This is a genomic window from Chitinasiproducens palmae (assembly GCF_900095735.1).
GTDB classification, from domain to species: Bacteria; Pseudomonadota; Gammaproteobacteria; order Burkholderiales; family Burkholderiaceae; genus Chitinasiproducens; species Chitinasiproducens palmae.
Genome location: NZ_FNLO01000007.1, coordinates 115,344 through 173,014, shown reverse-complemented (window position 1 = coordinate 173,014; position 57,671 = coordinate 115,344). Strand labels below are relative to the sequence as shown.

The following is a 57,671-nucleotide window of genomic DNA, read 5'->3' as shown; positions in this document are numbered from 1 at the left end:
CACGGCAACATCCGGGACATCGGCGGTACCTCGCTATCCGCGACCGCCCGGAATCTCGGCCTGAAGCCGCTGCGTATCCTTGATCGTGATCCGACGATCGAGATGGGCATCAACGCCGTGCGACAGATGCTGCCGCTCTGCGAGTTCAACACCGATCCGATTCCCTTCCAGGGCGAGTCGGCAGACACCGCGCGCGCCCGCATGTCTCGCGCGCTGGACGGCCTGCGACAGTATCGTCGGCAGTGGAACGAGAAGTCGCAGCGCTTCGACGAAAAGCCGCTCCACGATTGGGCGTCGAACACCGCGGACTCGTTCCGGTATCTGGCTCGTGGCCGCAAGCCGTTCCCGGGTAGCCGCTCGTCGCCCCGCTCGAACGTCGCCGCCATGGACTAGCCGCAGAATCCTGCGCGCGCCCTGCCCGATCCTGCGCCTGTGCAACCAACAGGTGCAGCGAATGAAGTTTCTCGGGCTCTCTCCGTCGGTGCCCACGGTGCAAACCGTCGACACGACGCCGGCCGTCACCGATACCACGAAGGCTACCGACGATGCCGCGGACCGCGCAAAGCGTCGCCGCGGCGTTGCTGCGACCGTGCTCGCCGGCGACAACGCCGCGCCCACGGCCAACTCGGTCGCAACGAAAACGCTGCTGGGCTCGTGATCGATGGATAACGACGACGCCAGCAAGGTGCAATCGGTGCACAGCGACCTCAGCGCCATGAAGCTGGAGCGCAGCGTCTTCGAAGCGCAGTGGAACGAGATCGTCGACTTCATGCTGCCGCGACATGGCGGCTTCGGCCGCACGCGCGATCCGGGAAAGACGAACACGAGCCGCATGTTCGACTCCACGGCGCCACTCGCCCTGCGAAACTTCACGGCCGCCATGGCGTCGATGATCACGCCGAAGACGCAGCAATGGCACCGACTCGCCACCACGCACGAAGACCTGGCTGACAACCCGAATGTCCGGGCGTATCTCGACCAGGTGACGAACATCCTGTTCGCGGTCCGGTATCGCTGGCGCGCCGGCTTCGATCCGCAGATCGGCGCGGCATATCAGGGCCTGGGCGCATTCGGCAATGGCGTGGTCATGATCGACGAGCACGTCGGCCACGGCATTCGCTACCGGAACATCCCGCTGTCGAACTTCTGGTTTGTCGAGGATGAGGCAGGAATCGTCGACAAGGGCATCGCGAAGTGGGAACTGACCGCGCGCCAGGCTGGACAGAAATTCGGCCTCGACAAGCTGCCGGAATCGCTGAAGAACGCGTACGAGAAGAACCCGGAGATGAAAGCCGAGTTCTATCACTGCGTGCGCCCGCGCGCCGACCGTGACCCGTCGAAGCTCGACAGCCGCAACATGCAGTTCGAAAGCCTGTGGGTCTGCGACAACAAGATCGTGCAGGAGAGCGGCTTTCGCACCTTCCCCTTTGCCGTCGGCCGCTTCTACATCGATACCGATTCGCAGTACGGCGGCTCGCCAGGCGAAGACGAGTTGCCGACCGTGCGCACCGTCAACAAGATGGAGAAGACCATGCTGCGCGGCGCACAGAAGGCGGTCGATCCGCCGCTGCTGCTCGCCGAGGATGGTTCGCTCGAAGGCTTCGACCTGCGCTCGGGCCGCCTGAATTGGGGTGGTCTCGACGATCAGGGTCGCGAGATGGTCAAGCCGCTGCAGCTCGGCAACAACCTGCAGCTCGGCATCGCCTACGCGGATCAGAAGCGCGCGGGCATTAACCAAGGCTTCTACGTAACGCTGTTCCAGATCCTGGTCGAAGCCCCGACGATGACCGCGACCGAGGTGCTGCAGCGCGCCCAGGAAAAGGGAATCCTGCTCGCGCCCACCATGGGCCGCGTCCAAACCGAGATGCTGGGGCCGATGATCGAGCGCGAGCTGGCCATCTGTGCCTCGGTTCCGGGCCTGCTGCCGCCCATGCCGCCCGAGCTGATCGAAGCCGGCGGCGAAGTCACGATCGAGTATGACAGCCCGCTGAACCGCGCCATGCGCGCGAGCGAAGGCACCGCGGTGCTGCAGTGGATTCAGCAGGTCGGCGCGGTGGCGCAGTTCGATCAGCGCGCACTCAAGGTGGTCAACGGCGAGGAAGTCGCGCGGGGCCTGGCCGAAATCAGCGGCGTGCCGGTCAAGTACATGAACACCGAGGACCAGGTGGCGCAGATGGACGCCGCGGCCGCGCAGCAGGCGCAGCTTCAGCAGGTCCTCGACGCGGCGCCGGTCGCCGCTGGCGCGGCCAAGGATCTCGCCAGCGCGGCGGCCACGTCGCAGGCGGCTGGCGTATGAGCGTCTTTACTGACCGCATCCGGTTGCTGCTCGGGCGACGCAAGGCCTACGCGGGTTGCTTCCTCGACGAGCGCGGCGGGCTTACCGAATCCGGGCGCGCTGTGATGGCCGACCTGCGGCGTTTCTGCCGCGTCGAGACCAGCAGCGTGACCGTCTCCCCTGTCTCTCGCACCGTCGACACGCACGCGACGATGGTCGCTGAGGGCCGGCGCGAAGTCTACAACCGCCTGCTCAACGTGCTGCACCTGACCGAGTACGACATCCACAACCTCGTCGACCGCCCGGCCGACGGCAACGACACGGAAAACGACGATGAATAAGCGACTGTTCCTGCGCTTTCCCCTGCTCAGCCCCGAGGGCGACGCGGGTGGTGGTGGCGGCGATGCGGCAGCGGCCGCGCCGGCTGCTGACGGACAGACGAATGCCGCTGCACCTGCCGGCGACGCTGCGCAGAATCCTGCGCCCACGTTCGCCGATTCTCTCGGTGACGACGCTGACCTGAAGCAATGGGCCACGGATCGCGGCTTCAAGTCGCCGGCCGAGATGGCGAAGGCAATGCGCGAGACCGAAGGCAAGTTCGCGAAGCCTGAGACGGCCGACGCGTACGAATTGCCGGTGCCGGAGGGCCAGGACAAGGCGTTTTCGAAAGAGGCGTCGGGCTGGTTCCACGACTTGGGTGTGCCGAAGGATATGGCGCAAGCCATCGCCGGCAAGTTCAACGAGTACGCAACGGCGCAGCAGCAGCAAGCAGCGCTGGCGGAACAGCAGGAAGGCGAACGGCAACTGGGCGAACTCAAGAAGGAATGGGGCGGCCAGTACGACGCCAACGTCGAGCGCGGGCGGCAAGCGCTACAGACGTTCGGGATTCCGGCCGACGTGGTGGCCAAGCTGGAGAAGCAAGTGGGCGCGGCGCAGATCATCAAGACGTTTTCGAAGATCGGCGGCGCGCTGAGCGAAGGAACGTTGCACCCGGGCGGTGCTGGCGGTGGCGGCGGTGAAGGCCAGCCCGCCGACCCCGAACAAGCCCGCGCGCGGCGCTGGTACGGCGACTCGATGAAGAAGTAAGCCGCCTGGAAACGCAACCTACGGAGTTTGAAGAATGGCCATCATCAGCAAGAACAATCTGAGCCTGATCGACATCTCGAAGCGCTTGGACCCGGACGGCCGAACGGCCGACGTGGCCGAACTGCTGGCGAACACGCACGAGATCATCGAGGACATCCCCTGGATCGAAGGCAACCTGCCGACCGGCAATCGTTCGACGATCCGCACGGGTCTGCCGGTGCCGATCTGGCGCAAGCTGTACCAAGGTGTGCCGCCCAGCAAGAGCACGACCGCGCAGGTCGACGACACCTGCGGCATGCTCGAAGCGCGCAGCGAGCCGGACGTGGACGCGGTCCGTCTGGCGGTCGACCCGAACATGTTCCGCATGGACGAGGCGTCGACCTTCATCGAAACGATGGGTCAGACCTTCGCGAGCACCCTGTTCTACGGCGACACCTCGATCAACCCCGAGCAGTTCTACGGTCTCGTGCCGCGCTATTCGACGATCGCCGGCGGCGCCAGCGCCCAGAACATCATCGATGCGGGCGGCACGGGTTCGAACAACACGTCGATTTGGGTGGTCGGCTGGAGCCGCCGCACCGTCTATGGCATCTACCCGCGCAACTCCAAGGCGGGCCTTCAGCATCGCGACCTGGGCGAAATCGACGCGTTCGATGCGAACCAGAACCGCTACCGCGCGTATGCCGATCTCTTCAAGTGGGATTGCGGCCTGGTCGTGAAGGATTGGCGCTATGTCGTGCGCATCGCGAATGTCGACGTTGCCAACCTGACCGGCACGAACGGCAACCCGACGACGGCGGCCGCTAACCTGATCAATCTGATGATCATGGCCAAGCGTCGCATGCCGAGCCTGAACGGGGTGATGCCTCGCGTCTACGCGAACCGCACGGTGCTGCAAGCGCTCGACATCCAGGCGCTGAACAAGTCGAGCAACGCGCTGGCCATCCGTCAAGCCGCTGACCAGTTCGCGACCGAGTTCCTGGGCATCCCCCTGCGCGAAGTCGATCAGATCCTGAACACCGAAGCGCGGGTCGTCTGACCGAGCGGGCACCGATCCCATAGGAGCGAGCAATGATTCTCGACAAGACCAACGAGTTCTCGGACAGCCAAGTCGTGACCGCGACCGCTGTTTCGACCAACGTGATCGACCTCAACCCGTCGAACGCCAACCCGGTGCAGGACATTGGCGCCGGCGAACCAGTGTGGTTCGTCGCACAGGTCGACGCCTCGGCTGCAGCCGCCGGCGCCGCGACTGTCGTCATCACACTGGAGTCGGATAGCGATCCGGCGCTGGCGACGGCGCCGACGGTGCACTACACGTCGGCGGCGATCCCGGTCGCGCAACTGACGGCCGGTGCTGAGCCGATCAAGGTACGACTGCCCGCCGGCGCGTACAAGCGCTATCTCGGCGTGCGCTACACCGTGGGCACCGGCCCGCTGACTGCCGGCGCGTTCTCGACGTTCATCACCAAGGACATCCAGAACAAGCGCCAGTACAAGTCCGGCTACTCGGTGTAAGCCATGCCGAAATATCGCGCACTGGAACGCGGCCAGATTGCCGTCGAGGACGCAACGCCCGTGAAGCGCCAGGACGCAACCGGGCGCCGCGTGGTCCATCGAATCGTGGAACCCGGCGAAATCTTCGACTTCAATGGCGAGCCCGGCACCTGGATGGAGCGGGTGAAGGGCGACGAGAAAGGCCAGCGGCCCCCAAAAGCCTCTGGCGCGACCGCACCGAAGGACTCGACCTCGAGCGATTCATCCGGCGAGCAGGACGGAAGCGGCGCGCCGTAACGGAGTAACGCGCCGTGGCGTCACAGATCGAAATCGCCAACCGCGCGCTCACCAAACTTGGTGAAGCGCGTATCACCACCCTCGATGAAGACTCGAAGGCTGCGGAAACGCTGTTCTCGATGTACGACATCGTCCTTGAGTCCGAGCTGCGCGCCAACGTCTGGAACTTCGCCAAGACGCGCGCGCGGCTTCCGGCGCTCAGCATCGATCCGGTTTTCGGGTTCAGCCAGCAGTTCCAACTCCCGGCCGACTTCCTTCGCCTGATCCAGGTCGGGGAGTTCAACGCCTACCCCGCCACGCGCGACACGCGCGGGCTCTACTCCCTCGAAGGTCGCGCGTTGCTCACGGACCTGCCGGCACCGCTGGCGGTGCGTTACATCCGCCGCATGACGGACGCCACGCAATACGACTCGCTGTTCGTCGAGGTGTTGGCATGCCGGCTGGCGTGGGAGTGCGCAATGCCAATCACGCAGGTCGTGTCGAACAAGCAGACGGCGATGCAGGAATATCAGTTGGCCGTGCGCGCGGCGATCCGCGCCAACGCGATCGAGCGGCCGTCCCAGGCGATCGCCGACGATACCTGGATGGAGGCGCACGTGCGATGAGCGCGACGCCGATCCTGACGACCTTTGACGCCGGTGAGTTGTCGCCAATGATGGGCGGCCGCGTCGACTTCGAGAAGTACCCGAACGGCTGTTCGCTGCTCGAGAACTTCATCACGACGGTTCAGGGCCCTGCCGTGCGCCGCGGCGGCACGACGTTCGTGTCGGAGGTCGCCGACAGCGGGCAGCGCACGTGGCTAAAAGAGTTCGTTGTCTCCGACGGCACGAAGTACATGCTGGAGTTTGGCAACGGTATCATCCGCTTCTACACGGATCGTGGCCGGCTCGTCTCGGGCGGTACGCAGGTCGCGATCGCTTCGCCCTACACCGCCGCATACCTGACCGACTCCGACGGCGTGTTCGCCCTGCGTTTTGCGCAGAGCGCGGACACGATGTATATCTTCCACCCCTACTACCCGCCGACGAAGCTGCTGCGCACCAGCGCGACCACCTTTGTCCTGCAGCAGACCAATCTATCCGCCGGCCCGCTGCAGGATCAGAACATCGACCGAAGCAAGATCATTCAGGCCAGCGATCGGTCGGGCGCCATCACTCTGACGGCCAACTTCGACGCCTTCACCGCGGCTGATGTCGGGACGATCGTCTATCTGGAGGTGGAAGACTTCTCGGACATCCGGCCGTGGGCGGTGCACCAGTACGTATCCGTCGGCGATTACCGGCGCGTCGACAAGCGCGTCTATCGGTGCAACGCCGTCGGATCGCAGCCTACGCACGCGGTAACGGGCGACCAGACGCCGACCCATACCGAGGGCTACGCATGGGACGGCGACGGAGTGGACGCCGACAACGACGACTACGGCAGCATTGGCGTCGAGTGGCAGTACATCAACAGCGGCTACTCCTACGCAAAGATCACGGCCATCACCGACGCGCGGACGGCAAGCGCCTACGTGACGACCGGCGACAGCCAGGATGACACGATCATCATGCCGCAACAGATCGTGGATCAGGGCACGTGGAAGTGGCGCAAGGCGCTGTTCAACGGCATCGATGGCTGGCCGACGAATGGCGCTTTCTGGCGCAATCGCCTGGTGCTCGCGCGCGGGCGCTGGATCGCCATGTCGGTATCCGCCGACTATGAGAATTTCGCGACGCAAGAGGCCGACGAATCCACGGCCGATTCTGCGATCGTGCAGCAGCTCAACTCGCGCCGGCTCAATGAAGTGGTCTGGCTATCCCCGTCGGATAATCTGCTCGTCGGCATGAACGGCGACGAATGGGTGATCGGGCCGATTCAGCAAAGCGAAGCCGTCAGCGCCTCGAACATCCAGGCCGTGCGCCGCACCAGCTACGGGTCGCGCGGCATCGTGCCGATTGAGGTTGGCGGCGCCCTGCTCTTCGTACAGGCCAGCGGCAAGAAGCTGCGCGACTACAAGTACAGCTACTCGAGCGACAACTACGTCTCGACCGACACGACGAAGCTGGCTGACCACATCACCACGGGTGCCAGCGGCAACGGTAGCGGCATCCTTTCCCTCGCCTTCCAGCAGGAGCCCTTCTCGATCGTGTGGGCCGCGCGCGGCGATGGCACGCTGCTGGGCATGACCTACGATCAGGAGGAAGGCCGCTCGGACGTAATCGGCTGGCAGCGCCACCCGATGACCAATGGTGCCGTTGAGTGCGTCGCGGTCATGCCGTCGCCCGATGGCACCTATGACGACCTGTGGATGATCGTGCGCCGCGTGATCGGCGGCGCGACACGGCGCTTCGTCGAATACATGCGCCTGCCGCTCCAGACTGGTGATGCGCAGGCGAACGCCTTCTACGTCGATTGCGGTCTGAGCTATTCCGGGACTGCGGCCGCGACGATATCGGGGCTCTCCCACCTGGAAGGCCAAGAGGTGGCCGTGCTGGCCAACGGCGCCGCGACACCGAACCAAACCGTATCGGGCGGCGCGATCACGCTCGACGCGGCGGCGACTGTCGTGCATGTCGGCCTGCCCAGCACGTGCCGGCTGCGCACGATGCAGCTGAACGTGAACACGCCGACGGGCACCGGCCAGGGCAAGACGAAGCGTCTGACCAAGGTCACGACGCGGCTGCTGTCGTCGCTTGGCGGGCGCGTGGGGCCGAACTTCACGCAGATGGAAGACCTCAACTTCCGACGCCCGGCCGACCAGATGGACCAGGCGCCACCACTCTTCACGGGCGACAAGCAAAGCCTCTGGCTGGTCGGCTACCAGGACGAGGCATTCATCTGTTATGAAAATAGTCAGCCGCTTCCCGTGACGCTGCTCGCCTTTATGCCTGAATTGACGGTGGCCACATGAGGATCGAGAAGCTGCGCGCCGAGCATGTTTTGGCTGTGGAATTGCAGCAGGCGCAGGCCGTGACCGCTGGGCTGATCGATCGGCGATACGCGGAAGAACTGGCCAGCTACGAAAAGAGCGTCGGCTGGGCCGTCGTCGATGGCGACACGACGCTCGCGTGCGGCGGAATCATCGAGGCATGGCCTGGCCGGGCGCTGTCGTGGGCGCTTTTCTCCGACGAGGCGCTGCGCCGCTTCCGGCACGTACATCGGTTGGTGCTTGGCGTGCTGCGCGACGCGCCGTGGCGCCGCATCGAAATGGATGTCGATGCAGCACATACCGCCGGCATCCGCTGGGCCGAACGCCTGGGGTTCGTGGCTGAAGGCGTGCGCCGCAAGTACACAACGGACGGCCGCGATGTCGTCCTCTATGCGAGGGTGAAGTAATGGATCCGGGAACCCTGGCCATCACGTCCGCGGTTGTCGGCGGCGCCGGCTCGCTGATCAATGGCTACACGAACTCGCGCAATGCCGCGAACCAGGCGACGGCCGCGGAGTACAACGCCAATCTTGCCGATCGCAACGCGGGCATTGCCTATCAGCAGGGCGTCGCGCGGGAAGAGCAGCAGCGCCGGCAATCCGCTCAGCAGCTCGGCGCGCAGCGGGCGGCTGTCTCCGAATCGGGGTTCGATCCAAGCAGCGGGTCGGCGCTTGACGTGCAGGTGCAGAGCACCGGCAGTGCCGAACTCGACGCCTTGCAGACGCGTTATCAGGGCATCTTGCAGGCGAACAGCTACGAAGAGCAGGCGCGCCAAAGCCGCATGCAGGCGGCGCAGTACCGCTCGAACGCGAAGACCGCGCTCATCGGCGGCGTGATCGGCGCAGGCACGAGCGCGCTGATGGGGTACTCGTCCTTCGCGCGGCTCGGCGCGGCTGGCGGCGTTGGCGCAACCTCCGGGTATGCGAGTCGGTCCTTGATGTACGGATTCGGAGGCTGACATGGCAGGTGTGCGCATCCCTATCTACGACGAGCGCGTCAGTGCTGGCGGCAACATCCCTGGCGCGCCGATGCAGGCTGTTCGGCAGGAAGGGCTCGGTCAAGAGTTGCAGCAGGCGGGTCAGGCCGGGTTCGGTCTCGCTGCGGCTGTGCACATCCAGGAACAGGAGGACGGGCGCGCGTGGGCGGCCAAGACCGCCGGCGAGTTCCAGCTCAGCCAGATCGAGCGCATGCGGCAGCAGCAGGACAGCGCGGCGCCGGGCGCGGCCGACTTCACCCCGAATTTCCTCAAGGGGTACGACGAGGATGCTGCGACGGCGTTGCTGACCGCACCGACGCCGACGGCGCGAAAGTTCCTGGAAGCCTCGTTGACCAGTCAGCGCACGTCGCTCGGCGGCCAAGCTATCAACTGGCAGGCGACACAGCAGCGCGATTACAACGTCAGCCAGTACCAGGACGGATCGAACGCAGCGGCGCGCATCGTCGCAATGGACCCGAGCCAGTACGACCAGCAGCGCGCGCAGCAAACTGCCCTGCTTCAGTCTTCGGTTCTTCCGCCGGACATCAAGGCGAAGCTGGGCGAACACTCGCGCGACGTATTGGCGACTGCCGCCGGCACCGCGGCGCTGAACGCTGACCCCGCGTCCGCCTATGCTGCGCTGACATCGCCGCTCGACAAGGCGCCGCAATGGGTGCGCGACCTGCCGCCGCAGAAGCTGGTCATGCTCCAGCAGCACGCCGGCCTGCAGGTGCAGCGTCAGGCGAACGCGGCCGAGACGCAGCGCATCGCCGCGGAGAACGCGAGCACGGACGCCTACAACGCGTCGTTCGACCTGATCGACAAGGGGCTGGTGCCGTCGCCCGCCATGCAGCAGGACGCCATCGCCAAGGCCACGGCGGTCGGGCCTCAGGAGGTCGCCAGAGTGCGCGAACTGTTCGCCGCCGGCGCGGCGCGCGGCGGGTTCGCGAGCATGTCCTACGACCAGCGGCAGCAGGAGGTCGCGCGCGAGTCGGGCGTGGCCACCACGCCGGGACAGGGCGTCGACACGACCGAGGCGAAGGTGCTCGCGTCGCGGCGCGGCATCAACGATGCAATCGCAACCGAGGTCAAGACGAACCCATGGGCGGCGGCTCAGGAACGCGGCGTCACGAAGAATGCGCCGGTCGCGCAGATCAGTTCCGTCGACGATGCGCTGAGCGTGGTGCGCAGCCGCGCCGGCGCGCAGGGCGTCGTCGAGGCCTGGGCGGGCCCGTCCGGCTACCGCGTCTCGCCATTCCAGCCGCAGGAGGCCAGCCAGCTGGCCGACGTGCTTCAGGCCCTGCCACCTGATCAGCGCGGCACCGCGATTTCGCAGCTCGGCCGGGAGATCGGAGACCCGGGCCGCGCCGCGGCGCTTGCGAAGCAGTTCGGCGAGAAGAACCGACCGCTCTACCTGCAACTGATGGCCGGCTCAATCAACGCCACCACGCGCGGCGGCGAGCCGGTGGCGACGCTGATCGGGCGAGGCGTGCAGGCCCTCTCCGACAAGACGGCCGGCATGGACGACAAGGCGCAGCAAGGTGTCCGAGCACAGATCGCGCAGCAAGTCCGGGGCACGTTCGCGAGCGGCACGCAGGATCAAGACTCGATCGACGCAGCGTATTACATCTACGCCGGACTGTCCGCGCGCGACAAGACCGCGCCGGCCACGGTCAACGCTGACAACGTACGCACCGCCGTCGATGCCGCGACGGGCGGCGTCGTTGCATTCAACGGCAAGCAGACGGCCACGCCTTACGGATGGGACGAGCGCCGTTTCACCGCTGCAGTCAAGGCAGTCGACCCGACGAGCATTGCCACGGACGTATCTGACGGCAAGGTGCATATCGGTGGTTCGACTGTCACCGTTCCCGAATTCCTGGCGCGCGTGCCATCCGCGAAGCTGGTTCGCGTGACGCCCACCGGCGGCTACGTCGTCCAGGCCGGCAACGGCTACGTGACGAACAGCCAGCGCCAACCGATCGTCGTGAGGTTGAAATGAGCGGGATCAACGACCCGTACGCGGCGGACACACTGACGGCGATCGACGACGCCAATGCGCGACCCTTGCCAGTGCCGCCGACGCCCCGCCCATCCGGCATCGTCCCAACGCTGACGGCGCTCCCACGCGGCATCGGTGCCGGTCTAACCGAAATCGGGGCGTTCGGCGCGGACACCATTAAAGCCTTCGGCGACGTGGTCGGCGGCTACACATCACAGACCGATCCGTCTCTGCTACTTGATCCCGAGGCCGCGGCCAAGCGCTACGCCGCCGGCGCCGGCGCGCGGGCTGATATTCAGTCCGGTGCCGCTTTCTCGTCGGAAGTCGGCAGCGCGCTTTACGGCGTCTCGGCAGGCATGGCGCCGAACCCGCAGTCAGCGAACGCGGCCGAGCAGATCCTGTTCGGGCTGTCGAAGGGGCTGACGAAGGCGGTAGGACTGACGGTCGCCAGCGGCAACCCGTTCGTCGGCGCGACGCTGACTGGGGCGAGCGAGGGCGAGACTGAGGCTGAGAAGCTGAAGCGCGAAGGCGTTGACATCGGCACTCGGACTGCAGTGGGCGCGGTAGCGGGCGCAGGCGCCGCGCTCGGCGTTGCAGCACCAATCGCCGGCCGATCGATCGCCAGTACGGCAGCGCTTGTCGCGGCGGGCGGGCCCGGCGCTTTCGTCGCACAGAATGCGGCGATCCGCGCGATCTTGAACAACGCCGGCTACGACCAGCAGTCGACGACCTATGACCCGTTCGACCCGGTCGGGCTCGCTGTCTCCACGCTGATTCCGGCGACCTTCGGCGCGCTGCATTATCGTGCGACGCGCGGCGCGGCGCCGGCGCGGGTCGCCGATCCGGCTGCGGCACGCGACTTGGTCCAGATGGGCGGCAACGAGCGGCGCGCGCTACGTTACAACGATGCCCGCCTGGATGCCTACGCCGCACAGGTCGAGCAGGCGAACAACCTGCCGGCCGGTCTGCTGAACGCCATCAAGAACGCCGGCGAGCGCTCGAACAGCGACCAGGTCAGCAGCGCCAACGCCCGCGGTGTCATGCAGTTCATCGACGCAACGTGGCGCGCCTATGGTCGCGGCGATCCCACCGACCCGGTCAACTCGATTGACGCCGCCGGCCGGTACTTCGCCGACCTCGGCCGCCGCTACAACGGCGACTGGCGTGCTGCGATCACCGAGTACAACGGAGGGGTCGAACAGGCGCGCCGCGTCGCCGCAGGCGGCCAGCCGAGCGCGCGCGAGACGATCAACTATCTTCAACGGGTCGAGCAGCATCTCGCCGACCGAGGCGCAGACGAGGCGATGCAAGGCATGCGTCCGACCCAGGATCAGGTGGACGCCGCGCGCGTGGCGCAGAATCGCCAGATCCTGGAGGAATCCAACCTCGGCAACCCCGACGACTTCGACGCCCTGGCCGCCAATCTCGCCGCCTTTCAACGGGCGCAGGATCAGGCCGGCTCAGGGCTGCGTGTCGATGTGTCCGATCTGGTCTCGCCCACCGATGCCCGGCAAGCCGAGATACTGGATGCGTTCATCGGCCGAATGGAGACGACGCGCGCGGAACTGGTAGGCGAATCCGGCGGCTCGGCAGAGCCCGGCACCATCGTCGAGCTGCGCCGGCAACTGGCCGATCTGGAGGCGCGCCAGCCCAACCTCGACGAGATCACAGCAGCGATGCAGCCGCGTCGGACCTACGAGGTCACGCGCACTCGCGCCGCGCGGGAGCAGGCGCAGATTGCCCGAAATGCTGAAGCCGAGTTCCGTTCGCAGACCGAGGCACGGGACCAGCAGATCAACCGCCTGCGGGGATTGATCGACCAGAACGCGCGAGCGGAGGAAGCGCGCGGTTCGCTCGCTATGCTCGACCGACAACTGAAGGGCGCTCGCACGGAGCGGTCGGCCATCGATTCGCCAGGGACGCCCCGTGGAAGCATTGCGGACGCGGCCGCGCGCTACGCGTCCGGCGAGCGGGCCACGATTCCGGAACGGCCGCTGGCGGTTGGAGATTTCGGCCCGATCCATGAGAACTATCGCGGCGATGCCCAAGGCGCGATTGCGCGCTTGATGAAAGACCAGAACGGAGAAGCAACGGCCGCACTCTTCCACCCGGAGGTGGGGGATATTGACCTTGTCTGGGGAACGCCGCCGCAGGGTAAGCGACCCGGCACCGGGCTAGCGAAGATTGTGGTCAAACATCCTGAAGTGCTGGATGACCTACAAGGCCTTCTGTCGCGGCTGAAGAAGGACAAGGCCAACTCAGGATTGAACCGGGTCCGCCTGTCAGATGAGAACGGCCAGGCGGTGGTCAGCTTGGATTGGAAGGGCAAGCCGAAGAAATGGTTGCTCACCGCTTACGAAAAGGAAGGTGCCGGCAGCGGCACTTCTCTGGACACTGTCGCTGCAAAGCCCTCGGGTGACACAGCTAGCCTCGGGACCGGCGATTCAAGGATAGGGGAAGGCGCCGCCGAAAGCAAGTCGGCCGCTGACGCCCTGCTCGCCGAGCGCCCGGACATGCCCGTCGCCGCGCTGGAAGCCGATGAAGGTGGCTCGCGCACTATGTCATACGCCGAAGCCGTGGAGGCGGCCCAAGCCGAAATCGCTCGCGATCTCGAACTGGCGCCGCTCATGCGCGTTGCCGCCAACTGTTTTATCGCTAACGGGGCCGACTGATGAATCCGACATGCATTGAAGCCGTCACCCGGGCGGCCGGTCGCGAGCTGCGCCAGTCCGAGATAGACGAGATCGACAACCGGATCCGTGGCACAGCGCGGCGTCTCGCCGGCGAGGATCCGGCGGCGTGGCGCGCCCTGCCCCCGGATCAGCGCACGCTCGCCGCGGCCCAGCGCGCGGCGCAGGACCTGGCCGACGAGGCGGCGAAGCGCCTGGAACGCGTTCACCTTCAGGCGCTCAAGACGCATCAGACGGAGACGCGCATCGCCCACACGACCGCGGACGGGACGAGCCGATCGGCCGCGCTCGTCCACGATCTCGAGCAGACGCAGGGCTACATCGACGCCGTGAAGCGGGACAACCTCTCGCACCTGATGGACTTGCTCGACGCGGTCACGTCGACTGAAGGTGCCAGCGCGGGCCGCCGCGTCGCCATGATCCTGTTCGACACCGACAATCCGCGTATGTCGCGCGATCTGGTGCATGAGATCTTCGGGCAAGCGGACGGCTCCAGCGGCAACCAGACGGCGCAGCGCGGCGCGCGCGCGTGGCTCGACACCATCGAGGGGATGCGCGAGCGCTTCAACCAGAGCGGCGGCGATGTTGGCAGGCTTGAGTACGGCTACATTCCCCAGCCGCACGACCAGATTCGCATTCTCGGGCGAGGCGGTGATGCGGCTCGTGACCAGTGGGTGAGCGACACCCTGCCGCTGCTCGACCGCCGGCGCTATCTGAACGAGGACGGCGCGCCGATGAACGACCAGCAGGTAGCAGCGTTTCTAGGCGAGGCATGGCAGACGCTGTCGACGGGCGGCTTGAACCGGCTGGAACCGGGTGCCGGCGGCGTGCCGGGCCGCGGCGCGCGCGCGACGCGCGGCAGCGAGTCGCGTCAGATCCACTTCCGCGACGCTGACGCCTACCTGTCATACATGGCGCAGTACGGCAGCGGCAGCATGTACGACGCGATGGGGGCGCACATCGGCGGCATGTCGCGGAACATCGGTCTCGTCGAGCGGTACGGCCCGAACCCGAACACGCAGATGCGGTTGCAATTCGACCTGGCGGCGCGCGCCGACGGGCGCGAGGTGAACGACCTCGGCCGCTCGTTCGGCGCACGGCCGCAGTCCTATTGGGAAGTCGTCAACGGCAACGCCAGCACCGCATCGAACGCCCAGATAGCCGGCATCGCAATGACCGCACGAAACATTCAGACGTTCGGGAAGCTGCAAAGCGCCCTGCTCTCCTCGATCACCGATGTGCACACGCTATTCGTGACGACCGGCTTCAACAAGCTGCCGTACTTCGAGGCGATGCGCAATGTTGGTCGAGCCGCATTCAGCGGGGAGACCAAGGACTTCCTCACGATGCACGGCGTAATCGCCGAATCGATGGCTGGCGACATGAACCGATGGGCCAGCGATCAGATCCGGAACAACTGGTCGGGACGGTTGGCCAACTCGACGATGAAACTATCGCTTCTCACTGCCTGGACCGACAGCCTGCGTCGCGGCTTCAGCCTGACGATGATGGGCGGCCTGGCCCGCCTGTCGCGGACCGACTGGGGCTCCCTCACTCAGTACGATCGCTGGCGCATGGAACACGCCGGCATCACCGAGGACGACTGGAGCGTTGTGCGCCAGGCGCAGCTTACGCGCTTCCGGGATCAAGATTTTCTGACGCCGGAATCGATTCGGGCAAGCGGCCACGCGCGCGCCGACGAGGTGGTCACGAAGGTCTTGCACCTGATCACCGACGAATCCGAGTACGCCGTGCTGAATCCGGACCTCGCCACCCGGGTAGTCACAACCGGCGGCGGGGCGCAGCGCGGCACGATCCGCGGTGAGCTGGCCCGCGCGGTGATGCAGTTCAAGGCGTTTCCGATCTCGCTGATCTCGCGTCACTGGCGCCGCATGCTGAACACGCCGCAGGGTCTGGAAGGTGCGCCGATCTTGGCCAACCGGCTGGCCTACGGCGCGGCGTTCATGACGTCGGCCACGGCCTTGGGCGCCATCGTCGCACAGGTCCAGCAACTGCGCGACGGCAAAGACCCGATCGACATGACCCGGCCGAAGTTCTGGCTGCTGGCGGCAGCCAAGGGTGGCGGCTTGGGCTTCGCCGGCGACATGCTTCTGCAAGATCCGAACGACCAGTTCGGAAGCCCTGGCGCCAACTTCTTCAAGAGCATGGCCGGCCCGCTGCTCGGCACGGCCGTGGGCGATGTGGCTTACGACATGGGCATCGCCAATGCCTACAAGGCTGCGGAAGGGAAGAAGACCGACTTCGGGGCGAAGGCGGTGCGAACGGCGCGCTCTCACATTCCGTTCGTCAACCTCTGGTACACAAAGCAGGTCTTCGACCACGCGGTGATGCACAGCCTGCAAGAGAATCTGTCACCCGGCTACCTCGGGCGAATGGAGCAGAAAGCCGCGCAGGACTGGGGACAGCAGTTCTACTGGCGCCCCGGATCGGGTGGGCCGCAGCGCGCGCCCAACTTGGCGGCGGCCATGGGGCAGTAAGCCGGCGCAGAATCCTGCGACTGTCTGAAGCGAGCATGAGCGCATTCCTCACGAGGCGCGCTCATGACCGTCGAAAGTCCTACGTCGCAGGTCGGATACACCGGCAACGGTTCGACGCGGACCTTTGCCGTTCCGTTCTATTTTCTGCGCGACACCGACCTGTTGGTCGAGGTGGTCAAAGATGACGCCTCGACGACGCTGACCCTGAATTCCGGGTACACCGTCGCGGGCGTCGGCACGGCATCGGGCGGCAGTATCACCACGACCGCGACCTACGACTCAACCAATCTGATTATCGTCAGCCGGGCCGTGCCGCTGACACAGGAAACTGTCTACCAGCAGAATTCGGCATTCCCGGCGAAGACGCAGGAGAAAGCCCTCGACCGCTTGACGATGATGGTCCAGCAGCATCAGCGGGCCATCCAGAAATCGCTGCGCTTCCCGAATGCGGATCAATCGAACGCCTCGCCGATCCTTCCCTTTGCGAGCAAGCGCGCGAAGAAGGCGCTCGTATTCGGAAGCGATGGCAGCGCGGGCGTGTCCGCAAGTCCGTATGTCGAAGCGCCCGACCTTCTGGCGCAGGCCGCGACAGCCGCTCACGCCGATGCGGCCGCGATGGACGCGCTGGTGCTGGAGGTCGCGAATCGCGGCATCCGCATCCCGGAATCGTCCGTCGCCTACCGAACGCTCCTGCCGCTGGCCGCCTATCGCGCCGGCAAGGTCATCAAGTTCACGCCCGGCGGCGATGTCTCGACCAGCGTCGAGCCATACCGCGAACCTAGCGAACTGATCGACGCGATGGCCGCCGAGGTGGCATCGGCGACGGTGCTCGCGGGAACCGGTCAGATCGGATCGATCGCGGCGCTGCGCGCCTACAACGGCGCTTTGTCCTCGCTCTACATCGTCGACAAACTGGTCACCATCAAACCCGGCGGCCGGTCCGGTCAGTTCGTCATCGACGACACCGACGACGGCTCTATCGCCGATGACGGCGCGGAGTTCGTGCGCGACGCGCTGGGTCGGTTGTGGCGCCGACGCTTCAGCGGGCCGCGCCTGGCGCGTTGGTGGGGCGTGACGGGCGATGGTATTGCGTGCGGCGCAAATGTCCTCGCAGCACTGGCGGCATGCCTGAAGCGCGGCGGCGCGGTGGCCTTCCCCGAGGGCGAAGTGAACTGGGGTATTTCGCGCTTCGACTGGGTCTATGACGGGACAACCAAGGCCCTCGACATCGTCAGTGAAGGCGCAACGCTCTGGACGTACGACAACATCGATCCGCCTGCGCGCCCGGATGGCACGAACTGGGTATCGGAGCCCAACCTTTTCTCGTATCAGGCCGCGCCCGATCTGACCTACGGCATCGCGCCACAAGTCCGCGTGCTGCCCGGCATTCGCGTGAGCTACGCGCGCCAGCGCAACCAGGGTGGGACGGACCTCGATACGCTGGCCGTCACCCATCCGACGCCGCACTCCGTCGGCGTGCGTGCGTTTTTCTTCCGGTATGTCGATCGCCCCGTCATCGATGGCGTAGTCGCGACCGACATCTACGGCGATTTCGCGCAGATTCGCCAGTGCATCCTGCCGCAGGTCGACAACTGCTACATCTACAACGTCTCCGCCGGCAACGTCCTGGCTCGCAATGGCGCGATGGACAAGGACAGCAACGGCGGCGGGATTTTCTTCTGGGGCTGCTACGGCATTGCCAGGAAGAATTTCATCTGGAATCCGCGCGTCTATCTCGCCAGTGTTGTATCGCCGGAAAACAGCCAGCAGATGCAGGGCACGATCTGCGGGTACATCGGCGTCTGGGGCGAGTACGCGCTCAATGTCAGCAGCTCCACTGCGCCGCCGCCATTCAACACCGTCATCCAATCGACCGAGGGCGAGAACAACCGTCTGTTCGTAGACGATCAGTCGCGCGGGAATGTGTTCGAGGGGAACACCATCTTCGGTTACGTCATGCTGATCAAGACCGAGGCGAAGGCGATCGCCTCGGTCTTGAACAACGTCTGCTTGAACGGCTACCTGCCCATTTTCGTCAGCGGGACGAATGGCCTTGTTGCAGGCAACTTCGTGGATATGATGGGCGCGGGCGATGTGAAGTCGCCGCAAAACGGGTTCGAGTTCATCCGCGCGCATATCCCGGGACACACCTATACCGAAGACGGCGCGTTCAACTCCGGCGTACTCGTCTCGGGCAATCGGATCCACATTCGCGGCACCTACGCCCCATTCAGCTTCGACCGCTACAACATGCGGTATGTCGGGAACACCGTCATTTTCAGAGGCAATAACGCGCCGGCCTTCATCAACAGCCAGGGCGTGTCGAAAGCTGTTCGAGGCAGTCAGCTGGACGGAAATATCTTCCTGTACGCCGACAGCACGTTCAACGTTGCGCGGACGAACATCCCGAGTCAACTCGGCTTCCAGATGACGCGCAACGTGTTCATGTCTTTCCGCGTGAACACGATCGGCATCCAGTTCCCGAACGAAAGCACGTTGGCGAAATCGCCATTGATCGAAGGCAATCAGTTCTACGGCGACTTCTACGTCAACACGCTGGTCCCGCAGACTGTCTATCGGGCGAACAAGTGGTTCCGCTACTCATCGAATCCGGGCGGCTTCTGTCTCGGTATCGACGCCGCGGCGACGGGCTCGGTTTCTATGGACGACGAGTTCAACGTCTGCACGACGATGACTGCGGAGCCGATTGACGCGTCGTGCGAAGGGCTCATCGTCTTGCGCTCGAAGATCAACTGGACCGACTCCGGCACGGCCACGATCACCGCTTGCATGAAAAACATGCCCGCGTCGCTGCGGCTGGGCCCGACCTACGAGGGCGTGCGCATCACCGGCAACAATCAGAACCTCGCGATGTTACGCGCGGGCAGCATTCTGGCACCGCGCTTCATCGACTGCCGCAGCGATAACTCTGCCTACATGTATCTGTCTGGCGGGACGGTCTACGGGCCAATGGTCGTCGAACAGTGCTACTTCGCGGGCGGCCTGGTGAGCGGCAATTTCCCGGAACCGAACACGTCGTCACGGCTCGCCGCGGGAATCACCCCGTACTCCGGGATGCGCTTGCCGCCATACCTGCGTCCAGCCGCCGGAGGAAAGGAAGGCGAGGTCTACATCGATTCCACGTCCGGCTGGAAGACCTACGGAAGCATCACCGCGTAACAGGAACCGCACATGTTCAAGATGACCGTCATGGCCGACATCGGCATTCAGGTGCCGGACGCAGTGCATCGCATCGAGAGCGTCACGGTGAAGGCAAGCGATCGCATGACCTTCGCCGTGCGCGCGTACGCAACGGAGGAAACGACCTATGTGGTCGCGACGCCCGGCGACTTCGTGGAGATCCCGTACGACCCAGCCGGCGGCGACGTGTTCGCGCAGGCATACGCGTACGTCCTGGCACTGCCCGAGTTCTCGACGGCCGTCCCGATTTCCGACTCGGCGGAATGAGGCGCCTGCGATGTCCTGGCTCGAAGGAATGAGCGACACCATTAAGGCCATTCTTGCGACCACGCTGACGGGAGGTTTCGTCGGGGGAGTCGGCTGGATCGGTCGCCACATTCTTTCGCGCGACTCGCTCGCCAAGGCCAGCGCCGAGTGGCAGAAGCTCTACGAGCAGATGAATCAGCGCGCGGAGCGTGCCGAGAAGAAAGTGGAGGAACTTCAGGATGAGATGGAAGCGTTGCGTCTCCAACATCGCTCGGATATGGACGCGCTGCGCGAGCAACATCGTCTCGCCGTGGACGCGCTGCGGGATGAACTCCGCGGGGCGCTCAAGCGCGTGACGGCTATCGAACAGGACTCTCGATCATGAAAACGATGTCGTCGCGCGCCTTGCTGATCATGCTGCTGTTGATGGTGTCGCTCGCCGTCGTTTGCGGTGCCGCGGCGGCGTATTTCGTCTCGCAGGTATCGGAGCGGCACGAGCGCGAAGAGATCCGCGCGCAGTGCAAGGCCCAGGTGCTTGCGGTGCGCGACGAGTTCAAGTCTCGCGCGGACGAGCGCGACAGCGTGGCCGCGATTGCAACTGCGCAAAGCGAGGCGTCGCTGCAACTCCAGCGCGAGATCCTTGACCTGCTGCGCAAGCGTGCGCCAGTCACCGACCGGATTGCGCAACGAGTGCAATCGATCGACAGCAAGGCCACCAGCGCCGCGGCCGAGGCCAAGGCGGCGAAGCTGGCCGCCGCTCGTGCGGCGCGCGCCGCTGAGGCCGATGCGCCCGTTCCCGCTCACTCTGCCGCCGCCATCAACGACAGCGTGCGCGCGGTCAACCACGGAACCAAATGATGCGCCTCGTCGCCCTGTCTCTCTGCGTGGCGCTCGCCGCGTGTGGCACGCCCCGGCCCCGGTACGCGCCGCGGTTGCCCTGTCCCGACCTGCCGGAACTGTCCGCCAATCCAACGCGCGCCGAGCTTGAGGAGCATGACCTGACTGTCGTGCGCATGTACGGCAAGTGCCGAGCGGCGCGGCGCGTGAATCCACGAGTCGAGGCAAAGCCATGAAGCTGCAAGTCATCCGCGACCCCGCCTGGCGCGCGCGTATCGCGGGACGCTGGAGCGTCAAGCTCATGGCGGTCGGCGCCGCATTCACCGCGGCCTGGGCCGGTGTCACAGCAGCGGGCCTGACCGCGACATTCCCGGCCTGGTTCGCTTCGGCGGTGGCGGGAATCATCTTCGCGTGCGGCCTCGGCGCCGCCTTCCTGCATCAGCCCAACCTTCCCCCTGCACCTGGAGCGCCCGACAATGGCCCGGATCACCCCTGACGCCGCCGGCGGCAAAAACCGCGTGGCGTTCCTCGACATGATCGCGCACAGCGAGATCGGCGATGCGCTGCTCGCCAAGACCGACGACGGCTACGACGTGCTGGTCGGCAGCAAGCCTTCCCAGCCGATCCTGTTCACGAACTACGCGCAGCACCCGAACATCCTGAACCGGACGTACAAGTCCACTGCTGCCGGCCGCTATCAGATCCTCTACCGCTGGTGGACGATCTACCAGAAATCGTTGAACTTGCCCGACTTCTCGCCGTTGTCTCAGGACAAGTACGCGTTGCAGCAACTCCGGGAGCGTGGCGCGTTCCGTCTAATCGACGCCGGCGATTTCGTCCAGGCCGTGAACAAGGTGTCGGCGGTGTGGGCGAGTCTTCCGGGTGCCGGCTATGGTCAGCACGAGAATCGTCTGGCGGACCTTCAGACGGCCTATCAGCGCGCCGGCGGGATGGTGATGGTATGAGCCCCTATCTCATCGCCGGCATCGGTGCCCTGGGTATCGCGATCGGCGCAGGCGCGATGCACGTGCTCTACGACGCGCCGCGCCTGGCCGACGAGAAAGCCGCGCACGCGCGCGACGGCGAACAGTGCGCTGTCAATGCCCGCGCCGTCGCCGCGGCGGCCGAGAAGGCCGCTTCGGAAGCCATCGCCAAACAGACCGCCATGCAGCAGGCGGCGGACGCCGCCCAGGCCCAACTTGCGCAGGAGCGCAAAGACCGTGAACAAGTCGATCAGAGGTATCGCGCCGCTGTGTCTGCTGGCACTGAGCGCGTGCGCGTCGCAGTCCGGAACTGTGCAGCCAACAGTGCAGCCGGTGGCGGTGCAGTGCCCGACGATTCCAAATCCGCCGGCGGAAGCAATGACGCCACCACCACCGCAGACCTCGACCCAGCGCTTGCGAGCCGCCTTTTCGGAGTAGCGCAGACCGACGATGCGGAAATCGAGAAGTTGCGGCAGTTGCAAGCCTGGGCCTGCGTCGTCAAGCCAGACGCGCCGGCGTGCGCCACTCAGTAGGAGAAGATCATGGAAACCGTCCTCGACTCGCGGGGCTTCGAGTTTGACCCCAGTTCGTGCACGCAGGTGTTCGGCTACGATGCGAACTCGCGCATCACGTCAATCACCGCCACCAGCGGCTCGCGTACGTGGGTGCAGACGTTCACGCGCGACGCGTCTGGTAACATCACGGCTATCTCCCCGTGGGTGGCGCAATGAGCGTCTCCACCGTGATGCAAGCGCTCGCCGTGCTCGGCTTTCCGAGCCAGTACACCGGCGCGCCGAGCGGCGCGGCCAGCGGCGACCTCTCCGGCACATACCCGGCGCCATCCGTCGCCAAAATCGCCGGCCAGCCGATCTACAGCACGACGACTGGAGCGATCGAGCAGCGCAACGCGACGACGACGCAATCATATGCGGTCTACAACACCTACTCGGACGCGTCGAACTATGAGCGCCTGGTGCTGCGGCACGATGGCTCGAACGCGATCGTCGGCACGGAGAATGCCGGCACCGGGATCGTTCGCAATCTGCGATTCCGCGTAGGTGGCTCCGACAAGTGGGCAATGCTGTCCGGCGGGAATTTCTATCCGATTTCCGACGCTGGCGGAGATATTGGCCAGAACGGCAATCGTGTGCGGATGGTCTGGACTGGTGGCCTAAGCCTGCGCTCGCAGATCGTCACGGCGGCCACGACGCTGACGGCGACCAGCCCGTATCGCACGATCGTCAATAGCGCCAGCGCGGTCGCCATCACCATGCCCGCGTCCCCTTCCATCGATCAGACGCTTGTTGTCGCCAACGTCGGCGCCGGCTCCGTGACGGTCAGCTACACGGGGCGCAGCGGCGCGACGACAAAGACGCTCGCGCAGGACAGTTCGGCGACCTTCGCCTACAACTCGACCCTTGCGTACTGGACGATCGAATAATGGCTTACTCGCCCCCGACCACGTTCGTCGACGTCACGCCTACCAACGGCGGCAGCACCACCATCCCGGTCTCGGATGGTGGCACGCCGCTGACGTTGTGCCTGAAACACACGTCGGTCCTGCTGACGCATACCTTCGTCTGGCCGGCCGACGCCCCCGACGGGCAAAAGGTCGAGATTGCCTGTCCGGTTGCGATAACGACGGTTGCTCATTCGCTTGCGACCGGCGCTGCAGCCATGGGCATGATCACGAGCATGGTCGCCGGCGCTGGCGGCACTTATCGGTTCCGTGGCAGCAACAAGACCTGGTACAAAGTTTCCTGAGGAGAAGACGATGACGACCTTTACCATCCAGATTGACGACGCCGGCGAGCTGGCCGGCATTACCGCAGCGCGCGAGGCGCGTAACGCCGCGATCGACAGCGGCGATGACTTCGGCGACAAGTTCGACACCGATGCCGAGTACGTCCAGTTCGTGATGCAGCGGGCCGCCGAATCGTATGCCCGCCAGTACGGCACGGCCACCGACTGAGCAAGGCGCCATGAAGATAACCGTAGCCAGCCGCGCCGAGAGCCCGCATTGGGAGCTCGTGGCCGCACCCTACCGGCTCGCCGCCAAGTCGTCGGCGACGGAGGATCCGGACCGGCCGAGCATTGCCCAAGGATCGCGGCTCGACGTGTTCGTTCATCCCGTGACGGGCGCGTGCAATGTCGCCAGCGACGCCGCCAGTATCGACTTTCGGCAGGCGGCCGACGAGCGCCTATCGTTCGACCTGGCCAATCCGGACGCGGACACGCTCGAATTGGTCGAGGCGCTGACGGTCTGCGGTGCCTTCGTGTCCGACGACTAGACAGGAGCGGGGTTCTTGCGGCGGTGCATCAGCGCGGCCTTCTGCTCGGCCGGCGCGTCTTCCCAGAACGCACACCCGTGTTCCGGCTGTGCGCGAACCTGCGGCTGGTCGGGTGTCTGTCGGCAGACCGTATGCGTGCGACCACCGGCCGTGCCGCCGCGCCAGTGACGGCAGTCCCAGCAGCTGCCCTTCGAAGATGACATCAGGAAGGAATGGCTCATGTTCGCCTCGATACTGTACGTACGAACAGTATAGCCCTTGGTGCACTTGGCCTGTTTCTCATGCCGCACTGCTGAAAAACTGCACCATCCCCCCTGAGAGCCAGCCCACACTTGGGTTGTGGTTTCCGGTCCCCGGCACCATGACGCTCTACTTTCAACGAATATCTGGCGCGAAGCACGGCGTATTGTCGAACGATACAGCGATTGGCTCAAGTTTCGATCGCCGTGACCATCTGCGCTTGCCGCCTCGTTGCGGCAGTCATTGGCGCGGAGACGCGTCGGGGATTGCATCCGACCTTTCTCACTGTTTCGAACGCGCTGGTGGATGGCCCGAGCGGGTTCGCGGAAATGGTGCGTCACGCCAGTGCTACCGCGGCTGTTCCGTCTGCATCGCTTCTTCCGTCTCGCGGCTCAAGCAACTTTGATTCATCCGCGAATCGCCACGCGACAGCCCGTACCGAGCAGCACCAAGCCGCCCAGACGGCTCATGTCAGGCGCTTTCCATCACTTCTATCGTCAGAAAGGGCGTGTTGTCCGGCGTCAGATCACATTCGTGCATCACTTGAGCGGAAGCGCCGGCCCCTTTCTAAAACTCTGCGTTGTCGCCGTAAGAGGCAATGACGTTGGCCGACTAGTCGGCCCACCGAAATCGGTCGAACTTGCATTCAGCGAACCCGTCGCTTTATCTGAAGCTGTGTTGAGCCGGACGTTCAATCGAGTCCACGCAATAAATGCCGGCATCGAACAGCCCCTCCTTCCCAAGACACGACAGATCGTCGGCAGCGCTTTTCTCTTGGACCCGGGCTGGCTGGGCTAGCGTCATGGCAGGGGCACTCCTGTTCTTCTTGAGCTACCCAATGAACGAGCCGACGATCAGGCATGACCACGGTGGGCCGGCAGCCTGTCTTTGCTTGCTTATTCCGTCGAAGCAAAATGGACCATAACGGCGCTCCGCATCGCACGCACTCTCGCCTCTTACTGCATCGTATCGCTTGGCACGCATGGGCTCGAAGAACAGCGCCCCGCAGCGCTGTCTCTTCCCATGACGCTACCCCATCGCGCCGCCGGTGGCGATAGCGAAGTTCTCGTCCAGATACAGATCATCAAGCGGGTCTCTCAGCAAGGATTTGCCAGGCAGGAACCTAGGATGCACGGACTTTCCAGCGACGTCACGTCCGCATCTCCTCTATCAGGTAGTGGCGCTTCCATCTACAGACTCGCCTCCGGAAACCTTTAAAGTCGCACAGATTCATCCCCGCTGGTTATCACGCGCATCACGTCGCAACAGCCGTAACCTGGAGCGGGCAGACTGCGCCCAGCGTAGAGTGAAAAAGCATGCCCGTCGGGATACTGCGCGGAGTTCGGGCTACCGCAAGCAGCGCGGTCATCTTTCAACCAAGTTTGATCAGGACGCCGTCGGCCGTGACACCTGTTCCGTTGACTTGAACCGTGCCTCCCGCTTCGGTGCACTTCACTTTGAAGGCCTCGGACGTCAGCTGAAGTTGCGTCATCGCTACCGTGAGTGAAACCTGCCCATCGGCAGCCTGAATGGTGCCCGCCGTCGCTACCGGTCCTGCCGAGAGAGCAGCGGCCTTGGGCGTCAGGGTCAGCGTCGAAGACGCTTTCATCGAATTGGTGACGCTCGCGGAAACCGACGTAGGCGCGACATTGATAGCGCCGAATTCAACGTTTCGCGACGACGACATCAGTGATTGCGAACGCTCACTGAGCACATGCTGGCTTCCGGTACTCTTGCTTCCAACTTGAAGTGCAGTACCACCGTTCGTGAAGGCCAATGTCGATTTCGGGTACAAATTGGCAACTACCGGTGCACGCGACAGTGTCACGCTCTCCTCGATAATGTTCAACGCCCCGACACTGCTCGGAAAAGTACCGTCGACTTCGACGCCATTGGTATCCACCTTGACGCTGCCGACATGGTCCAGCGTTTCAGCGGCCTTGGCGATTTTTGTCGCAAGCATAGCAAGGCGAATCGCGAAAGCACCGTTGGCCACGCCAATCGACGCAGCTTGCGCCACCCCAGCAATTCGTGCGACCTTGTCCGGCTCGTACCCTGTGGCCATATCCGCCGCCGAGACAGCAGCGTTGAGGCCGGCTTGCAGTGCGATGAGCTTCTTCATCAATGCCATGGAGTCCTTGATCAGGTCCCACGCCGGCTCATCTTTGGTGCTGATCCCAGCAGCTATTTCATACGATTTGCTTGCCTGTTGCCGAGAGGTCGTATTGGAGCTGAAGCTGTCCCCGTCGGTCATGCTCAACGACGGACCATTGGTCCACTCGATAGTGTTACCTCGCACGGCTTCCAGATAGGTTCCAAGCACGACAGTACCGTTCAATAGCCCCGAGTACGCGGTCGAGCCTCCCACAGCGAAGGTGTTCGAGGTTCCGGCTGTTGCAGTAGTCTGATTGCCCTTTGTGATCGAATTACTGTCGCCAGCAGTGTAAAACGTAAAACCCTGAATTCGGTTGTCGCTCATGGTCGGTCTCCAATGGAAGCGCTGCGCGGGGCGAACTGGCTCTTAGATTAACCGGTGAAAACTAGACCTCGCTTCAGGTTCTGGGAATACCGCGTTCGCGGTAACGGACACTCATCAATTAATGCGCCAACTGGGGCGCTCGACGGCAATGCGCTTCGGCAAGAAGCAAACGCCAGTGCAGCGCGATTGCCACATCCCAGGCGTACCGTAGCAAAATGACACGCCCGCTGGCGCGCTTTCGAGCGAACAGCCGACTAACTGCAAGTTCAACGCAACGCGGAGTGAGGCGTTACGAATGGCTCGCGTTCGCGTGCGAGGACGACGCTCTATCCTTTGCACAATGAGGAGACGATCACTGCATGGCATGTGGGGCGACGTCCGCGCGTGTCCGCCTCGTGGGGCGGCAGGTTAAGCCGAGAAATCGTGTTCGTCGAACGCGTCCCACCCGTACGTTAGCCAAGCCTTACTATCAGGAATGAGCTTCCCAAATGCATACCGTCAAAATGACGGAATACGCATCTGCTCGGCCACTTCGCTTTACGCAACCGAGATACATTGACGCGTTCTCATCGAAAAGCCGAAAAGTCGCTGCAATCTCGCTGCCATCACTGCGCTGCTCCCGCCTAGAGTAAGAGGAGACTGTATCGATGCGCTCGCACAAAATCACGAGCGTCGAGCCAGGCATGCCTTCGCCCTTGCCAGTTCGCGAACTGAATGCATATCACTGCGCGCGTCGCCCCCGGCGGAGTTGCGTCTTCCAGTCAATGAGCTTCCCGCATCCAAATGACAGCTGTCAGCGAATTACGCGATACAGCTAGTACTGTCTAACTCACTCGTAAGAAGACGTCGGACGAACCGACTTCCCGGCCCACGTGAACGTTTTCCGTCTCGCGGCAATCATCGATCGGAACCACGCTGCCAGCTGTTGAATGCGGCCGCTCTCACCATCGGAATCACAATGTGCATCGGCGATGCGGGATGGCGGGCGCCCGTGTGGCGTGCTGGTTTCTGATGTCAGGGCATCATGATCGGCATCGATTATTACGGATTCATTTCAGCGGCCTACATTCCGCCTCCACTCTGAAAAAACTGGAACCGCACCGCGCGTACCATGGTGCTCCGTCAAACTGCAGATTCTGCGCAATTCTGAAAACTTCGGTACAACTCCAGTCTGGCTTTTCTTCGAAGGTGACGCCATGGAAGGAAGAAGAGGTCTTTTACGCGCGGCACTCGCCGCGGTCTTCGGCAGCGTGATCACTGCTCGAGCCGAGACTCCGCCCAAGAGGGAGCCGACGGGCGCCGTCCCGACAAGCGGGCGATTTGCGGAATTTCCAGCCGCAACGCGGATCGGACTTGACGACTTGCTGCCCGCGGCGCAGCACGGACAAGAGCGTGTGCTATCGGTAAGTCAGCTGAAATCCGTGATCAACTCCTATCAGGAAACCCTGACCGGCGCTGTCCATAGAGAACTGAACAGCAAAGCTGCAGAAATCGGCCCGTCGCCTCAAGACTTTGGCGCAACGCCTGGCGAAGCTGACTCGACCGCTTTCATCCAAGCACTGTTCGACAGCAACGCGCCGGTCGTGCGGATAGACCATCGTTACAACAGCCGGCCTGTTGTGAACCGGTTGAGCGGCCGGACGATTGTCTTTGGCGACTTCGGTGGACTGGATCTTCTCAGCGAAGCAAGCGGCATTGGACGCTATATGTTGACCATCGCCGCTGACAACTGTCAGATTTATCGGCCAAATATCACAAATGCCTTTGCCCGTACTCCCAGCAACGCTCAAAATCGAGACGGCCCATATGGAATCCAGATCCAGGGCAGTCACTGCACAGTAGCCGAAGGGGTGGTGAGCGGCTTCATCAATTCGTATGCAGTCCACTGGCGCTCTTGGAACAACGACGAGTGTCATGCCAATTCGTTCATCGGCAACAAAGCGCTCAATTGCCAAGGTGCAGGAACGAGAAACGACATTGGCAACCACTTTGGCGAGGACCGAGGCGACGGGTTTGTGTCCTGGGGTTCAGGGACAATAATGATCGGAAATCTTGCAGAGGCCGCGCCTGACCAAGACTGCCGAATTGCTTTCCACAACGAAGGGTTGACCCGGGCCACCAATATAACGATTGACTACAACGCCAAGCATTGCATTGTAGTTGGCAACTTCGCGCGGGGACCATGGCGACGTGGGATCGCGAGCGAGGCGGTGCATAACGCCGTCATTGTAGGAAATACTGTGCGCGACGCCACCTGGTGGTCTATTTGTCTTTCCAGGACTAACCACGGGGTTGTCGGCTGCAATACCCTCGTCTACTCGCGACCGGAAGGCGTGGGGAATGGCGGGGCTTGGTCGCCCGTGCGTGCGGCAGTCATGGTGTACGGCGGCGCCCACAACAACGTGTTGATCGGAAATATGATCGAAGTAACCGGCTCCATGGCATGTGCTTACCAACTACAAGCCGTGACGCCCAGTGACAGGCCTGTCGATACCCTGATAGAAGCATCCCAAGTATTCCTTTCGCCAACTGCAGACAAGGGCGCGAGCTATCGCGACGGCGTCGGCGACCAAGGGTTACGCACGACCGTACGTGCCTGTACCTTTACCGGTTTCAGCAAGCGCGGGGCGCTAATTGCTGGCGAGGGCTGGCGCTACATCGACTGTGACTTCACTCCGTTGCCGAACGCTGCGGGGCGCACCAGCGTAGAAGGCATCCTCCGTAATAACGCACGTCAGACGAGTCACGAGATCGTTGTGGAAGGCTGTCGGTTCTTCTTCGATGGTGAATCCCAGGACCACGGCTTGGTAAGCAGCAAGGATCTCCTTCGATATAAGGTGCGCAATTGCACCTTATACAAGCCTTCGTCGAAGACGACGTTGGTACAGTTGAACAATGTCGTCAGCCATGGCGGCAGCGAGTTTTCGGGCAACAGCTTCGTCGGCGGCACCAATACCGGCGAGACGTTACTGCAGATACAAGGCGGCACCTTTTACGGTCCTTTCTTTTTCGAACGCAATGTTGGCGGCCCGATATCCGTCTACCGGGAGCCCAACGTTCCTGCCGCACTCGATCCGAACGTTTTTCTTCCGCAGGGACTGCGACTCCCATATGTAAAGCCAGCAGCCGGCGGCGATGAAGGCATTATCGTAGTGAACGGCGGACTGCCATCACGCGCAACGTTTCACGCGTTCGGCTCCATATCCAACTCGGCAGTGCGCTGACGTCCCACGAGGTCGAATCGTCGCTCATCAGAATTGCCGATAAGCGATCGCATGAGGATCCGCTGCCGCCCAATGAACTGTGCGGCCAATATCAAGGCCCTCTCCGTTCAATCGATGGACATCGCGCGCGGCAACTCCGTAGGCAGGAGACCGCGCGCGCCTAAGCGACAGAGCCTAGCAAGTAGTGCAAAAGACGCCACGACGTTTATCAGCGTGCCGCCTTATTCGGTTCGATGCGGCAAGAGGGTTCAGCGGCGGGCCAGACCGCAACATCGAGGCGGCTACAACTCGCCACGCGCTGGCTTGCTTGCTTCTGACAGCCGTTCATCCACTTAAGGCGCTACCGACGTGTGCGACCGTGAAAACGCTTTCGAGCGAGATAGACATGGCAGAGTTGAGGACCGGAATCATGCGCCGCTCGCCGCGCACTGAAGGTTTTGCGTGCCGCATGCCGCATTACAGAGAAACCGCCTCGCATTCACCAAGGTGTGCGGTTAACAGGACTCTCGCGGGTGGCATTGGATCCGTTCCTGCTGTTGTGTGGCAAGTGCATGCGCGATCACGGAAACGCCCGCAGGAAGGAAACGGCTGGCGCAAACGGTTTGAGAAGGTGCGTTTCTGCGTGGATCCCATAAGCCAGCGCCAACAGAGTCATTCTGGCTCTTCAATACACTCATCGCCTACAGCGCAATGCCATTCAGCGACCTAAGGGATGTTAACGGTCGAGTCACCCGAATTACGCGAAAGCGGCCGTCTCGGAGGCCAGGACGGAAATGTTCGATGACCTGTTCCATCGCAACGGCGGATCCCGTGCCTCGAACCATCAGGAAGAACAAGGGAACGCTTTCGCAAGCGCGACGCGAACGGTTGCGATGGCGGGTTGGGCGCGGAGATTCGGGTATTTCTCAAGCAACTCAAGCACCGGTGCCTTCAGGCCACCGATCGTCGTGCCGGCCGGCAGGCAGATATGGCGGATGTCCTTGCCGTTGTTCGCTTGATACATGCCTTTGATGGCACCTGCCTGCAGCAGCGTGTCATCGTCCATCACGCCGGCGATGTACATATTCGCGGCCATTGCCAATTTCTCATCGGATGAGTTCAGCCATTCGTAAAGCTGTCGACCGGTCAACTGTTCCGCCATGGAAGCAGTCGAACACAACAAAAGGCACAGGCCGAACAGAAAACGCATTTCCTTCTCCCATAAACACCCTGCTGGCAAGGCTGTGACAATAAAGTGTGTCGCGATGATTCGCCACACAGCGGTACTGCCAGCGTGCCGACGGGAAGGGGTGCTTGGTGAGCGCCCAGGCGCACGGCAGCTGGGCACTCAGTTGTGTCGCCGGTCCGCGGCAATTGATTCAACGGAGACAAGTGGAAACTGCGGGCATTTACCACAACGGGTCCAAGCATGCGCATATATCCTCGCCCATGGTTTCCAATCGCGATGTGGTGCCGCGCCGGGTTCAACATTTGTCTGAAACAAATGCATTTACCGCCAATGCACTAACTGCTGCAATCCGTCGCCGCTTCTCAACGACATGACTTCTTCCGCTTCAAGAAACAGCCAAACAACGTCATACCGCCAGCCATACCCTTTCCCATCGGCAAGTGGCAGCGTCGATTATCCCTCAAAAATTTCAAACTGTAAGTCCGGCGCGGTCGGCGCGGACGTTGCGCACCTCGAACTTGCCGCGGCGTCAGCCCTGCTTCTTGATTGAATGCCGAGCACGCACCTTGTTTCCCAAGGTTTTTTGTATTTGATCTCAGTTCGAGCAGGACCGAGCGAAACCCGACACAGGGGAGTGTTCGGCGCGACGCGAATGGGGCGAAGCGAATGGCGCGAATCGACTGAGGCGAGTTGATTGGGGCGTGAGCGCAGTTTCTCTACCGCCGCAAACCGCATCTTGCATCGATTCCCATACCCAGTCGATTTCGAACCGGCTGTGGACCCGGCCATCAAAACCATACGGCGATACCGGGAGACGGTACGCATCCCTTCGGCGAGGGGAGCCCAATTTGGATTGAATGGGGTCACAGGCTTGACGCCACAGCCAGTTATCGTTGGAGCCGTTTCGCGGACGTCTCACGAGCCTTGAGACGGCGGCGGGGCTTTGACTGGTAGGCCGTCAGGATCCGACAGACGCGCCGTGGCTGCCCCGCTCCGCTGGCGACGGCGGCCACGATTCCTTCTTCCGGTCCGTCCAGGGCGACCGTCCGATACGGCGCTACTTCAGATTGGTTCCGGTCGGGCCATCGAGCGCCATGCGTACCTTCCGCGCCAGATCGGATATGCGATACGGCTTCTTCAGCATCTCGAACTCGATGCCGGCATCGGAGTTGACGGCGTCGTTTTCGCCCGCATACCCGGTCGTCAGCAGCACGCGAATGCCCGGAAGCCTGCGCTGCACCTCCCGCGCCAACGTGAAGCCGTTCATGCCGCCAGGCATGATCACGTCCGAGAACAATAAATCGGGCAGTACATCGGCGACCACGTCGTCGATGTGCCGCAGCGCTTGATCACCGCTATTCGCGACGGCTACCGTGTAGCCCAACCCTTCGAGCATTTCCCGCGACAGATCGGCAACTTCCGGGCGGTCGTCCACTACCAGCACCCGCTCGTTGCCGCCGCGCTCCGCGCTTTTCTTGTTCAATTCGGCCGGCAGGCGCGCGACTTCTTGCGACGCCGGGAAATACAGGCGGACCGTGGTGCCGAGGCCGACTTCGGAATAGATGGTCGTCGTCCCGCCTGATTGCTTGGTGAAGCCGTACACCATCGACAGGCCCAGGCCCGTACCCTTACCTTCCTCCTTGGTCGTGAAGAAAGGGTCCATCACTCTGTCGACGATATGAGCCGGAATACCCGATCCTGTATCCGACAGCGAGATGGACACGTAGCGGCCGGCGTGCAACCCCGCATAAGCAGAAATATCGTCGGGCGTCACCTCGACGTTGGCTGTCGAGATCGTGATCGTGCCACCATCGGGCATCGCATCGCGGGCATTGACGAGAATGTTGATCAATGCCACTTCGAGCTGAGTCGGGTCGATCTGGCAGTTGGCGAGGTTCTGCGCGAGCGACGTCTGCACCACTGCACCATTGCCCAGCGTGCTGTCGACGAGGTCGATGATCGTCTGGGCGGTCGCATTCAGATTGATCGGTCGGCCTTCAAGACGTTGCTTGCGCGAAAATGCCAACAACTGCTGCGTCAGCGTGCCCGCCTTCGAAACGGCGCTGCGAATGCTGGACACGCTTCGATTGGCCATCGTCGTATCGGCCTTGGTCACCGACAGACGATGTTCGAGCAGATCCAGGTGACCCGTCATCACCTGCAGCAGATTATTGAAGTCATGCGAGATACCGCCGGTGAGCTGGCCAAGCGCTTCCATTTTCTGAGCTTGAGACAACGCACCTTCCGCGTCGCGGCGTCGGCTCACGTCAAGTTGCGACGCAAAGAAATAGACCAGCTCCTTTTCCTTGTTGTAGACCGGCGAGATGAAAAGCGCATTCCAGAACGTCGACCCATCCTTGCGATAGTTCAGGATTTCCGTCGTGATCTCGCGGCGGTCCTCGACAGCTTCGCGGATTGCCGTAATGGTCAGCCGATCGCTTTCCGGCCCCTGCAGGAAGCGACAGTTGTGGCCGATGATTTCTTCGAGTTCGTAGCCAGTCATCGACAGAAACGCGCGATTCGCGAAAATGATCGGATTGTCATCGGTGCTCGGGTCCGTGACGATCATCGGCATGCGTGTCGTTTCGATCGCGGCGAAGAAAATATCGTCGCGATGGTCCCGCACGCCTGCTGCGCCTGAGTATTTAGAGTCGATTTCCGGCGGCGTCGAATTCCGAATCGACGCTTTTTCCGACGTGGGCATTCAGCGCTCCTAGCTGTTCGTACCTGGGATCGCTGTTCGCGGTGCCGTGGCAACAACTGCGGGGCACATTCCCTTGAACCGATTCTGACACACTTCTTAAGGTATCCTCGCGAGCGGATCGTCGGTCTAGGCATCGGCCTAGGCAAGGAAAGCGCGACTAGCAGGCGCAACCGCGCGGCACGGCGACCTGCAACGGTCGGGATAGCGCATCAGTTGGTTGTCGAAGCGCCACGCGTCATTCCGCCACGCCCTGCAATTCAGGCAGTAAGGCGGAGCGCCATCCTTGCTTACAAGCAAGGAACACCGCGCCGTGCCTTGCTGGACACATTGACGCGTCAATCCAGCCTATCAGGCCGCGTCGCCAAGCAATCACCCACGCATTGCGAAGTGAGCGCGATGGCCACGCGCATGCATTGGTCAAGCTTTTTCCGCCGCACTGCTCGCAAGCACCGGCAGCGACGCTTCGCAGACGCGGCGGCCGCAAGCCTGATCGGTTGGCAATCACCGCATTGAGCATTACCGCAACTGCGGCACGGGTGGCGTCATGCGCCGACGGACCCCGATGCGGCCGCCTACCCGCGGCGATACACATCGCTGCCCCTGATGTAAAGCACCCTTTACATATGCAGTAGTCATCGGCACAATGACGTTTTCCGCGCTTGGGGCACGGCCGACATGAACCGATATCGACGCGAAATGACCATCGCGATGGTTGCGTATGTTGTATGCCTCGCCATCTCCGTCACGCTACTGCTGTCATCGGCGGTCGATTCGCAGCTCGCACGCGTCGCCGTCGCGCTGCTGCCGATGGTGCCTGGCATAGGAGTGTGCTGGGTAGTGGTGCGACGCATGCGACGCATTGACGAGCTGCAGCGGCGCATCGAACTGGAGTCGTTGTCCATCGCGTTCGCGGGAACGGCACTGGTGACGTTCTCGTACGGTTTTCTCGAAAACGTCGGCTTCCCGCGTCTCTCCCTTTTCGTGGTGTGGCCGCTGATGGGCGCACTGTGGATCGTTGCATCGGTTCTTTGTAGCCGACGCTACCGCTAGACTAGCGGTGAAGAATTCGTTGAAATCGCTGCGGAGCGAGCGAGGCTGGTCGCAGAACGATCTGGCCCAGGCACTCGGTGTATCACGCCAGACAGTCAACGCGATCGAAAACGGGCGCTACGACCCCAGCCTGCCGCTCGCATTTGCAATTGCCCGGCTCTTCGCGCTCGGCATCGAGCAGATCTTCGACGACGAAGCGACGCAATGAGCGCGACTCACCTCGCGTCGCTCCACGGCGACACCGGTGCGTGGCGCCGATCGCCCGCCGAGTGCATGCTGCGGACGCGTCGACCACGCGGCGCTTGGTCAGAGCGACGCGTCGTTGCGCGAGAAACGTGTCGACGTGTTGTACGCCTTGCGCGGCCCGCGCACCGCGACATCGACCGTGAAGGCTTCGCGTTCGTCGATGTGCAGCGTTACGTCGTAGCGGTCGGCTGCGCAAAGATGCAGCTCGGTGGCGCGCCACGCGGCGACATCGGCTCGCCATGCCAGACGGACAAAACGTTGGCCCGTCGAGGGCCCATCCGCGAAAACGATATCGATGTACGGATCCGCCAGTTCGTAACGGTAGGCGCGATTCGCCGCCAGTTCCGCGCCGTTTGGAAGGTGTAGTACGCCGCGTTCGACGTAATCGAAAACGCCCGGAGCGCGTCTCGTGAAGGCCGCTTCGCCGACGAAGCGACCTTGCGGGCGTATCGCTCGGTCGAGCCGCCAGCCCCCTTCCAGGCAAGCGAAGACCGCCGTTGCCTGCGCGCACCACGCTGCCTGCGGCAGCGCCTTGTGGTTATCGGGAAGCGGTGCCGTCGGGTCTGTCTGGCTCATTGGTTCTATGCGTTTCTTTCGTTGGCCTGGCTGCGCGTCAAGCGCACGCGCGCTCGCGCAGATCGTTGCGGCCTCTGCGCATGATGACATTTGCCGCGTGACAGCGCTCGGCCGATGCCAGCAGTGGAAAGCGGCGCCATGCTGATGGCCACTGCGGGAGCAGGCCGTTCCGCTCCTGCTCTCGCATCCCTTACGTTCGCCTCCTGCTTGCACGCGTGCGGTTTGCTGCCCAGAAGGCATGCGGCAAGCGTCGATATGCGACAATTGGCAGCTACGCCAGCGCGGCCGCCATCGACGGTGAAAACCGCCGCTTGCCGCCGCCAGCGTCTCCTTCGCGCTCCCGATGTCCGCTGCCGCTCTACCCACCTCGCCTACCGATGCCGTGCTGGCGGCCGGCTCGTTCCAGTCGGCCGACGCAGCTTACACGGTGGCGGTTCGCACGCTGTGCGAACTGGTCGCCAAGGCGGGCGACCTCGATACGCGCTTCACGCCGTCGCCGAGCGCGCTCGAAGGAATGGCCGGGCACCAGACCGTCGGTGCGCGCCGGCATGCGAACTATCGGCGGGAAGTGACACTGCAAGGCCGATATCGGAATCTTCGCGTGCGCGGCCGTGCTGATGGCTTCGACCCGGATCTGGCCCAGATCGAGGAAATCAAGACCTACCGCGGTGATCTGGGCAGACAGCCGAACAATCACCGGCAACTGCACTGGGCGCAGGCACGCGTCTATGGCTGGCTGCTCTGTGAAACGCTCGGACTGGAAACGATACGCGTCGCGCTGGTCTATTTCGAGATTGGCAGCCAGGAGGAAACGGTCTTTGTCGAGACCTACGACGCGGCCACGCTGCGCCACACATTCGAGACCCTCTGCGAACGCTTCCTGTGCTGGGCGGGTCATGAGCAAGCGCATCGCGTCGCGCGTGATGCGGCCTTGCAGCAACTGTCCTTTCCGCACGGCACGTTTCGCGACGGCCAGCGCGCGCTGGCCGAAACCGCGTACCGCTCGGCAGTCCGTGCTCGACACGCGCTGGTGCAGGCACCAACGGGAATCGGCAAGACACTTGGCACCCTGTTCCCGATGCTGAAGGCGATGCCGGGTCAGTCGCTCGACAAGGTTTTCTTTCTCGCCGCCAAGGCGTCCGGACGGCAGGTGGCGCTCGATGCGCTGAGCACCTTGCGTGCGCGTCCGCCTGCGTCGTCGATCGAAGCGCGCCATGGCGAGCACGCGCGCAACGCCGCGGAACCGAGCCAGACAAGCGCAAGGTCGGCCGCCGCTGCCGAGCCGTTGCCGTTGCCCTTGCGCGTCCTCGAACTCGTTGCACGGGAAAAGTCGTGCGAGTTCCCGGGTCGGGCATGTCACGGCGATGCCTGCCCACTGGCGCGTGGCTTCTACGACAAGCTGCCCGCGGCACGCGCGGCCGCATTCGCGATCGACGCCTCGGATGACGGAATGCGTCCCGGCCACGCGCCAACCCTGGATCGGGCCAGCGTGCGCGACATTGCGTTGGCGCACGAGGTCTGCCCATACTATCTCAGCCAGGCGCTCGTGCCCTGGTCGGACGTGGTGGTCGGCGACTACAACTACCTGTTCGATTCGTCGGCGTCGCTGTTCGCACAGATTGTGCTCAACGAGTGGCGTGTGTGTGCATTGGTCGACGAGGCCCATAACCTGGTCGACCGCGCGCGCGGCATGTACACGGCCAGCCTCGATGAGCGCGACATCGCGCGCTTGCGCCAGGATGCGCCCACCGCAGTCAAGCCGGCGCTCGACGCGCTGCAACGCCGCTGGCGCGCGTTGCGACGCGATCGGGCCGACGACTACACACAACTCGACAAACCGCCCAGCGCGTTTGTCGACGCCTTGCAGCAGTTGACTACCGTCATTGCGGATGTGCTCGCAGAGCGCCCAACGGAATTCGGCAGCGCGCTACAACGCTTTTACTTCGACGCCCTGCATTTCACTCGGCTCGCCGAAAGCTTCGGCGAGCATTCGCTGTGCGACCTGAACTTGGCGGTCGAGGCGCGGCTTGCCAAACCGCGTGCGGTGCTGACGATCCGCAACGTCGTCCCCGCCCCATTTTTGCGGCCGCGCTTCGCCGCGCTGCGCAGCGCGACACTCTTTTCAGCGACGCTGGCCCCGAGCCATTACTTTGTCGATCTTCTTGGCCTGCCCGCCGACACCGTGACCGTGGACGTGCCGTCGCCGTTCGAGGCACAGCAACTCGATGTCCGGCTGATCGGTGACGTGTCGACGCGTTATGCACGGCGCGATGCATCGATCTCGCCGATCGCAGAATTGATCGCCAAGCAGCTCGATGCGGAGCCGGGCAACTACCTGGCGTTTTTCAGCAGTTACGCGTATCTCGACCAGGTCCGGCAGCGACTGGCGGCGACACGTCCGGATTTAACGGTCGTGTCGCAGTCGCCGGGCATGGACGAGGCCGCTCAGCGGGCTTTCCTCGCTCGCTTTGCCGCCGACGGGCGAACCATCGGATTCGCCGTTCTGGGCGGAAGCTTCGGTGAGGGAATCGACCTGCCTGGCCGCCGCCTGATCGGCGCCTTTGTCGCCACGCTGGGCTTGCCGCAGTACAACGCGGTCAACGAAGCGATGCGCGAACGAAACGAGGCAGTGTTCGGTGACGGCTACGCCTACACCTACCTCTATCCAGGTCTGCAAAAAGTGGTGCAGGCGGCTGGGCGGGTCATTCGCACGCGGGAGGACGTCGGCACCGTCTATCTGATCGACGAGCGATTCTGCGAAACGCGGGTGCGACGGCTGCTGCCAGAATGGTGGCGACCGACTGTGCGGTCCGCTCGTACTCGGTCGGAAGCCGGGCTGACGCGCGGTGTTTCGGACCCGGGCTGATCTTTCCGTCGCGCGATCCGCGGCCGCCCGCCGCACTGTCGCTTGTGAATGGCTCAAGGAGCGCGCGGCATCCAGTCAGAAATATGGTTCGGCGCTGGACGAGGCTTTCGATCGAGGGAGCAAGCGACGGCAAGCGAGGCAATGCGGCGAGGCGATGCGGCGCGACAATGCGGCGAGGCAATACGGCGAGGCATTATCCCATCCGGCCCAGCCATGAAACGGCACAGGGGCGGCCTCATTCGAGGCCGCCCCTGTCTCCAAATCACGCGGTGCGCCGCTATGCGCGGCGCCCACGCTCACTTATTGGGCGACCCCCTTCTTCGCCGCGAGGTCCTGCGCCATCTTCAGATGGCCCTCGATGGTCGGCAGCGCCTTCTGAGCAGCCTTCTTCAAGTCCGCATTGTTGCCCGTATTCGCTTCCTCGCGGAACGCGGCGACCGCCTTCTGGTGGCCCTCGATGCCAACCTGCTTGATATAGGCCTCGTCGAATGCCTTGCCCTTGAGCCCCTGCAACGCTTGAATCACGGCCGGATCGGTGTTGTCCTTCGGCACCTTGACACCCTTCGGCGCCGCCGCCTTCAACTGCACCGTCAACTTCGTATGGTCGACGATCATATGGCGGGCAAATGATTTCACGTCCTTGTCGCTCGACTGCTTGAGCGCCAGCTTCGCGGTATCGATTTCGGTCGAGCTCGACTGCGTCGCGACCTCGACGAATTTCTGGTCCACGGCCGACAGCGACGGGCTGCCCACCTGCGGATTGTCCTGCGCCATCGCGACGCCGGAAAGCATCGGCGTGAACAGCAGCGCTGCGCTCGTGCAAACGGCGCTGGCACCGGTGCGAAGCGTGTTGATCGTCGTGGGTTTCATAGAAGCATCTCCTTGTCGTCACTCGTTATGTGGCTGATCCCGCAGGCGTCCCGCTGGATCACTGACGGACCATGCCCGCAATCCGTATGCCCGCCTTCCGAAGGCATGCCGCTTGCGGAGTGTCCAATGACCACACGGGAGTTGATCGAATCGCTGAGGCCAGCCGCCGCCCCGATTCCGAAAGACGCGTCTCCCGTGACATCCCGTCCGCCTGCCCTTTCAAGCCTGGAGCCTTTCAGCAATGAACAACCGAACCGAAAGCGACCGTGACCTGGTGCCGCGTCCTGCAGCCGGGCAAGACAGCTTCGACGCAAAAAGGACCAACCCCGCTGCGCCGACCGGCGCCGGCGCTGGGCCCGGCGCGGGAAACAGTTCGTTGACGCACGACGCGAGCGTCGAATCCGACCCCAGGAACGAAGCGGCGGTCGTCACCACGGGCACGGCGGCCGGAGAGTGGACCGAGCCGACGCCGAACGAGAATGCCGAGCAAGCATCGCTGCCGGCGGGCGACAAGCAGCTGAACCCTGCGGACCGCGGCGACAAGCCGGCATGACGCGTCCGCGCCGCAGGGGGCGGCGGTTCCCTGCGGCCGGATGGAAGTCGCGCAGCAACCGCCCACGCGGCGACCGCGGGGAGATACACCCTGCGGCATAAGATCGCGCTTGGGCGCTTCGAAGATCGCGCGCTTGGGCGCGTCGGCACAGCGGTCTTCGATCTCGCCAGGGGCGAAGTTCGGCAGTGGCGCAGCGGTCATCGACTGACTCGCTGACCCGCTAGCTGAAGCGCCCGCACGGCACACGCCGCTCGTCGGGTCAAGCACGCATGAGTTCTCAGGCTCATGCGCCCTCGCAATGGCGGACTGGCGGCGGACGCACACCAGCCGACGCCTCTCTCTATAATAGGGGTTAGCCCTAACCTGGAACTCGCGAATGAACGCTCGCGCAGTCGCCGGTTCTCAGGCACCCCGATCGAAGGCACATGGCGACCGCTCAGTCGACGCCCCGATGCATCGCCAATGCCGTCCAGTGAGCCCATTGCGGGACGGATGTCGTCCCCTACACCTGCGCGGCGCTGATGGCAGCCGTCGCCTTCCATAGCCCGTATGACTGCTCCAGCCAAACGGTTCGCCGAACTCGATTTTTTCCGCGGTCTCGCGCTGCTGATCATTGTGGTCGATCACATCGGCGGCAGCATCCTGTCACGCGCGACGCTGCACGCTTTCGCGCTGTGCGACGCGGCCGAGGTCTTCGTTTTCCTCGGCGGCTTCGCCGCGGCGGTTGCCTACCAGGCGCACAGTGCCCGCGTCACGGAAGCCGGCGCGCGCAAGCGCTTCATGCGCCGCGCACTCCAGATCTATCGTGCCTTCCTGATCACGGCCGGCCTGATGCTGCTGACCAGCGCGATCTTGCGTGCCTTCAGCATCGACGCGCCGAACATGAATCGTGGCGACCTGGACGGCTTGATCGCGTCCCCGGCGCGTGTGTTGCGCGACATCCTGCTCTTGAAGCGCCAGCCCTACCTGTCGGCCGTGCTGCCGATGTACGTGTTCTTTGCCGCGGCGGTGCCGTTCGTGCTGCCGCTGGCGCACCGGCGGCCGCGCCTGTTGATCGCCGCGAGCGTCGCGACCTGGGCGGCAGCGCCCTGGCTCAACCGCTACCTGCCCAGCATCGACGGCGCGCGCTGGGACTTCAATCCGTTCGCGTGGCAGTTGCTGTTCGTGATGGGCGCGCTGGCGCGCTGCCAGCCGATCCACCAGCACGTCAGCGCATCGCAATATGGCAGGTTCGCCACCTTGCTCGCCTGGGCGGTTGCCGGCGCCATCGCGGTCTACGTGATCTTCGTCTCGCCGCACGCGTCAGGTGGCGTGCTGAAGCAAAACCTCGCGTGGATGCGCGTGATCAGCTTCACTGCCATCGCGTGGGCGGTCGGTAGCCTGATCCGGCGAGGTTGGGCGGCCCGGCTCGCGGATGCGGTGCCGGCAGTCGGTGCGATCGGACGTCAGGGCACGCTCTGCTTCGTCGGTGGCGCGGTCATTTCGCTTGCCATCGATTCGGTGCTGTTCCAGTTGACCGGGGGCCGGCTGAACGTGCCGCTGGGGCTGCTGGCGGACGCGCTGGCGATTGCCACGCTCGTCGCCGTGAGCCGTCTGCCGGCCGTGATGGCCGCGCTGACCCCGGCCTCGCCCTCGTCATCGCGATGAAGCCCGACGCGGTCCGCCGCACGTTGCAGCGCGTGTCCCGGGCGCGGCCGCGCCGCCCGCTCTCCCGCATCGCCCGCATCGCCCGCATCGCCCGCATCGCCCGCATCGCCCGCATCGCCGGCATCGCCTGGATGGGCTTGGCAACTGCCTTGGCGTGCCAGACCGCGCGCGCCGAAATCGTTGCCGCGCAAACCGGGACGGTGGTGGGCCACATCGTTCACTCGACGGCAATGGGGCGGGACTGGCGGTATCTCGTCTACTTGCCGGCGGACTACGAAGCGAACGGCGGCCCCTACCCGGTGCTGTATCTGCTACACGGCAACAACGGCGACGCGTCCGACTGGTTCAGCGCGGGACGACTGCAGGCCAGCGTCGAACGTTTGATCGCGTCAGGTGCGATTCCGCCGGTCGTGATCGTGTTGCCGCAAGGCGGAACGGACTGGTATGTCGATCGCAAGGAAGCGATCGAGACCGCTTTCTTCAACGAATTGGTGCCCGAAGTCGAGCGCCGCTTCCATGTGGGCGGTCAGCGCCGCATGCGCGCGATCGGCGGCGTTTCGATGGGCGGCTTCGGCGCGCTGCGTTACGCGATGGGCCATCCGGACATGTTCTGTTCGGCGATGTTACTGAGCCCGGCGATCTATGCCGTTGATCCGCCTACCACGTCGGCAGCCCGCTACGTGGGCGTGTTCGGCGACCCTGGCTACGATCCGGCGATATGGCGCCGTTTGAATTACCCGGCGCATTGGGAAATGTTCCTGTCCCGCGCTCGCAAGGTACCGATGTTCGTTGCTTCGGGCGATGACGATCTGACCATCCAGGCAGAAGCGTCACTGCTGTACACGCGCTTGCGCCGGGCCGACCAGCCTGCCGCCCTGCGCATCATTGGCGGCGGCCATACGTGGGATGTCTGGCGCGCCCTGCTCGACGAAGGCCTGCGTTACACGCTGGCCTGCCTGCGCCCTCCCGGCAGCGGTCCCGGCCACGCAGCAGGCGCGTCGGCGTCTGGCATGGCGTTGGCGGCCCGCCCCGCGTCCGGCGTCGCCACTCCCGCAGCGGCGTCCGCGCCGTCACCGCAGACGGTCAACCCGGCTGGTGCGGCCACCCCGTCCGCCGGCTCGTCCAGCCTGCTTCCGACACGAAGCACGGCCCACGATCCACCGGGCAGCCCGCCCGCCGCGCTGCCACCGCCGGCCTATCGCATACGCCCCTGACCGCGCGCCCAGCGCTGGCCATCTTGGCGCAGCGCCCCGCGGTTCACGCAATGCGCGCCTTGATGCGGGTCGGCCACCGACCGAGCGGCGCGCACGGCATGCCGTGACCGGGCGTGCTGCATGCGGCGACATGCAGCGACCTGACGCTACGTGCCGCCAGATGCCACTGCATGCCGTCAGGTGCCGCAACCTAGCTAAACGGCCGGCGCTCGGGTGAGTGCCGCATTCAATCCAAGCCGGGCGCCCGCTCTCGAACGGTGCATAATCGCCGCTTCCGTCCGCTGCCGCATCCTTACGATGAAACACCTGTTTACCGACCGCCCCGGCGACGAAGGCTTGCCGGGCAGTGAGCGTCGGCTCGCTGCCGCGGCCCTGATTCTCGGCACGATGATCGCGGTGCTGGACGGCTCGATCGTCAACGTTGCACTACCGGTTATTTCTCATCAGTTGGGCGTTGCGCCGGCCGACGCCGTCTGGGTGGCAAGCGCCTACCTGGTCGCGGGGGCCATGACGCTGCTCGCCTTCGCGGCGCTTGGCGAAGTCATCGGCTACGCGCGCGTCTATGTCGCCGGCCTGATCGTCTTCACGCTGACGTCCCTGGCGTGCGCCTTGTCCACCACGCTGTCGATGCTGGTAGCGATGCGTCTGCTGCAGGGCCTGGGCGGCGCCGCCGCGATGAGTCTGGGTCCAGCGCTCTATCGACACGTGTTCCCGACGCGTCTGCTGGGGTCGGCGTTGGGCATCAATGCGCTGACGGTCGCGTCCGCTACCGCGGCCGGTCCGGCCCTGGGCGGCTTTCTGCTCGAAGCACTGAGCTGGCCGTGGCTGTTTGCGATCAACGTGCCGCTGGGCACCGCTGCATGTTGGCTCGCGCACCGCTCGCTGCCCCGTATCACACCAAAGCACAGCCGGCTCGACCTGCCGAGCGTGCTGTACTCGGCCGTTGCGATGGGCGCGCTGGTGGTGGGCGTCGACAGTCTGTCGCAAAACGACGCCAGCGCACATCACGGCCCCAGCACGGTGGTTTTGCTGGTCATCGCGCTGCTCGCTGGCATCATCTTCGTGCGACGGCAGCGCCGTACCGCGACGCCGCTGTTGCCGCTCGATATCTTTTCGTCACCACGCTTCTCACTCGCTGCCCTGACCTCGCTGTGCTCGTTCACCGCGCAGGGCACGGCCTACATCGCCTTGCCGTTCCTGTTTCAGGGCGCGATGGGCTTCACCGCGCTGCAGTCGGCCGCGCTGTTCACGCCCTGGCCGCTGGCCATCGTGATTGCGGCGCCGTTGGCCGGCCGCCTCGCCGACCGTTACGATCCCGCCATGCTGTCGACCGCCGGCCTGGCGGTGCTGAGTCTGGGCCTTGGTCTGCTTGCGTTGCTGGACATTCACGCATCGGCGCTCGACATCGGATGGCGAGCTTTCGTCTGCGGCTTGGGATTCGGCTTTTTCCAGAGCCCGAACAACCGCGAACTGTTGAGCAGCGCGCCACGCACGCGGAGCGCTACCGCCTCTGGCGTGCTCGCGACCGCGCGAACCTTTGGCCAGTCGCTCGGCGCCGCACTGGTGGGAATCGTCCTGGCCTGGGCGAGCACGCACCAGGGCAACGAGGCATTGCTCGACGCACGGGCCACGCATGTTTCGATGTGGGTCGCGGCAGCCGCGAGTTTTGGTGCGATGTGGATCAGTCTGTCTCGCATTCGCCGCGCTCGCGACGTGTGACGCGCGGCCTGGCCAACACCGTCATACGGCCGCCGCGGCGCGCTCTTCGCAATGCGGCATACGCGCAGCGTCGCACCGTGGCGAACGTCGCGACGGTTGCAGCGCGGAGGCGCGACCGCTGACCGTTGCCGGATAGCGGATGGCGGATACCCGCTGCCGGTTGCGGCCGGTGATTGCTGCGCGGGCGGCCGCTCGCGACCCTGCGCCTTCGTCGCACCGCTTAACCGGTGTGCGTAACGGCTCGACCATGCACGCGTCAGCCTGCTTCACGGTCTCGACTGGACCGATGCCGCCCGACCCGACGTCGCCAACGAAAACGCCCCGCTGGGCGGGGCGTCTAGGCCGAGGCGGCAGCAGGCGACGTGGCCGGCCGTTGCGCCTACAGCATGCGCCGGCGTACTACCCGCCGCTGCCGCGTCGAGACCGCTACGAGGCCGTACGGCTGTAAGGCTATATGGCTGCGCGCTCAGTGCGCTTCGCGGTCGTCGTGCTCGAGCATGTCGGCCATGTCATCGGCGTGCTCTTCTTCCTGCGCGAGGATTTCTTCAAAAATCCGGCGCGTGGTCGGATCCTTGTCCTTCAGGTAATGAATGATCTCGCGATAGCTGTCGATCGCGATGCGCTCGGCGACCAGGTTTTCCTTGATCATGTCGTTCAACGACTTACCTTCCACGTATTGCGAGTGGCTGCGCGTCAACATCCCTTCCGGGGAAAAGTTCGGCTCACCGCCCAGTTGCACGATACGCTCAGCCAGCAAGTCGGCGTGCGCCTGTTCCTCGCCCGCATGCTCAAGGAACTCTGCTGCAACCGGCTCGGCGTGGATGCCCTTCGCCATGAAGTAATGACGCTTGTAACGCAGCGTGCAGACGATTTCGGTGGCAAGCGACTCGTTCAACAGCTTGATGACCACGTCGCGATTCGCGGAGTAGCTCTGCGTCACGGCACCTTCTTCCATGTGCTCGCGGGCGCGGGCGCGGATGCGCTCAAGATCCAGCTTGAATTCATTCTCGCTTGCCTCGGCGCCTTGCGTCGACGGAAGCTTTTGTGCAGGGACGTTCATTGATTGACCTCGTAATAGTTTTGGGCCAGCCACGACGATCATCGTGGAACTGACTCGGCGACTGCGTGACCTCCGCAGTCGCCGCGGCACTCGCTTGCCGATCAGCCGGAGCCGAGGATCGAGCGGGAATCGAGCGGGAAATCCGACTGGCGATCCGATCGAAAGACCGACATCTGGCCGAGCTGGTCGCAGGAGGCAGACCAAAGGGCGGCGCAACAATCAAGCCTGTCGTGACCCGACGTCTAGGCGCGTCGTGCACAACATTGCGCCGCCCGTGTTTATTTCATGATTTTCTTGCCAGCCATCACTCCCAGGATCAGGAAGATCACGAAGAGCACGACAAAGAGGAAGAAAAGGAATTTCGCAATGCTGGCGGCGCCTGCTGCGATGCCACCGAAGCCGAACAGACCGGCGATGATTGCGATTACCGCGAAAATAAGTGCCCACTTGAGCATGGCTGGCTCCTGTCGTCGTTTTAAGAAGTGTTGCCGGCTTTACTATTGGTTACCGCCGGTTCCGTCTACGTTTAGCAATTTCGTTGCCAGGTGATGCGATCCCGCGTCGACGCATGTGAAACGCTTCGGAGAGCTTAGACTTGCGATGTGACAGTTGACGATGGACCAGCGCCGAGCGCTCGGCGGTGGCAGCGTTACGCGCTGCAAGAGGGGCCTCGACCAGGTAGAAGGGCGAAAGCTATCCACTCGCTCGGCGCAGCTCGCCGGTGCTGGCACGACGTCATGAACGCAGATCATCGAGCAACGCTGCCGCTATTTAGCGCCTACCCTGTAAGTTTTACTTGTGGATCGGGCGAGCCTGTCGCTTGCAAACGTGGTTGCGTTAATCGAGGCAACAAAGAATCGGGCATAGCAACGCCTTTAGTGTGCCGCGCTCCTGCGATTGCTGCCAGCACGGCGCGTTTGGAGAGCCGATGAGCGCAATTGGCATGCTTATCGCTTAGCTTTCCATCAGTCAGCATTCGTTTAGAAATGCCATGACACCTATCCCAACCTCGAGAGGACTAATCATGAAAGGACTGCCGACACGACTGATCGCTCTGCTGCTCTTGGCCGGGACGGCCGCACTGGCAGGCTGTAATACGATGGCCGGCGCCGGTCAGGACATTTCGCGCGGCGGCGACAAGCTGACGAACTCGGCTGAACAGCACAAGTAATCGGTCAGCATCGCCGGCGGCACCAAGCAGGTTCGATAGTGGGGCCGGCATCCTAGTCATCCCCGGCGGGCTCTCTGCGCGGCAATGCAGGCGTGATGCCAAAAGCAAAAGCCCCAACAGGCCATCCGTTGGGGCTTTTTCGTTGTGCGCACAGCGACGCGCTCGGGAAAGCTAAGTCGATGCTTCCCCGGCTGCCATCACATGTTCAGCGCACCCAGAAAGCGCTGCCGCGTTCCAGTTCACGCATACGCGCTTCCAAATCAGAAAGGTCGCTCGCTTTCGACAAAACAGCGGTGAGACGACGTTCCTCATCGCGTTGCGCATCGCCAACGAGCCGCTTGATCGCGATCGCTGCTAGGCGAATCAGGTTCATGGTCGACTCCGGTTGTTAGTGGTTAACCCGGATTATACGCGCAAAAAAGATTTTGTCTTGTGCATTCGTGCCGTGCGAAGCAAAAAACAGGTACTCCACTCAGCAGATCCGCAATTTTCTGTACCGTAGAGGGCATCGACGTAAATAAACTGCATTTGCAATGGCGGGGCAGCAAGCGAGCGCGCAGCTTCTGCCAAAAATGCACAACTTGTCGCACACACGACGTTCGTGTACCGTGGCGGCTCAAGCGCAGGGGTCCTGCAACGATACTCGTTGCGGGTGAGAAATACCCTTTGAACCTGATCCGGATAATGCCGGCGAAGGAAGCGTGTCGGACCCAGGCCGTTTGCGGCGCTTGGTCCGCTGCATCGAGGCTCCTGCGCCCTCTTCCCACAGGAGCCGTCATGAACGCCAACCCCCTCTTTCTTTCCGACGACGCGCGCGTCGACGCCGCGGCGATTGCCCCGCTGCCGCGCTCGCGAAAGATTTATGTCGAAGGCTCGCGCCCCGACCTGCGCGTGCCGATGCGCGAGATCAGCCAATCCGATACACCGGACGGTTTTGGCGCGGAGCCGAATCCGCCGATCTTCGTCTACGACACTTCCGGCCCTTACACCGATCCCGAAGCCAGCATCGATCTGCGTGGAGGCCTGCCAGCACTGCGCGCCGGCTGGATCGCCGAGCGCGGCGACACGGAATTGCTTGACGGCCCGTCGAGCCGCTTCGGCCAGGAACGCGCCGACGATCCGAAGACGGTGAATCTGCGCCACCCTGGTCTGCACCGGCAGCCGCGGCGCGCACGCACCGGACGTAACGTGACGCAGATGCACTATGCGCGACAGGGCATCATCACGCCGGAAATGGAGTACATCGCGATCCGTGAGAACCAGTGCCGGGCCGAGTACATCGAACGGTTGCGCACGACCGGCCCTAACGGCGCACGAATGGCGGCGCTGCTCGGCCGCCAGCATGCTGGACAGCCGTTTGGCGGCGCAACGCCGCGCGAGATCACGCCCGAGTTCGTGCGCGACGAGGTTGCGCGCGGCCGCGCGATCATCCCGTCAAACATCAACCATCCGGAAAGCGAGCCGATGATCATCGGCCGCAACTTCCTGGTGAAGATCAACGCGAATATCGGCAACTCCGCCGTCACCTCGTCGATCGGCGAAGAGGTCGACAAGATGACGTGGGCCACGCGCTGGGGCGCGGACACGGTGATGGACCTGTCGACCGGCAAACACATCCACGAAACGCGCGAATGGATCATCCGCAACAGCCCGGTGCCGATCGGCACTGTCCCGCTCTATCAAGCGCTGGAGAAAGTCAACGGCAAGGCCGAGGCGCTGACCTGGGAGATCTTCCGTGACACCCTGATCGAACAGGCCGAACAAGGCGTCGACTACTTCACGATTCACGCCGGGGTACTGCTTCGCTACGTGCCGATGACTGCCAACCGCATGACCGGCATCGTGTCTCGCGGCGGCTCGATCATCGCCAAGTGGTGCCTCGCGCACCACCGGGAGAGCTTCATCTACGAGCACTTCGAGGAAATCTGCGAAATCATGAAGGCATACGACGTTGCCTTCTCGCTCGGCGATGGCCTGCGTCCGGGCTCGATCTATGACGCCAATGACGAAGCGCAGTTGGCCGAACTCAAGACCCTCGGTGAGTTGACCCAGGTTGCATGGCGGCACGACGTGCAGGTGATGATCGAAGGTCCGGGCCACGTTCCGATGCATCTGATCAAGGAGAACATGGACCTGCAACTGGAATGGTGTGACGAGGCGCCGTTCTATACGCTCGGGCCGCTGACGACGGACATCGCTCCCGGTTACGACCACATCACGTCCGGCATTGGCGCAGCGATGATCGGTTGGTATGGCACCGCCATGCTCTGCTATGTAACGCCGAAGGAGCACCTTGGCCTGCCCAACAAGGACGACGTCAAGGAAGGCATCATCACTTACAAGCTGGCAGCTCACGCCGCCGATCTGGCCAAGGGCCATCCGGGCGCGCAGATCCGCGACAACGCGCTGTCGAAGGCACGTTTCGAGTTCCGCTGGGAGGATCAATTCAACATTGGACTGGATCCCGACAAGGCGCGGTCTTTCCATGACGAAACGCTGCCGAAGGACTCGGCCAAGGTGGCTCACTTCTGTTCGATGTGCGGGCCGCACTTCTGTTCGATGAAGATCACGCAGGATGTGCGCGACTACGCGAAGGCCAACGGTCTCGATGAGCAGAGCGCATTGCAGGCGGGCATGCAGACGAAGGCCGTCGAGTTCGTCAAAACGGGCGCGCAGCTTTACCGAAAGACCTGACGGTTCGTACGCCAGCGCACGCAAGTCGGGCCAATCCCATTTCAAATCATGGACTTGGGGGTCTGGCCCGGCATTTGCTTAACTCCGGTCGACCGAGCGTCGGCGCCACTGGCGAACGACAAGCCGCCGAACCGCGCCAGGTTTTCGATTAACAGGAGAAAGCGATGAACAAATTCAAGAAGATCGGCCTCGTGCTTGCCGTTGCAGCGCTGACCACGGGTGGCCTGACGGGCTGCGAGAACATGACGCGCGGACAGCGCAATGCCGCGATCGGCGCGGGCGTCGGCGGCGTCGCCGGCGCGGCGATCGGTGGCAACGCACTGAGTACCGTGGGCGGCGCGGCTGCCGGCGGTTTGATCGGTAGCCAGGTTGGCAAGTAACCGTCCCGCGAGCGCTGCCCGACGAGCGGTACAAGATAAGCTGCAAGACTGGGACACATCGATTCGGCATCGACGCACCGTGTCATGAAGATCGACCGTCAGCCCCACGCATCGCATCGAGCCCTCCATTGGAGGGCTCGCTTCATTTTGAAGGTCATGAGACCATGCGCCGGACCGCGGTTAACCACATCGCAGCGCATCGCAGCGCATTGCAGCGCATTGCAGCGCATCGCTGCCCGACCGCTACGTTACCGCGTGCCGCCGTCCGCCATCTTCCCCGTCTTCCCATGTCGATGCCCTACTCGCTCGCGCCCGATGAATACCGCGTGACTGCTGTGCGTGCGCAAGGCGCCGGTGGTCAGAACGTAAACAAGGTATCGAGCGCGATTCACCTGCGCTTCGACATCCGCGCGTCGCATCTGCCCGAGCCGGTGAAGTTTCGTCTGCTTGCCCTCGCCGACCGACGCATCGACCGCGAAGGCATCCTGATCATCAAGGCGCAGACGCACCGCACGCAGGAGAGCAATCGGGCGGACGCCATCGAACGGGTGGAACGACTGATCGAGAGCGTTTGGTCTGCGCCCGAACCGCGCCGCCCCACGCGCCCCAGCCGTTCGGCGCGGCGACGGCGGACCGATGAAAAAGTGCAGCGCGGCGAGATCAAGCGCGGTCGCGCACGCGTCAGCGCCGACTGAGTCCGTACCGTGTGGGCCCGAAGCGGCGCGTTCGAAACGAGTCTCGGGCTACGCTCACGCCGCCGGTGCCGGCTCGCCCCCGCTATCGCCACCGTCGCCGTCGCCGTCATCGGCGGTCTTGCTGCCGGCGAGACCGTCACCGCCACGGTGGTCGGTCGGACGATAGCGCCTGATTCGATCCAGCAGCCCGGAGTCGCGTCGCGTTGGTGTCGTCACCGCCGCCTCCAGTACCGACCGTGCACCGATGAGCGCGACGCGGCGTTTTGCGCGCGTGATGCCGGTGTACACCAACTCGCGGCTGGTCCCACGCACGCCCGGCGACGGCAGCACGAGCGCGACTGCGTCGAACTCCGAGCCCTGCGATTTGTGCACCGTCATGGCAAAGGCGCTGTCCAGGGGTGGCAGAGCAGCCGGTGAGAGTGAGCGAAAGCCAGTGGCGCTGGCAGCATCCTGGAAATACACGCGCAGTACGCCCTGGCCATCGGCGAGCGTGATGCCGATATCGCCGTTGAACAAACGCAACGGGTAGTCGTTCCGCGCAATCATCACCGCGCGGCCCGCGAACCACTCGCCGCCCATCGTCGGCATGCCAAGACGTTCGGCCAGGCCGCGCACCCGGGCGCTGACCGCGGCGTTCAACGCATGCGTGCCGCGCGGACCCTCGCGCACTGCGCAGAGAACGCGGTACCGAGCCAGCGTATCGAACAGCGCGAGCAGCGCCGCTTCGCGCGCCGCCGGTGCGTTCGGATCCGCCTGCGGTTCGCCGCTGGCCCCGTTGCTTGAACCGTTGCTTGAACCGTTGCCGAACGCGTTGCTTAACCCCTGGCCGGAGATGCCGCCGGATGCGCCGGCGGTGTGCGTCGCAGCGCCGAAGCGCGCCGCGTCGTCCCCCACGGCGGCGAGCTGGTCGCGCTGCGGGCCAGCTTCGGCTGTCTCGTGCAGCCGTCGCCAGTCGTTCAGCGCGCGGAAAAACGCGGCATAGCCTTCGACCAGCGCCGCTATCGTCGGCGGGTCGAGAGGCCCGTCCCCTGCCAGCTCGATCCACAGCGCGCCCGCTTGCTGGTCATCGTCGCGCAGGTCGGCCACCGAGGCGGCCGACAAGGCGTTTCGCGCGGCATCCGCATTGCCGTCGCGTACCGCCACCGCGACGCGACCGATCGGCGAGTCCGCGCCGAAACGATAGTTTCGTTCGAGCCATACCGCAGTGTCAGGCAGCGCCGGCTGGACGACCGTCGGTGCGGAGCCACCCTGTCGCAAGCGCTCCGGCGACACGCCCAGCGCCGTACCGAAGCGCGCCCGCAACGGCGCACTCAACGTCGGTTGCGCGCACAATTCGGCGAACACCGCGCCCGCCTCGACCGCGCTCAACTGGTCTTTGTCGCCGAGCAGTATCAATCGCGCGCCCGGCGCCAGCGCATCGACCAGCCGCGCGGCCATGCTGAGATCGATCATCGATGCTTCGTCGACGACGACCACATCGTACGGCAGTGGCGCGCCGCGACGATGGCGGAAGCTGCCGTCGCCACGCGTGCCAAGCAAACGGTGAAGCGTGAATGAAACCGTCGGAAAGCGCGCGGCAAGTTCCGCCGGCATCGCCCGCGCGCGCCCGGCCAGAGCCTCCAGCATGCGCTGCGCCGCCTTGCCGGTCGGCGCGGCCAACGCGATGTTCAGCTCAGGCTCGGCGTCGAGCAGACAGGCAATGATCGCCGCTACCGTCGTTGTCTTGCCGGTGCCTGGACCGCCGCTGATGACCGCCAGCCTGGAATGCAACGCCAGGGCCGCAGCGACCTGCTGCCAATCGACGTCGCCGCTCGCATCCGTGGGTTCGCTGCGGCCGAAGCCGCGTGCCAGGCGTGCGGCCAGCGGCGTTACCGGCGGCGTTACCAGCGCATCGTCCGATGGCAGGTTTGCCGAGCCATCGGTGTCGGCGGACGCATCGGTGCTCGATGGGGCGGCGGACGGCGGTAGCCGCCGGTGTGGCGGCGCACGCAGCAGATCGAGCAAACCCAACGCCAATCGGCGCTCCGCGTCGTCGTGTCTGGCGAGATAGAGCCGACCCGCCGGATCCAGTACCAGCGGCGCATCGGAGCCCAGCATCGCGCCCGCGGCCAGGGCGCGGCGAACTACCGCCGGTGCCAGTTGCAGCCGGGCGCACAGGGCACCGAAGGGCGCGCAGACGTGACCGAGCGCGACGCTGCGACCCAGCATCGCGGTGATCTGCTCGACGACCGTGACTGCCGCATCGTCAGCGCCATTGCGACGTGCCAGACGCCCCAGGCGGCTCGCCAGCGCCCAGGCAAAAGCGATTTCCGGTGCTTCAGCGGGCATAGGGGCTGTCGGCGCCGCCGCAGCTGTCGCTGTCGCTGCCCGCGCAGAGGACGAGGCATGCACCGATGCGCGCACGGCGGCAGCAGGTTCAGAATGCGCCGACGCAGGCGCATCGTCGGTAACGAACGCCGGTTCAGAAGGCTTTGCAGAAGGCCGTGCAGATCGCGGTCCGGACGGCGGCGCCGTCTCGCGCGCGTTGATCGCTGTCTCGCTGGCTGCCACCCCGTCCCGTCGCGCGGTCGACAGTGCGTCGGGCGAATGCAGTGTGACGGCTGCCTTGTCATCGGACTGCGGCAGAGCGTCAGCCGGGCCGGGCGCGCCCGCCGCGCCATCGAAGTCGAACGCGGTCTGGCGCGCGTCGTCGCCAACCGCGCGCCGTTGCGCGCGCCGTTGCGTTCCTTCCCGCGCTCCTTCCCGCGTTTTCCGCTGTGTCATCGGGCCGCCCTCCCGATCTGCGCGTCGTGTGCCGCGGCGAAGTCAACGTCGATCGACTCGATCAAGTCGCGTGCGAAACGGTGACGCAACACCCCGGCGTCGGTTTCGCGCAGCCGCCACGACGGCGATACGCCTCGCGCGAACACGTAGGCAACGCCGCCCATGTCGCGGTCGTAGTCGTAATCCGCGACGGTCGCGCGCAGGTGGCGGTGCAGCGCCACCGTGTACAGCACGGCCTGCAGCCAGTAGCCGTGTCGTGCCATCGCATCGGTCATCGAAACCGGCAGGTACGCGTCCAGCGTGTCGCCAAGATCGTTGGATTTCCAGTCCACGATGTAGAAGCGCCCGTCCGCCTCGAACACCAGGTCGATGAATCCCTTCATGAAACCGTGCAGACGGCGCGGCGCCAGTTCCGGCAGTCCATACCCCGCTGCGACGAGGGTCGCCGCCAGGCCATCGCTACGCAGACGCGTGGCGCTCAGCGGGAAGGTAAAGGCCAGCTCGCGCAGGCAGCGGGACGCCGGCAGCCGGCACAGCGGCGTACCGGGCGCAAGCTCGACATCGGCCAGCGCCGCAACGACGTCACGCAGGCGATCGGCGAGCGATGCCGCGCCGGCCGTCCCCGACCGGCCGCGCGTCGCCTCGAAGGCGGTGGCTACCGATGGGAAAGCGGCGATGCTCGCGGCCACCGCCTGGTCCCAGCGCTCCGGCTTAGCGAAGTCGACGTGTTCGAGCAGGTGATGCAGACAGGAACCCGCGGCGGTGCCGCGCGGCAGACCCAATAAGGTATTGTCAACGGCTTCGGCCGCTTCCGACACTTTGCCCGCTTCGGCCACGTTTGGCGCGGCTGAAGCGGCAGCGGCGAGCGCGCCCGGTCGCGCAGCCGCTTCGCGCGGATCGACGCTATCGAAGCGCTCGGGCGGGCGCGTTTCGTAGGCGGCCGTACGGAGGTCGGCGAAGGCGGCGCCGCCCGGCCCATCGAGATCATCGAGAAAAACGCAACTGTCGGCGTCATTCGCGAATTCGGGCGCATCGGGGTCGAAGCCGGCGATTGCAAAACGGTCGCTCGCTGCCATACGGCCGACCGCACCAGTGCCTTCCGACACGAAGCCATCGTCATGCTCTGGCCGCGGCGAATCGGCGACGCCGGCGTCATCCGCGCCAGACGTTCCGTCATGCCGCGCGCCGGCGTCGCGCGCGCCAGCCAGCAAGCCTGTGAAACTGAGCAACTGCCATGCGGCAGCCGGACGTCGCCGTAGCGTCCGCGCCTGCAGGACCGCCCCGGGCGGCGCGGCGCGACGCAGGCGCCGCAGTCGCGGCACCGGAATCGGCGCAACCGAAACGACGTCGTCGCGCAGGCGCGCCCAATACGCGTCAATCGCTTCCGGCGCGAGCGGCGCATCGTGCCATGTCTCGAAAGTCTGGCCCTCGCCCGCCACCAACCAGTTGAGGACACTGCGGCACCCCGGCTTGCCCCCGACGGCACCACTAACCAGATAGGCGCGGTAGACCGCTCGCGTCAGCGCGACGTAGATCAGCCGCGCGTCCTCGGCGGCCGCCTCGATCAACGCTTGCTGCGCGGCGGCCTCGCTGCGTTCCGCATCGAGTTCGTAGGCCAGCACGACCCTGCCGTCGTCCCGGTAGGCGACCGGGTCGGGCAGGCGCGCGCTGCCGCGCCGCGCAGTACGACTCTCGTACAGGAAAGGACAGAACACCACCGCGTATTCAAGCCCCTTGGATTTATGCACGGTCACGATCTGGACCAGATCACGGTCCGATTCCAGGCGCAACTGCGCGTCTTCGCCGCCCCGCTCGGCCCGGCTGTCGGCCAGCCAGCGCAGCAACGGCGCAATACCGTCCGACTCCGCGGCGCGCTCGTGCAGCAGTTCGCCAAGATGATTGACGTCGGTGAGGCGGCGCTCGCCGTCGGGCAGGCCGGCCAGCCGCTGCGGCACGCGCAGTTCGCGCATCAGTTGCCGCCACATGGTCGGGAAACCGCGCTCGAGCCACAACGTGCGGTAGTGCCCGAAACGCTCGATCCAATGCATCGCGTCGTCGAGCGCGGCGCCGGCGATGCCCGCCTGTCCGCCGTCGTCGACCGCACCGGCCGTATCGCTCGCTCCGGCGGCGCTGGCCAGCGCCGCGAGCGAAGCGGCATCGAGGCCGATCCAGTCGCCGGCGAGCGCGAGATTCATCCGCCGGGCATCGGCGGGCGATTCGATCGCGCGCAGGACGCGCTCGACTTCCTCGGCATCGGCGCTCGCGAACACCGACGCCTGGGCGAGCTCCACCGCGCCGACGCCGCGCTCGGCCAGCAGGCGCTTCATCAATGCGCCTTGCCGATGCGTGCGCACCAATACCGCGACATCGGCACCGGCAAGCGGTTCATCGTCGACGTGCGCCTGTTCGAGCAAGCGCACGATTTCGTCCGCACACGCTTGTGCGGCCCAGCGCTGCGCGTCGCGAGCGCTGAGCCCCTTGTCGGCCGGGGCGGCGTCCGCGCCGCCTTCCTCCGCACCGCTTCCCTCCGCGCCGCCCCCGCCAGGCGCCGCGCCGTCGGCGGCGAGCGGCAGGCGCCAGACATGCAGCGCGGCTACCGGACCACGCTCTCCGCCCGAGAACGGCGGCCGTTCACGCTGTCCCGCTCGAACCGGCTGATAGTCGAGACCGGGCAGCAAGAAGGCGCGGGTGTTGGCGCCGAAGAAACGGTTGCACGCTGCGATCATCTCGGCGGTGGAGCGCTGGTTCACGCCTAGCGTGAAACGTGCCTCCGCCGCGTCCCGCGCCGCCAGATAGGTGTGCAGGTCCGCGGAACGAAACGCGTAGATCGCCTGCTTGGGATCGCCCACCAGAAACAACGGCAGGCGGCGCGCCTGGTCCGCGTAGATGCGCCGGAAGATGTCGAACTGCAGCGGATCGGTGTCCTGGAATTCGTCGATCAACGCGGCCGGGAAACGGCGCGCCAGGGTCGGCCCGAGCCAACGATGCGCGCAAAGCGCGCGGTGCAGTTGCGCCAGCAGGTCGTCGAACACGAGCCGGCCGGTGCGCTGCTTCAGCCGTTCCAGATCAGCCGGCGCCCGGTCGAGCCATTCGCGCAGCAGCGCCAGCCAGGTGCGGCGATGGCGGTCCTCGTCACGCTCGATGGCGGTCAGCAGGCGCTCGGCCAGTTCGAAGAACGCATGGTCGACCGGCGTGTGTCCCTTCTTCAGATTGGCGCGCAGCTTCGTCGCGGCGAGCAGGCCCATTGCCTTGCGGTCGCGGGCCGCCAGCCAGCAATCGCCGCCGCCGAGATAGGCCGACCAGCCCGCGCAGCCGGCGGTCACCGAAGCTTCCTTGTAGACGTTTGCGCGCAGCGTCGGCCGCATGGTGTCCAGCAGCGCAGCGATGCCATCGCTTTCCTGCTGCCATAGCGTCGCCGCCGCCTCGAACAGCGTTTGTCGCTCGTCGCCGCATGCGACCGCGTCGCCGGGCGCCGCATCGTCGCAGAAATCGACACGCGCCATCGGCTTTTTCAGGCGTTGACCGAGTTGCCGATCCAGGTCCAGCGGACTGGCCTGCCGGTCGACCAGCCAGGCGGCAAACCTCGGCACGCGAGCGGCTTCCGCTTGCACGCGCTCCCGCCAGAACGCGCTGGCGAGCCGGAAACGCAGCGGCGCGTCGCTCTCCGCGACCTCGAACTCGAGGGGCGCCCCGGCCGCGAACGGGGCCTCGGTCAGCGCGCGTTGGCAGAACGCATGAATCGTATGGATTGCGGATTGATCGAAGCTGCGTTGCGCGTAGCGCAAACGCGCCAGCGCCTCGCCCGGGGACAGCGCGTCGATTGCGCCCGCGAGCCCTGAGATCATCGGATCGTCGGCATCGGCGACCGACTCGCCGCGCTCCAGGGTCGCGACCAATGCGGTGATGCGCGAACGGATGCGTTCGCGCAGTTCCGCCGTCGCTGCCTTGGTGAATGTGACGACCAGGATCTGCTCCGGCGTCAACCGCGCCTCGAGCAGGAAGCGTAGATACAGCGCACAGATGTTCCACGTCTTGCCCGTCCCCGCCGACGCCTCGATCAGGGTCGTGCCTTCCAGCTTGCAGCCGAACACGTCAAGATCGCGCAACATCATGCCAGCGCCTCGCCGGAAAGAGCGCCGCCCTGTGCGTCGCTTTCGAGTCCGTCGGCCGCGCGCAAATGCGCCAACAACGGCTCGTAGAGCCAGTCGCTCAGCCATTCGAACGTGGAGGTGAGCGAGACGCCCGCGCCGCAGGCCATGCGGACCGCCGCATCGTCGCGCTCGCCCTCGGCAAGGCCACCGCCGTCGAACGCGCTCACCGCGGCGGCCGGACCACGCGTAGCATGCGCATAGGCGGACTTCGGGAAGAACGGCAACGGCCAGCTCAGCCCCAGACGGTACAGGGCCGCCAACTCGCCGAGCAGGCCGAGCGCATCATCGACCGGCGCGAAGGTGAAGCCACTGCCATTGCCGAGCCAGCGCGTTTCTCGCACGGTACGCACCGTGCGAACCGCCGGCACCGTACGGACTTGTTGCCCGTGCTGCGCTTCGTGGACTTCCTGC

At 64.5% G+C, this 57,671-nt stretch carries 50 protein-coding genes, 1 pseudogene and 1 riboswitch (2 of these 52 cut by a window edge); of the genes and pseudogenes, 38 read left to right on the top strand and 13 right to left on the bottom strand.

Going from position 1 to position 57,671, the window contains the following annotated elements; genetic code table 11:
* From BLU54_RS13090 to BLU54_RS12990, 21 genes are all read left to right on the top strand, one after another.
* Window positions 1–393: the 3' portion of a hypothetical protein gene (locus tag BLU54_RS13090; RefSeq protein ID WP_091908968.1), read on the top strand. It extends 978 nt beyond the left edge of the window; only the last 393 of its 1,371 coding nucleotides appear in the window; its start codon lies off the left edge, out of view; its stop codon occupies window positions 391–393.
* A gap of 61 nt (window positions 394–454) precedes the next feature.
* On the top strand, window positions 455–658 hold the full coding sequence (locus BLU54_RS13085; protein ID WP_091908965.1) for a hypothetical protein: 204 nt from the start codon (window positions 455–457) through the stop codon (window positions 656–658).
* Window positions 659–661: 3 nt separating this feature from the next.
* The gene (locus BLU54_RS13080) at window positions 662–2,296 is read left to right on the top strand and encodes a portal protein (protein ID WP_091908963.1); all 1,635 of its coding nucleotides are present in this window, start codon (window positions 662–664) and stop codon (window positions 2,294–2,296) included.
* The gene (locus BLU54_RS13075; RefSeq protein WP_091908960.1) at window positions 2,293–2,616 is read left to right on the top strand and encodes a Bbp19 family protein; all 324 of its coding nucleotides are present in this window, start codon (window positions 2,293–2,295) and stop codon (window positions 2,614–2,616) included. Before BLU54_RS13080 ends, BLU54_RS13075 begins: the two co-directional genes overlap by 4 nt.
* On the top strand, window positions 2,609–3,361 hold the full coding sequence (locus BLU54_RS13070; protein ID WP_091908957.1) for a hypothetical protein: 753 nt from the start codon (window positions 2,609–2,611) through the stop codon (window positions 3,359–3,361). The genes BLU54_RS13075 and BLU54_RS13070 overlap by 8 nt, the downstream gene beginning before the upstream one ends.
* A 34-nt stretch (window positions 3,362–3,395) precedes the next feature.
* On the top strand, window positions 3,396–4,400 hold the full coding sequence (locus BLU54_RS13065; protein ID WP_091908954.1) for a major capsid protein: 1,005 nt from the start codon (window positions 3,396–3,398) through the stop codon (window positions 4,398–4,400).
* Between the two features lie 32 nt (window positions 4,401–4,432).
* Window positions 4,433–4,879, top strand: a complete 447-nt coding sequence (locus BLU54_RS13060; RefSeq protein WP_091908950.1) for a Bbp16 family capsid cement protein — start codon at window positions 4,433–4,435, stop codon at window positions 4,877–4,879.
* Window positions 4,880–4,882: 3 nt separating this feature from the next.
* Window positions 4,883–5,155 (top strand): hypothetical protein, encoded by a 273-nt coding sequence (locus BLU54_RS13055; protein WP_091908947.1) that lies wholly within the window; start codon window positions 4,883–4,885, stop codon window positions 5,153–5,155.
* 14 nt (window positions 5,156–5,169) lie between these two features.
* Window positions 5,170–5,760 (top strand): phage connector family protein, encoded by a 591-nt coding sequence (locus BLU54_RS13050; RefSeq protein ID WP_091908945.1) that lies wholly within the window; start codon window positions 5,170–5,172, stop codon window positions 5,758–5,760.
* The gene (locus tag BLU54_RS13045) at window positions 5,757–8,048 is read left to right on the top strand and encodes a phage tail protein (RefSeq protein WP_091908942.1); all 2,292 of its coding nucleotides are present in this window, start codon (window positions 5,757–5,759) and stop codon (window positions 8,046–8,048) included. Before BLU54_RS13050 ends, BLU54_RS13045 begins: the two co-directional genes overlap by 4 nt.
* A 35-nt stretch (window positions 8,049–8,083) precedes the next feature.
* On the top strand, window positions 8,084–8,473 hold the full coding sequence (locus BLU54_RS13040; protein WP_235837953.1) for a GNAT family N-acetyltransferase: 390 nt from the start codon (window positions 8,084–8,086) through the stop codon (window positions 8,471–8,473).
* Window positions 8,473–9,024 (top strand): virion core protein, T7 gp14 family, encoded by a 552-nt coding sequence (locus BLU54_RS13035; RefSeq protein ID WP_091908937.1) that lies wholly within the window; start codon window positions 8,473–8,475, stop codon window positions 9,022–9,024. Before BLU54_RS13040 ends, BLU54_RS13035 begins: the two co-directional genes overlap by 1 nt.
* Before the next feature lies 1 nt (window position 9,025).
* Entirely contained in the window at window positions 9,026–11,044 is a 2,019-nt protein-coding gene (locus tag BLU54_RS13030; protein ID WP_091908934.1) for a hypothetical protein, read from the top strand.
* Window positions 11,045–11,115: 71 nt separating this feature from the next.
* Window positions 11,116–13,716: a lytic transglycosylase domain-containing protein gene (locus BLU54_RS13025; RefSeq protein ID WP_170845143.1), complete on the top strand. Its 2,601-nt coding sequence runs from the start codon at window positions 11,116–11,118 to the stop codon at window positions 13,714–13,716.
* The gene (locus BLU54_RS13020) at window positions 13,716–16,232 is read left to right on the top strand and encodes a hypothetical protein (protein WP_091908929.1); all 2,517 of its coding nucleotides are present in this window, start codon (window positions 13,716–13,718) and stop codon (window positions 16,230–16,232) included. Before BLU54_RS13025 ends, BLU54_RS13020 begins: the two co-directional genes overlap by 1 nt.
* Before the next feature lie 63 nt (window positions 16,233–16,295).
* Window positions 16,296–19,412 carry a hypothetical protein gene (locus BLU54_RS13015; protein WP_091908927.1) on the top strand — a complete coding sequence of 1,039 codons (3,117 nt, stop codon included), beginning with the start codon at window positions 16,296–16,298 and terminating at the stop codon, window positions 19,410–19,412.
* Window positions 19,413–19,424: 12 nt separating this feature from the next.
* Window positions 19,425–19,700, top strand: coding sequence for a hypothetical protein (locus BLU54_RS13010; protein WP_091908924.1), 276 nt, complete (start codon window positions 19,425–19,427; stop codon window positions 19,698–19,700).
* Window positions 19,701–19,710: 10 nt separating this feature from the next.
* Window positions 19,711–20,064, top strand: a complete 354-nt coding sequence (locus tag BLU54_RS13005; RefSeq protein ID WP_091908921.1) for a hypothetical protein — start codon at window positions 19,711–19,713, stop codon at window positions 20,062–20,064.
* Window positions 20,061–20,537 (top strand): hypothetical protein, encoded by a 477-nt coding sequence (locus BLU54_RS13000; RefSeq protein WP_091908918.1) that lies wholly within the window; start codon window positions 20,061–20,063, stop codon window positions 20,535–20,537. Before BLU54_RS13005 ends, BLU54_RS13000 begins: the two co-directional genes overlap by 4 nt.
* 211 nt (window positions 20,538–20,748) lie before the next feature.
* Window positions 20,749–21,012, top strand: a complete 264-nt coding sequence (locus BLU54_RS12995; protein ID WP_091908915.1) for a DUF7940 domain-containing protein — start codon at window positions 20,749–20,751, stop codon at window positions 21,010–21,012.
* Window positions 20,993–21,481: a glycoside hydrolase family 24 protein gene (locus tag BLU54_RS12990; protein ID WP_091908912.1), complete on the top strand. Its 489-nt coding sequence runs from the start codon at window positions 20,993–20,995 to the stop codon at window positions 21,479–21,481. The genes BLU54_RS12995 and BLU54_RS12990 overlap by 20 nt, the downstream gene beginning before the upstream one ends.
* On the opposite strand, the gene BLU54_RS23745 is transcribed toward BLU54_RS12990, so the two are convergent.
* Complete coding sequence (locus BLU54_RS23745) at window positions 21,451–21,981, bottom strand: hypothetical protein (RefSeq protein WP_170845142.1); 531 nt, start codon at window positions 21,979–21,981, stop codon at window positions 21,451–21,453. The genes BLU54_RS12990 and BLU54_RS23745 overlap by 31 nt on opposite strands.
* Window positions 21,982–22,041: 60 nt before the next feature.
* On the opposite strand from BLU54_RS23745, the gene BLU54_RS12975 reads away from it, so the two are divergent.
* From BLU54_RS12975 to BLU54_RS12955, 5 genes are read left to right on the top strand one after another with little or no spacing between them, the layout of a single operon-like run.
* A complete protein-coding gene (locus BLU54_RS12975) occupies window positions 22,042–22,230 on the top strand; it encodes an RHS repeat protein (RefSeq protein WP_091908904.1) in 189 nt (62 codons plus the stop codon).
* Window positions 22,227–22,940 carry a hypothetical protein gene (locus BLU54_RS12970; protein WP_091908901.1) on the top strand — a complete coding sequence of 238 codons (714 nt, stop codon included), beginning with the start codon at window positions 22,227–22,229 and terminating at the stop codon, window positions 22,938–22,940. The genes BLU54_RS12975 and BLU54_RS12970 overlap by 4 nt, the downstream gene beginning before the upstream one ends.
* The gene (locus BLU54_RS12965) at window positions 22,940–23,263 is read left to right on the top strand and encodes a hypothetical protein (RefSeq protein WP_091908900.1); all 324 of its coding nucleotides are present in this window, start codon (window positions 22,940–22,942) and stop codon (window positions 23,261–23,263) included. The genes BLU54_RS12970 and BLU54_RS12965 overlap by 1 nt, the downstream gene beginning before the upstream one ends.
* A gap of 10 nt (window positions 23,264–23,273) precedes the next feature.
* The gene (locus BLU54_RS12960; RefSeq protein WP_091908897.1) at window positions 23,274–23,471 is read left to right on the top strand and encodes a hypothetical protein; all 198 of its coding nucleotides are present in this window, start codon (window positions 23,274–23,276) and stop codon (window positions 23,469–23,471) included.
* Window positions 23,472–23,481: 10 nt separating this feature from the next.
* Window positions 23,482–23,790 carry a hypothetical protein gene (locus tag BLU54_RS12955; protein ID WP_091908894.1) on the top strand — a complete coding sequence of 103 codons (309 nt, stop codon included), beginning with the start codon at window positions 23,482–23,484 and terminating at the stop codon, window positions 23,788–23,790.
* Here BLU54_RS12955 and BLU54_RS12950 read toward each other — a convergent pair.
* Window positions 23,787–24,011 carry a hypothetical protein gene (locus BLU54_RS12950; protein ID WP_091908890.1) on the bottom strand — a complete coding sequence of 75 codons (225 nt, stop codon included), beginning with the start codon at window positions 24,009–24,011 and terminating at the stop codon, window positions 23,787–23,789. The genes BLU54_RS12955 and BLU54_RS12950 overlap by 4 nt on opposite strands.
* A gap of 1,391 nt (window positions 24,012–25,402) precedes the next feature.
* Window positions 25,403–26,509, bottom strand: a complete 1,107-nt coding sequence (locus BLU54_RS12945; protein WP_139169685.1) for a hypothetical protein — start codon at window positions 26,507–26,509, stop codon at window positions 25,403–25,405.
* 1,196 nt (window positions 26,510–27,705) lie between these two features.
* Between BLU54_RS12945 and BLU54_RS23310 the strand changes: the two genes are divergently transcribed.
* A complete protein-coding gene (locus BLU54_RS23310) occupies window positions 27,706–29,733 on the top strand; it encodes a right-handed parallel beta-helix repeat-containing protein (protein WP_139169684.1) in 2,028 nt (675 codons plus the stop codon).
* 823 nt (window positions 29,734–30,556) lie between these two features.
* On the opposite strand, the gene BLU54_RS12935 is transcribed toward BLU54_RS23310, so the two are convergent.
* Both BLU54_RS12935 and BLU54_RS12930 read right to left on the bottom strand, forming a co-directional pair.
* Window positions 30,557–30,922, bottom strand: coding sequence for a Rap1a/Tai family immunity protein (locus BLU54_RS12935; protein WP_139169683.1), 366 nt, complete (start codon window positions 30,920–30,922; stop codon window positions 30,557–30,559).
* Window positions 30,923–31,958: 1,036 nt separating this feature from the next.
* The gene (locus BLU54_RS12930) at window positions 31,959–33,605 is read right to left on the bottom strand and encodes a histidine kinase famiy protein (protein ID WP_091908878.1); all 1,647 of its coding nucleotides are present in this window, start codon (window positions 33,603–33,605) and stop codon (window positions 31,959–31,961) included.
* Window positions 33,606–34,280: 675 nt separating this feature from the next.
* Here BLU54_RS12930 and BLU54_RS12925 point away from each other — a divergent pair.
* Together BLU54_RS12925 and BLU54_RS12920 are read left to right on the top strand one after the other, a co-directional pair.
* Complete coding sequence (locus BLU54_RS12925) at window positions 34,281–34,655, top strand: hypothetical protein (protein WP_091908875.1); 375 nt, start codon at window positions 34,281–34,283, stop codon at window positions 34,653–34,655.
* Window positions 34,656–34,662: 7 nt separating this feature from the next.
* Window positions 34,663–34,863 carry a helix-turn-helix transcriptional regulator gene (locus BLU54_RS12920; RefSeq protein WP_091908872.1) on the top strand — a complete coding sequence of 67 codons (201 nt, stop codon included), beginning with the start codon at window positions 34,663–34,665 and terminating at the stop codon, window positions 34,861–34,863.
* 98 nt (window positions 34,864–34,961) lie between these two features.
* Here BLU54_RS12920 and BLU54_RS12915 read toward each other — a convergent pair whose 3' ends face one another.
* A complete protein-coding gene (locus tag BLU54_RS12915; RefSeq protein WP_091908868.1) occupies window positions 34,962–35,477 on the bottom strand; it encodes a DUF6314 family protein in 516 nt (171 codons plus the stop codon).
* Between the two features lie 343 nt (window positions 35,478–35,820).
* Between BLU54_RS12915 and BLU54_RS12910 the strand changes: the two genes are divergently transcribed.
* Window positions 35,821–38,343 carry an ATP-dependent DNA helicase gene (locus tag BLU54_RS12910; RefSeq protein WP_091908865.1) on the top strand — a complete coding sequence of 841 codons (2,523 nt, stop codon included), beginning with the start codon at window positions 35,821–35,823 and terminating at the stop codon, window positions 38,341–38,343.
* A gap of 300 nt (window positions 38,344–38,643) precedes the next feature.
* Here BLU54_RS12910 and BLU54_RS12905 read toward each other — a convergent pair whose 3' ends face one another.
* Window positions 38,644–39,213: a DUF4142 domain-containing protein gene (locus tag BLU54_RS12905; RefSeq protein ID WP_407919417.1), complete on the bottom strand. Its 570-nt coding sequence runs from the start codon at window positions 39,211–39,213 to the stop codon at window positions 38,644–38,646.
* Window positions 39,214–39,454: 241 nt separating this feature from the next.
* Between BLU54_RS12905 and BLU54_RS12900 the strand changes: the two genes are divergently transcribed.
* The 4 genes and pseudogenes from BLU54_RS12900 to BLU54_RS12885 all read left to right on the top strand — a co-directional run bounded on the left by BLU54_RS12900 (window position 39,455) and on the right by BLU54_RS12885 (window position 44,346).
* On the top strand, window positions 39,455–39,766 hold the full coding sequence (locus BLU54_RS12900) for a hypothetical protein (RefSeq protein WP_091908862.1): 312 nt from the start codon (window positions 39,455–39,457) through the stop codon (window positions 39,764–39,766).
* Between the two features lie 549 nt (window positions 39,767–40,315).
* The gene (locus BLU54_RS12895) at window positions 40,316–41,413 is read left to right on the top strand and encodes an OpgC domain-containing protein (protein WP_091908859.1); all 1,098 of its coding nucleotides are present in this window, start codon (window positions 40,316–40,318) and stop codon (window positions 41,411–41,413) included.
* A gap of 131 nt (window positions 41,414–41,544) precedes the next feature.
* Window positions 41,545–42,381 (top strand): annotated as a pseudogene (locus BLU54_RS12890) (alpha/beta hydrolase); the annotation flags it as partial.
* Window positions 42,382–42,924: 543 nt separating this feature from the next.
* Entirely contained in the window at window positions 42,925–44,346 is a 1,422-nt protein-coding gene (locus BLU54_RS12885; RefSeq protein ID WP_091908854.1) for an MFS transporter, read from the top strand.
* Between the two features lie 466 nt (window positions 44,347–44,812).
* Here BLU54_RS12885 and BLU54_RS12880 read toward each other — a convergent pair whose 3' ends face one another.
* Window positions 44,813–45,406, bottom strand: a complete 594-nt coding sequence (locus BLU54_RS12880; protein WP_091908851.1) for a ferritin-like domain-containing protein — start codon at window positions 45,404–45,406, stop codon at window positions 44,813–44,815.
* Window positions 45,407–45,684: 278 nt separating this feature from the next.
* Window positions 45,685–45,861: a DUF1328 family protein gene (locus tag BLU54_RS12875; RefSeq protein ID WP_091908848.1), complete on the bottom strand. Its 177-nt coding sequence runs from the start codon at window positions 45,859–45,861 to the stop codon at window positions 45,685–45,687.
* 569 nt (window positions 45,862–46,430) lie between these two features.
* Between BLU54_RS12875 and BLU54_RS12870 the strand changes: the two genes are divergently transcribed.
* A complete protein-coding gene (locus BLU54_RS12870; protein ID WP_091908845.1) occupies window positions 46,431–46,577 on the top strand; it encodes an entericidin A/B family lipoprotein in 147 nt (48 codons plus the stop codon).
* A 205-nt stretch (window positions 46,578–46,782) separates the two neighbouring features.
* On the opposite strand, the gene BLU54_RS23305 is transcribed toward BLU54_RS12870, so the two are convergent.
* Window positions 46,783–46,950, bottom strand: a complete 168-nt coding sequence (locus BLU54_RS23305; protein ID WP_139169682.1) for a DUF3563 family protein — start codon at window positions 46,948–46,950, stop codon at window positions 46,783–46,785.
* Window positions 46,951–47,191: 241 nt separating this feature from the next.
* A riboswitch (TPP riboswitch) is annotated at window positions 47,192–47,293 on the top strand.
* Window positions 47,294–47,354: 61 nt separating this feature from the next.
* Between BLU54_RS23305 and thiC the strand changes: the two genes are divergently transcribed.
* The 3 genes from thiC (at window position 47,355) to arfB (ending at window position 50,346) form a co-directional block, all read left to right on the top strand.
* Window positions 47,355–49,271: a phosphomethylpyrimidine synthase ThiC gene (thiC, locus tag BLU54_RS12865; protein ID WP_091908842.1), complete on the top strand. Its 1,917-nt coding sequence runs from the start codon at window positions 47,355–47,357 to the stop codon at window positions 49,269–49,271.
* Between the two features lie 164 nt (window positions 49,272–49,435).
* Window positions 49,436–49,651: a glycine zipper 2TM domain-containing protein gene (locus tag BLU54_RS12860; protein ID WP_091908839.1), complete on the top strand. Its 216-nt coding sequence runs from the start codon at window positions 49,436–49,438 to the stop codon at window positions 49,649–49,651.
* A 287-nt stretch (window positions 49,652–49,938) separates the two neighbouring features.
* The gene (gene arfB / locus BLU54_RS12855) at window positions 49,939–50,346 is read left to right on the top strand and encodes an alternative ribosome rescue aminoacyl-tRNA hydrolase ArfB (protein ID WP_091908836.1); all 408 of its coding nucleotides are present in this window, start codon (window positions 49,939–49,941) and stop codon (window positions 50,344–50,346) included.
* A gap of 54 nt (window positions 50,347–50,400) precedes the next feature.
* Here the strand turns inward: arfB and BLU54_RS12850 are convergent, their stop codons facing one another.
* From BLU54_RS12850 to BLU54_RS12830, 3 genes are all read right to left on the bottom strand, one after another.
* Entirely contained in the window at window positions 50,401–52,674 is a 2,274-nt protein-coding gene (locus BLU54_RS12850; RefSeq protein ID WP_091908833.1) for an AAA family ATPase, read from the bottom strand.
* Window positions 52,675–53,105: 431 nt separating this feature from the next.
* The gene (locus BLU54_RS23300; RefSeq protein WP_170845141.1) at window positions 53,106–57,218 is read right to left on the bottom strand and encodes a UvrD-helicase domain-containing protein; all 4,113 of its coding nucleotides are present in this window, start codon (window positions 57,216–57,218) and stop codon (window positions 53,106–53,108) included.
* Window positions 57,218–57,671, bottom strand: the end of a protein-coding gene (locus tag BLU54_RS12830) for an exodeoxyribonuclease V subunit gamma (RefSeq protein ID WP_170845140.1). The gene runs 3,500 nt beyond the window's last position; 454 of the gene's 3,954 nt are visible here — the last part of the coding sequence; its start codon lies beyond the right edge, outside the window — the gene reads right to left on this strand; the stop codon is at window positions 57,218–57,220. The genes BLU54_RS23300 and BLU54_RS12830 overlap by 1 nt, the downstream gene beginning before the upstream one ends.

Coding starts and splice junctions, on each gene's coding strand:
- BLU54_RS13085 (WP_091908965.1), top strand. CDS start 455: ATGAAGTTTCTCGGGCTCTCTCCGTCGGTGCCCACGGTGCAAACCGTC.
- BLU54_RS13080 (WP_091908963.1), top strand. CDS start 662: ATGGATAACGACGACGCCAGCAAGGTGCAATCGGTGCACAGCGACCTC.
- BLU54_RS13075 (WP_091908960.1), top strand. CDS start 2,293: ATGAGCGTCTTTACTGACCGCATCCGGTTGCTGCTCGGGCGACGCAAG.
- BLU54_RS13070 (WP_091908957.1), top strand. CDS start 2,609: ATGAATAAGCGACTGTTCCTGCGCTTTCCCCTGCTCAGCCCCGAGGGC.
- BLU54_RS13065 (WP_091908954.1), top strand. CDS start 3,396: ATGGCCATCATCAGCAAGAACAATCTGAGCCTGATCGACATCTCGAAG.
- BLU54_RS13060 (WP_091908950.1), top strand. CDS start 4,433: ATGATTCTCGACAAGACCAACGAGTTCTCGGACAGCCAAGTCGTGACC.
- BLU54_RS13055 (WP_091908947.1), top strand. CDS start 4,883: ATGCCGAAATATCGCGCACTGGAACGCGGCCAGATTGCCGTCGAGGAC.
- BLU54_RS13045 (WP_091908942.1), top strand. CDS start 5,757: ATGAGCGCGACGCCGATCCTGACGACCTTTGACGCCGGTGAGTTGTCG.
- BLU54_RS13035 (WP_091908937.1), top strand. CDS start 8,473: ATGGATCCGGGAACCCTGGCCATCACGTCCGCGGTTGTCGGCGGCGCC.
- BLU54_RS13030 (WP_091908934.1), top strand. CDS start 9,026: ATGGCAGGTGTGCGCATCCCTATCTACGACGAGCGCGTCAGTGCTGGC.
- BLU54_RS13020 (WP_091908929.1), top strand. CDS start 13,716: ATGAATCCGACATGCATTGAAGCCGTCACCCGGGCGGCCGGTCGCGAG.
- BLU54_RS13015 (WP_091908927.1), top strand. CDS start 16,296: ATGACCGTCGAAAGTCCTACGTCGCAGGTCGGATACACCGGCAACGGT.
- BLU54_RS13010 (WP_091908924.1), top strand. CDS start 19,425: ATGTTCAAGATGACCGTCATGGCCGACATCGGCATTCAGGTGCCGGAC.
- BLU54_RS13005 (WP_091908921.1), top strand. CDS start 19,711: ATGTCCTGGCTCGAAGGAATGAGCGACACCATTAAGGCCATTCTTGCG.
- BLU54_RS13000 (WP_091908918.1), top strand. CDS start 20,061: ATGAAAACGATGTCGTCGCGCGCCTTGCTGATCATGCTGCTGTTGATG.
- BLU54_RS12995 (WP_091908915.1), top strand. CDS start 20,749: ATGAAGCTGCAAGTCATCCGCGACCCCGCCTGGCGCGCGCGTATCGCG.
- BLU54_RS12990 (WP_091908912.1), top strand. CDS start 20,993: ATGGCCCGGATCACCCCTGACGCCGCCGGCGGCAAAAACCGCGTGGCG.
- BLU54_RS12975 (WP_091908904.1), top strand. CDS start 22,042: ATGGAAACCGTCCTCGACTCGCGGGGCTTCGAGTTTGACCCCAGTTCG.
- BLU54_RS12970 (WP_091908901.1), top strand. CDS start 22,227: ATGAGCGTCTCCACCGTGATGCAAGCGCTCGCCGTGCTCGGCTTTCCG.
- BLU54_RS12965 (WP_091908900.1), top strand. CDS start 22,940: ATGGCTTACTCGCCCCCGACCACGTTCGTCGACGTCACGCCTACCAAC.
- BLU54_RS12960 (WP_091908897.1), top strand. CDS start 23,274: ATGACGACCTTTACCATCCAGATTGACGACGCCGGCGAGCTGGCCGGC.
- BLU54_RS12955 (WP_091908894.1), top strand. CDS start 23,482: ATGAAGATAACCGTAGCCAGCCGCGCCGAGAGCCCGCATTGGGAGCTC.
- BLU54_RS12950 (WP_091908890.1), bottom strand. CDS start 24,011: ATGAGCCATTCCTTCCTGATGTCATCTTCGAAGGGCAGCTGCTGGGAC.
- BLU54_RS12945 (WP_139169685.1), bottom strand. CDS start 26,509: ATGAGCGACAACCGAATTCAGGGTTTTACGTTTTACACTGCTGGCGAC.
- BLU54_RS23310 (WP_139169684.1), top strand. CDS start 27,706: ATGGAAGGAAGAAGAGGTCTTTTACGCGCGGCACTCGCCGCGGTCTTC.
- BLU54_RS12935 (WP_139169683.1), bottom strand. CDS start 30,922: ATGCGTTTTCTGTTCGGCCTGTGCCTTTTGTTGTGTTCGACTGCTTCC.
- BLU54_RS12930 (WP_091908878.1), bottom strand. CDS start 33,605: ATGCCCACGTCGGAAAAAGCGTCGATTCGGAATTCGACGCCGCCGGAA.
- BLU54_RS12925 (WP_091908875.1), top strand. CDS start 34,281: ATGAACCGATATCGACGCGAAATGACCATCGCGATGGTTGCGTATGTT.
- BLU54_RS12915 (WP_091908868.1), bottom strand. CDS start 35,477: ATGAGCCAGACAGACCCGACGGCACCGCTTCCCGATAACCACAAGGCG.
- BLU54_RS12910 (WP_091908865.1), top strand. CDS start 35,821: ATGTCCGCTGCCGCTCTACCCACCTCGCCTACCGATGCCGTGCTGGCG.
- BLU54_RS12905 (WP_407919417.1), bottom strand. CDS start 39,213: ATGAAACCCACGACGATCAACACGCTTCGCACCGGTGCCAGCGCCGTT.
- BLU54_RS12900 (WP_091908862.1), top strand. CDS start 39,455: ATGAACAACCGAACCGAAAGCGACCGTGACCTGGTGCCGCGTCCTGCA.
- BLU54_RS12895 (WP_091908859.1), top strand. CDS start 40,316: ATGACTGCTCCAGCCAAACGGTTCGCCGAACTCGATTTTTTCCGCGGT.
- BLU54_RS12885 (WP_091908854.1), top strand. CDS start 42,925: ATGAAACACCTGTTTACCGACCGCCCCGGCGACGAAGGCTTGCCGGGC.
- BLU54_RS12880 (WP_091908851.1), bottom strand. CDS start 45,406: ATGAACGTCCCTGCACAAAAGCTTCCGTCGACGCAAGGCGCCGAGGCA.
- BLU54_RS12875 (WP_091908848.1), bottom strand. CDS start 45,861: ATGCTCAAGTGGGCACTTATTTTCGCGGTAATCGCAATCATCGCCGGT.
- BLU54_RS12870 (WP_091908845.1), top strand. CDS start 46,431: ATGAAAGGACTGCCGACACGACTGATCGCTCTGCTGCTCTTGGCCGGG.
- BLU54_RS23305 (WP_139169682.1), bottom strand. CDS start 46,950: ATGAACCTGATTCGCCTAGCAGCGATCGCGATCAAGCGGCTCGTTGGC.
- thiC (WP_091908842.1), top strand. CDS start 47,355: ATGAACGCCAACCCCCTCTTTCTTTCCGACGACGCGCGCGTCGACGCC.
- BLU54_RS12860 (WP_091908839.1), top strand. CDS start 49,436: ATGAACAAATTCAAGAAGATCGGCCTCGTGCTTGCCGTTGCAGCGCTG.
- arfB (WP_091908836.1), top strand. CDS start 49,939: ATGTCGATGCCCTACTCGCTCGCGCCCGATGAATACCGCGTGACTGCT.
- BLU54_RS12850 (WP_091908833.1), bottom strand. CDS start 52,674: ATGCCCGCTGAAGCACCGGAAATCGCTTTTGCCTGGGCGCTGGCGAGC.
- BLU54_RS23300 (WP_170845141.1), bottom strand. CDS start 57,218: ATGTTGCGCGATCTTGACGTGTTCGGCTGCAAGCTGGAAGGCACGACC.